The sequence below is a fragment of the Hydrotalea lipotrueae genome (assembly GCF_019249625.1).
Lineage (GTDB): Bacteria > Bacteroidota > Bacteroidia > Chitinophagales > Chitinophagaceae > Hydrotalea > Hydrotalea flava.
In genome coordinates, this window is record NZ_JAESDL010000020.1 from 1 (window position 1) to 57,671 (window position 57,671).

Sequence of the window (57,671 nt, forward strand, 5' to 3'; positions counted from 1 at the left end):
CTTTTGAAATCGGCTGAAATATGTTTCTGTAAAGGGTTTGAACCATTATTTTACAATTTTTGTCGGACAACAATGATATTTTTAATTTAAAAAAATGAAAATAAAACCCATCAAAGCTTTAAAAGTATTTTTTGGTATTGAAGAACAAAAGCAGGCTTATCCCTTAGATTTTGAATCATTTCATCAAAACATCGTTGCTAAAGTAAGACCCTATACAATGACCAGCAATGAACGCTTATATGGATTAATTGAAGCTGTAAAATATATAATACATAATAATATACCCGGCGATTTTGTAGAATGTGGCGTATGGAAAGGAGGCAGCATGATGGCGATAGCTGAAACATTAGTACAATTGGGAATTACTAACCGGCAATTATATTTGTATGATACTTTTACAGGTATGACTGCACCCACTAAAGAAGATCTGGACTCATTGAACCGAGATGCTGCCACCCAATTAAAGCAAGAAGCTGCTAACAAAACCGAAAGTGTTGTTTGGGCATATTCTACTTTAGAAGAAGTAAAAAATAATATTGCCAGCATTCAATATCCATCTGAAAATATACATTTTATTGAAGGTGATATTTTGCAAACAGTTCCTGCAATCATACCGCAACAAATTGCGCTTTTACGTTTAGATACTGATTGGTATGTTTCCACAAAACATGAAATGATTCATTTGTATCCTAAACTCATTCATCTTGGCGTATTAATTATAGATGACTACGGTTTCTGGAAAGGTTCAAGACAGGCAGTAGATGAATATATACAAGAAAATAAAATTCAAATTTTACTCAATCGTATGGATGATACCGGTAGAATTGCAATTAAAAATGCATAGTAACTTTACTTATTTTCCATTCCCAAATGCTTCTTTAATTGAAATAGCCATCGCCCAAATGGAGTTTGCAGTAACAAATACAATACTTTCAAACGAAACTGCCACAATCGGCAGCACACTGAATAGCCAAAGTGTTTTTCATAAATAACTGTGTTTTCATTGAGTGATGCTAAATATTGGGTGGAACTAATACCCGTATCATCAAACAAAGTAATAACCCCATCATAAAATGCATAGGGTTCGCTTTTTATACGGCAAAGCATATCATAATCCATACCAATTTTGTAGTTGATATCATACAGACCGTATCGTTCATACACTTCTTTTTTTACCAACCAGGTGGGATGCGATATACTACGCATGCCTTTGTATAACTGGCTCGCATCAAAAGGCTTACCAACGGTTACCCATTGTTGTGCACGTTTTAAAGTTATTTTGCCACTCATCCATTGTATTTCGGGATGCGCATCCAAAAAACGGTTTACCTCCATTAATACATTTTCATGGGCATACACATCACCTGAATTCAGCAAATGAATAAAACCATTGTGCACCCGGCTAATGCCTTTATTGAATGCATCGGCAATGCCTTTATCGGGTTCATTGATCCATTTTCGGTAAGCGGGCTGCGTTGTTTGTAATAACCAGTCTTGTATATCCGGTGTAGTGGAACCATTAATAATCCAATGTGCAACCGGTTTACAGGTCTGCACATCAACAGCCGCACAGGTTTTTTGCAAAGCCGTTAAGTTATTGTAACAAATGGTTATAATGGTGATGGCTGCCATTGATGCAATGCTTATATTGTGTGAAGTAAAGATAAAAATTGCGCTAATCCTTTTCTCTTCTCATTAGTAAGCAAATAACTAATGTTTGCGGTATAATACTTGTGTAAATCATACACCGGATAATCCATTCCTTCTAACACTTCATGAATATGCAAAACCCCATAACCATTGGCTTTATTGAATGCTTCTATAAATGCTGCATTCAAAGGTTTATTGGCAATCCAGGCTGCAAAAACAAAGGGCAAACCTGTCATTGATTTCCATGCTGCTGCTAAATCGTATACATATGGAGAAATATTGCGTTGTTCCAATGCCCGGTCGCCAATTACTACGCCGGCGGTATTGCCTTTAATCTGTTCTCTGAAATCAATACTGCCATCTATAAAAACGACTTCCTTCTTCCAATAATGCTTCAGCAATACTTTGGCTAAGTTCACCGAAGTGCGGCTTTGATAGTCTAACAGTATATGCGTAACTGATTCAATAGGCTGCTCGCTGAAAATACAAACAGAAGCTACCTCATGCTCAGCACCAATGCAATAATCAGTAATAATGTACGATTCTTTCATTTTGGGCAATACTGCTACGGGAATTAAACCCACATCAATCGTATCATTCAATAACATTTCTGCAATATGGGCGGGATAATCTTCTATTAAATCAATTTGTTGTAATAATGTAGCATTTTGCTTCACTCCAAATAATAAAGGCTTTGTATTTAAATAACTTACAGCGCCAACGCGTATTCTCTTGTCCAATTCTTTTACTTTTGCATGCAAAGAAAAGAAAATTCGGCGGTTTCATTTGTTTATGTAAGTGATGGATTGATTTTTTAGTGATTTCTTTCAACACAGTATGGCAGCAATTGAAACCAAATTTTATTCATGTAATGAAACCAAATTGTAATGGAATTAAACACTTTGACAGCTCTCTCGCCCATTGATGGCCGTTATAGAAAACAAACGGCTCATTTAGATATCTATTTTTCGGAATACGCTTTAATGAAGTACAGGGTAAGGGTTGAAGTTGCTTATTTTATTTTTTTGGCAGAAAAACGATTTTTTAAACTACCGGCTGCATTACAAAAAAAATTATTGGAAATAGCGGATAATCTTAGTCTGGCCGATGCCCATCATATTAAAGAAATAGAGGCCATTACCAACCACGATGTAAAAGCGATAGAATATTTTTTAAAAGAATATATTGAAAAAGCAGGTGGAGCAGCCATTAAAGAATGGGTACATTTTGGTTTAACCTCACAGGATATTAATAATACTGCCATTCCATTGAGTTGGAAAGAATATATTGAACAGGAATATTTGCCCGAATTAATTCACCTGAAACAACAAATAGTTGTGCTGGCTAAACAATGGAAAAAAGTACCCATGCTAGCACGTACACACGGCCAGCCTGCTTCGCCTACAATTTTAGGAAAAGAATTCATGGTTTTTGCCGAGCGTTTAGAACATCAAGTTGCCTCGCTTGCTACCATTCCGTTTACTGCAAAATTTGGCGGTGCTACCGGGAATTTTAATGCCCACGTAGTAGCCTTTCCGAAGAAGAACTGGATACAATTGGGGAATGAATTTGTGGAAAAAAAATTGGGTTTACAAAGGCAACAGTTTACCACACAAATTGAACATTATGATGATTTGGCAGCACATTTAGATGCTATGCAACGCATTAATACCATATTGATTGATTTATGTAGGGATATATGGACTTACATTAGTCAGGATTATTTTAAGCAAAAAACAAAGCAGGGAGAAGTAGGCTCATCGGCCATGCCACATAAAGTAAACCCGATTGATTTTGAAAATGCAGAAGGTAATTTAGGAATAGCCAACGCATTAGCGGCACATATAGCAGCCAAACTGCCGGTTTCAAGGCTGCAACGCGATTTAACCGACTCTACTGTATTACGCAATTTAGGCATTCCGGCAGCCCATACCTGCATTGCTTTCCAATCCATTCTGAAAGGCATCAGCAAATTGGTATTAAATGAAGCCAAAATACAATCAGATTTAGACAATAACTGGGCGGTAGTTGCTGAAGCCATTCAAACTATTTTGCGCCGAGAGAATTATCCCAATCCGTATGAATCACTTAAAGAACTTACCAGAGGCAAAGAAGGTATTACAAAAAATACGTTGCATCATTTTATTGATGGTTTAAAAATTAGTGCAACCCTAAAAAAAGAACTGAAAGCTATTACACCGCATAATTATACCGGTGTATCAGCTCCGTATTAAAAAAGATGGAAGTAATTAATTTTAAAAAGCCTGCTCAAAATTGAATTGAGCAGGCTTTTTGATGATATATGTTTAAAAAATAATTTAATCTAATTTCAAAACGGCTAAAAAGGCTTCCTGAGGCACTTCCACATTACCTATTTGTCGCATACGTTTTTTCCCTTCCTTTTGTTTTTCCAATAATTTACGTTTACGGCTAATATCGCCACCATAGCATTTTGCAGTAACATCTTTTCGCATGGCCGAAATGGTTTCACGTGCAATTACTTTAGCGCCAATAGCAGCCTGTATGGCAATTTGAAATTGTTGACGGGGCAGTAATTCTTTTAACTTTTCACACAATTTACGGCCAAAATCCTGCGCTCTGCTTCTATGAATCAAAGCACTTAAAGCATCCACTTTGTCATTATTCAACAAAATATCCATCTTCACAATATCAGCTTCTCTATACCCGATAGGCGAATAATCGAAAGAGGCATACCCACGGGTACTGCTTTTTAATTTGTCGTAAAAATCAAATACAATTTCTGTAAGTGGCATTTCAAAAATTAATTCTACCCTTGTTGGGGTTAAATACGACTGATTAATGAGAATACCCCGTTTGCCCAAACAAAGTGTCATAATATTGCCAATATAATCCGGCAGTGTAATAATTTGTGCTTTGATAAATGGTTCTTCAATCCTGTCTAAACGCGTAGGATCGGGCATTTCATAAGGATTATTCACTATAATTTTATCGCCTTTTGAAGTATAGGCATGAAAACTAACGTTGGGAACTGTGGTAATAACGGTTTGATTAAATTCTCTTTCTAAGCGCTCCTGAATAATTTCCATGTGCAGCAAACCTAAAAATCCGCATCTAAACCCAAAACCTAAGGCTTTAGAAGTTTCTAATTCAAATGTAAGGGATGCATCATTCAGTTGTAACTTATCCATACATTCCCGCAATTCTTCAAAATCATCTGTATTTACAGGATAAATGCCGGCAAATACCATTGGCTTCACTTCTTCAAAACCCTGAATCATGGTTCCGGGATTAGCGGCTAAGGTAATGGTATCACCCACTTTCACTTCTTTAGCATTTTTAATTCCGGTAATAATATAACCCACATCTCCGGCACGGAGCTCCTCTTTAGGTGTCATGGTTAATTTCAGTACACCCACCTCATCTGCAAAATAATCCTGACCGGTTGATACGAACTGAATTTTATCACCTTTTCGCAGTGTACCATTCATAATTCTGAAGTACACAATAATGCCTCTGAAACTATTGAAAACACTATCAAAAATCAGCGCCTGCAATGGTGCATCCACATCTCCTTTCGGAGCAGGAATACGCTCAATAATGGCCTGAAGAATTTCAGTAATGCCAATGCCCGATTTGCCGCTGGCCAATAAAATTTCTTCGGGCTTACAGCCAATTAAATCTACAATCTGATCAGTTACTTCCGGAATCATGGCCCCATCCATATCAATTTTATTGATAACAGGAATAATTTCCAAATCATTATCAATGGCCAGATACAGGTTACTGATGGTTTGAGCCTGTATGCCTTGTGATGCATCTACCAACAATAAAGCACCTTCACAGGCTGCCAATGCACGACTTACTTCATAACTAAAATCAACGTGGCCGGGTGTATCAATCAGGTTTAAAATGTATTCTTCTCCTTTGTACGGATAATTAATTTGAATAGCATGACTTTTAATGGTAATGCCTTTTTCGCGTTCCAAATCCATATCATCCAATACCTGATCCATCATATCTCTGGAGCCGATGGTCTTGGTTTCTTCCAATAATCGATCCGCCAGCGTACTTTTTCCGTGGTCAATATGTGCTATAATGCAAAAGTTTCTAATATTTTTCATACAAATGCAAAGATATAAGGATAGCTGTCAAGTAGACGGTGGTGGGGAATTTTTGCGAATAATTTATCCATTTTTGTGTAGCAGTAAAGGGGGGTATAGATTCAGAATAAGCCGGGCAATGACGGGAGCAGCAAATACTTTAGCAGCAGCCTGTGCAATTTCGGCCCGGTTGTATTGATGGTATTGCTGCATCATCCTGATACAGGCTGCAACCAGTGCCTGCTCATCACCGGGTGCAACAACGATTCCATTGCCTGCATGAATGGGTTCTGCAGCGCCACCGGCATTGGAAGTAATAACCGGTAAACCGCAACACAGTGCTTCGGCAATTACACAGGGTGCATTTTCCTGCCAACTGAACAATACCATTGCAGATGCTTGTTGCATAACAGCAGCCACATCCTCATGTTGCAATTCTCCTGTAAATTCTATGTATTCAGATAATTTTTTTTCTACAATCAGTCTTTCAATTTCAGGAGTTACCGGCCCTACCAACACTAATTTCCATTGCGCATGATAATATATCAATTGCTGAAATGCGTTTAGCAATCCGTGAATGTTTTTCTGTGACAAAAAAGAAGATACATGTAAAAAAGTAAACACATGATTAGCAATATCGGGTTGATAATAAAACTTTTCAGTATCGGCTAAATTAGGAATAACGCTAACCCGCTGTAAATGGAAAAATTTTTTTAAACGAAAAGCAATAGTTTGTGAAACATTGGTAACCAAGGCTGCTTCTTTTAAAACAGATTGTACAGCTTTTCTGAACCAGAAAGGCCTGTTTTGAAAAGCATCCATTGCAGTGGCGGCATACATGGAAGCATGTTCAGAAACAATATAAGGTATGTCATTTTTTTTGCACCAGCTACGTGCTACCATTCCTGCCCTGATGGGTGCATGTACATGAAGTAAATCGGGCAATCCAAACGCTGCAACATATTTTTTAAGTATGGCCTTGTAACAATGTAAGTAGGCAAAATGATATAAAAGGGTATTGAGTTTTTTGAATCGGGTTGGTGTATAGTTAAAATAAACAATCCATTCTTCCAGGCCATCAATTTTTGTACGTTCCCATTTAGCATGTGTTTTAAACCTGCTGCCTGCCTGCACCACATGAATCACTACCAAAGGCATAAAAGCAGCAACGGCTTTGGCATTGCGTTGAATAAAATCGCCATTTTTAGGTTCTAATTCATCAGGATACCAACTGGCCAACCACAATACCTTCATATTATTCTTATTTTGAATGGAATAATGCCTGAATAAAACGACAATCTGATTTTTTCAGGGAAAACAAATCAATAGAAAGCGATGGCGGCATTTTTTTGTACTGATACAATGCCCATAAAGCAGCCACTATGTAAGACAAGGTACTTACCAACGCTGCCCAAAAAATAGTATAAAAAGGTATAATCAAAATATTTCCTGCAATAGTAGTTACAGCAGCCAAAGCTGCTCCTACTATATTGATGCGAACGCGATTCATTCCACCAAAATAAGCAGAAAGCAAGTTTAAACAAGATAGAAAAAATAAACCCGGAATGAACAGCAACAATACTTTGTGGATATTATTGAAGCTGGAACCAAAAAGATGCGTAAAAATAAATTGTCCGCCCGCTGCCACTACAATAAACAGTATCGAAAACATTAAGAAAAAAAACTTCATGAATGCGGCTAACCATTCATTCATTTGTTGGGTAGCGCCGCCATTGGCTGTTGTATTAAAAATTACCGGAGCAATGAATTGTGGAAGCAGGATAAACATTTGTGCTAATCTGGCTGCCTGAATGTAATTGCCTGCATCATTAGCGGTGGTGTATTGATGCACAAACCAATAGTCTAACCGATACACTATAAAAAACAACACATTGGCCCACAATGCTTTCATCGCATATTGGTACACCTGCTTAAAAGATGAATGCATGGAACCGTTTTCCGTTTTCCATTTTACTTGTTGCATAAACACCAGCAAAACAACCACTCCATTCAAAAAAATAAAATAAAAATATGTTTTAAATAGAATTGCTATAGCAAAGTTTTTTCGATATTCAACCCACAAAATAAACACTAACAAAACGTTCAGTATGGCCTGTACTAAATTGGGTTTCAGATATTGCTTTCCGGCATACAATGTGGCTAAAAAAAAGTTAGTAAGCAATGTGCCGGAAACAAACAGATACAAACCTGTATTAAAACCATTGGTGAGCCTTGCAAAGAAAGTTGGAAACAATAACTGAACCATCAACAATACCATTAAAAGCACAATAATTTGGAACAAAGCCATTGTTATAGCGTGTTTAGCTCCTAATTTTTCTCCTGCATAATAATAACCCAAAGCACTTTCTAAACTCATCCCTCCTATTAAAACAATCAGTGCAAAAATAGCCGAAGCGTACAAAAGCATTCCGGTGGCAGCGGCATTGGTAAAACTGGCAATGGCAACATTTACCAATAAAGCACTTAGCACATAGATGCTTCTTGCCAAAATTTGTTGTTGTACATTCTTTTTTAAACTTATCAAAGCAAACATTTTTAGGCTAATTAAAAATAGCAGCTGCAAACCTGCAATCAAATATAATATGGGTCTATCAACCATCAACAATACAATTAAAATACTTTATTTTCGATGCAGCAACCAATGATATATGCCTTTTATCAAGCACATTAATAAAAAAGCAAAAAACGAAACAGAAACCGGTTTAAGCACTGTAAGTAGTTTGGTGGGCGGTCGGTTATTGAATCGCGATGGCACCCCAAACATTCAGGTAAAAGGAATGCGTTTTTTTGAAAGGTTAAATGTATATCATGCACTCCTATCGATGTCTATATGGAAGTTTTTACTGATTATTGTATTGTTTTTTATTACTATAAATATTTTATTTGCGGGTATTTATTTAGGGATAGGTTTAGATCATTTAGGAGGTATTGAAACCACTACGGCAGCAGAAAAGTTTGGAGAGGCCTTCTTTTTCAGTGCCCAAACATTTACAACAGTTGGGTATGGAAGAATAAGCCCCATTGGCTTTATGGCCAGTTTTGTTGCTTCATTAGAAGCCTTATTCGGGCTTTTGAGTTTTGCCATAGCAACCGGGTTAATGTATGGTCGATTTGCCAGGCCCAAAGCTTACATTCAATACAGTAAAAATGCTTTGTTTGTTCCTTTCAAAGATGGCGTGGCTTTGATGGTTAGATTGGTGCCTTATACAAAAAATTATTTGGTAAATGTAGAAGCCCGTTTTACTATTTCTTTAAAAATTATGGAAGATGGTGTGATGAAAAATAGATTTTTCAGTGCCGCATTGGATATTTCAAAAGCTTCTACCTTAATGTCGAACTGGACGCTGGTGCATCCCATTCAACAAGATAGTCCGCTTTATGGCCTCACAAAAGCAGATATAGCTACAGCAGAAACTGAATTGCTGGTGTTTTTAGAAGGATTTGATGAAAGTTTTTCATCAACCGTTGTTTCAAGAACTTCGTATACCTATCGTGAATTTATTTATGGCGCCAAGTTCGTTCCCATGTATCATCCTTCGGAAGATGGTTCCACTACCATTTTGTATTTAGATAAACTAAATGCGTATGAACCCGCCCCCCTTCCTGTTTCCATGTAACATTATTCCCAAAAACGAATGGGATATTGCATACAATTATGATCTTCTTCTCCCTGCAATACTTTCCCAATGCGTTGCAGCGCCTCACTATTAATGGTAGTTTCAATATGCGGGAACAAAATTCGCTCTTCAAAACGTATATGTTTTTCCAGCAATTCACTCAATTGTGTAATATCATTGCAGGTAACATGAATGGCCATTTGTTTAAAATATTGCTGCAATAAACGATGCTCAGTTAACATTTGTTGAATGCCGCTGTTTAATACAGGATAAGTATTCCCTAAATTACGCAGGCAAATTTCTTCTAACTGAAAATGGTGTTGCAAATCGGTTTCCCAAAAATGAATGGAAAAATCGCAGATAATTTTTATAGCTGCATTTTTGGCAATCCCCTTTTTCAACAACAGGCAAAATAATAAGCCATTGTGATGCTGCCTTGACAGTGGCTGCATGGCTTCTGTTCGTTTAATGGGCATTTAATCTAATGATTGTATGATGGTAATAAATTCTGCCGCCTGTAAAGATGCCCCACCTACCAATCCGCCATCAACATCGGGTTGCGAAAACAACTCTTTTGCATTGGCAGCTTTTACACTACCGCCATATAAAATGGAAACAGATTGTGCAATATGATGGCCATATTTTTGTTCTAATTGCTGACGAATAAAAGCATGCATTTGCTGTGCCTGAGCTGTTGTGGCTGTTTTGCCGGTTCCAATAGCCCATATAGGTTCATAAGCAATAACTATCTGCTGTATTTGTTCAGTGGTTAAATGAAAAATGGATTCAACCAATTGATTGGCAACATACTCGGTTTCTTTACCTGCTTCTCTTACAACCAATGGTTCACCACAACAAAACAAAGGTTGCAATTGGTGCGCTAAGCATAGGTCAATTTTTTCTGCCAGCATGGCATTGGTTTCATTAAAATATTCTCTCCTTTCACTATGGCCTATTATAACATATTGTACACCTACCGATTGCAACATGAAAGCAGCCGTTTCACCTGTATATGCACCTGATTTTTTATGGGAACAATTTTGTGCGGCAATAAAAATATTTTCTTTTCCACCACATTTTTCTACAGCCATGGGTATATAAGGAAATGGAACAGCAAAAATTACTTCCCGACCGGGCAATAGCGCCAACGGCGCCTGCAATATATTGGTTAATAAAGTGGTACCTTCTTCCAGGTTTAAATTCATTTTCCAGTTGGCGGCTGCAATTTGTTTGCGCATGTTGTTGATAATTTAATTCAATTTAAAAATAAAGTGTTTACTCACTCAATTGCTCAAAGATATGCTGCAGTATTTTAATTTCATGATTTGATAGCCTGCATTTTTTAAATTCCATCCAATGTGAAATATCCGCTATTGCCTGCTTCAAGTTGTATTTTTTTTCTAACCCCCATGAAAAATGCGGCAGGTGTCTGGGCAACAATCCCGCTCCAAAAACATTACAACAAATACCCATTACAGTAGCCGTGTTGATGGAGGAATTGATGGCTACACGGGTATAATCGCCCATTAAAACGCCACATTTTTGCAGAAGATTACCATAGGTTTTTGTAGCATCATTCCACACCGAAACCGGGGCTCCGCTATTTTTTATGTTGCTATTGCTGGTTCCTGCACCTATATTACACCAGTTCCCAACCACACTATCACCTAAATAACCATGATGCGCTTTGTTGCTATAATCCATGATAATACTGTTTTTAATTTCACCACCCGCCACGCTATACCTGCCAATTGAAGTGCCTCCATAAATAGCAGCTCCCATTTTTACTACAGCATTTGCACCAACGGCAATGGGGCCACGTAACAAAGCACCTTCCATCACCAAAGCATTTTCGCCAATGTATACAGGGCCATCGTTTGCATTGATGGTAACGTGTTTTACTATGGCATCAGGTGCTATCCATACTGCATTAGGATTTTCAATACGATTGGATGCATCCATTGTACCCGGTTGTTGTAAAGAACGAACTAATGTAATATCTTCCTGAATGATGGCTGCATTGAACCGAAACAAATCGGTAACAGATTGCAGCATTTGAAGGGAATGTTGAAATGAATTGGGAACAACAATATTATTTGTTTCATTTCGAAAAAAATTTAGAGCCATTACATAATTGCCACAAAAAGCAATCATCCGGTTTTGATAAATAACAGATTGTCCGGGCCGTAAAGCAACCAATGTATTCAACAACTCAATATTGGGTAAAATATTGGCGGCAACATAAATTGCTTCATTTTCAGGTACCGATGGGTATAAATTGCATAAATAATCTATTGTAGCAATATACACCGTAGTGCCAGAAAATTTTTCCCAACGTTCTTTTTGCGTAAAAATGCCAAAACGCAAATCAGCTACCGACCGGTTCACTGAAAAGGGATAAAAATCATTCCGCCAATCGGCATTATCGTACAATACAATAGGTAGCATATAGCAACTTTTTAAAATGAAAATTTATATTTCATAACCAATCATTTCCATGCTCAACAAATAGTTGTATCCAGCGTTTTCTGTTGCTGTATTTTTCCATATCAATAATTAAATCTTTTCTGGACAGTGTAGCAAAATCCGGCAAAGTACCCAATCGGCTTTCAATTTGTTGTAATTGTTCAATGGCCAGAAATCCCAAACAATATACCGCAGCCATGGTATAATTAAACAAACGTTTTTGTTTGTCAGGTGCATTCAGGGCATTGATTTCGTTTTTTAACAATAGAACTTGTTGCTTATAAGCATGCTGTATAGCAGCAACAGAAGAAGAATGGTTGGCAAACGTATAAATTCCCGCCCTGCTGTCTTTGTAAGTATCAAACAAATCATTGATCATTTGAATAATAGTACCTAACAAATACCAGCATTTTTTTTCTGCCCCGGTACCTTCCACATCCATATAAAAATAACACATCAGCACTGCAAAGCCGCCTTTACGATGGGTTACAGACAATAATGTTTCTGCTGAAATAGATAGATTGAATTGTTGTAAAGAATCTTTCTGGGCCGTAAACATATCATGAAACAAAGCAAGATATGCTTCCTTCTGTTTTACTTCCTGCAATAAATACCGGTGAATGGCTCTGATGAGATATTCATCATCCGACTTAGGCGTATAATCATCACCCGAAAAAGTAAGGGCTTCAATTTCAGCAACAGTTAATGCATGGGTATCAAAAAAATCATCGTACATCGATGCCATTACAAAATAATATACCAATCGGGTTTTTTCAGCAATAGTAGTATAACGTCCATGCAATTGCGTAAAAGCATCGCAAACAATGGGGGTATAAATGGCATAACTAATAATGGATTTTTGTTTTACCGCATCAGCTATTAAAACGCCATGTTTTGTTTCAATAGCTGCAATCAGTTCCTGTGCAAAACGCTTCGATTGCCGCCTGCTGATAATAAAATGCAACAAAAGTTTGAAAACGACCGGAATGGCCAGTATGTATTTCTTTAAAGTTTCCACAGATTACAAAGAAACTATTATTTAGCATATCATTTTCATAGAATCAGAACCATGCTTTTTGTTACATGCCAAACAAAACAAGTTTAGTAACTTGCAGTTTTATTCAACAAATCATTGCACCATGAGTTTAGGCACATTTTCTTATCCCATGCCGGCCAATGAGCCGGTTTTACAGTATGCACCCGGAAGTAAAGAACGGGAATTGCTCAAAAAAGCATTAGCCGAATTAAAAGCAGCTACAGCAGATATACCCATGTATATTGGCTCTAAAGAAGTGAAAACCAATAAAAAAATAGCACTGCATCCGCCACATGAAATAAAACACACTTTAGGTTATTTTCATGCAGGAGATGAAAAGCATGTACAGCAAGCCATAGATGCAGCATTAACGGCCAGAGAAGCATGGGCTGATATGCCTTGGGAAGACAGAGCAGGGATTTTCTTAAAAGCTGCCGATTTGCTGGCTACGAAATACCGACCCTATTTGAATGCAGCCACCATGTTGGGGCAAAGTAAAAATGCTTTTCAGGCAGAAATTGACAGCGCCTGTGAATTAATAGATTTTTTACGATTTAATGTTCATTATTTAAGTGAAATATACCGGCAACAACCCAATAGTGCCCCAGGTATGCACAACCGTATGGAATACCGACCTTTAGAAGGTTTTGTAGTTGCAATAACCCCATTTAACTTTACTGCCATTAGTGGTAATTTACCTACTTCGGCTGCCATGTGCGGTAATGTAGTAGTTTGGAAACCAGCCAATACGCAGGTATTTGCGGCACAGTTGTTTATGAAAATATTGCTGGAAGCAGGTTTGCCACAAGGGGTAATTAATTTAATTTATGTGGATGGGCCGACTTTGGGAAAAGTTTGTTTTAATCACCGGGATTTTGCCGGTGTGCATTTTACCGGTTCAACCGGCGTATTCAATACCATGTGGGAAACCATTGGAAAAAATATGGCCATATACAAGTCATACCCCCGTATTGTTGGCGAAACCGGAGGAAAAGATTTTGTAGTAGTACACAAATCAGCCGACGTTGATGTAACCGTTACTGCATTGTTACGTGGTGCTTTTGAATATCAGGGACAAAAATGTTCTGCGGCATCCCGGGCATATATTCCTTCTAATCTTTCTGAAAAGATCAAGAAAAAATTAGTGGCAGGTGTGAATAGTTTTAAAATGGGAACCGTAGAAGATTTCAGTAATTTTATGAATGCCGTAATTGATGAAAAAAGTTTTGACAAAATTAAAAGTTATATTGACGGAGCCAAGCGCTCTAAAAAAGCTTCCATTTTAGTGGGTGGTGAATGCAGCAAAAAAGAAGGCTACTTTATACAGCCTACCATTATTATAGCAGAAGATCCGAAATATGTAACACTTTGTGAAGAAATATTTGGGCCTGTACTTACCCTGTATGTATATCCTGCCAACGAATTTGAAGCTGTATTAGATTTGGTTGACGGTACATCACCTTATGCATTAACAGGTTCTATCATAGCAAAAGACCGTGAAGCCATTGTTTTGGCTACACACAAACTACGCAATGCTGCCGGTAATTTTTATATTAATGATAAACCTACCGGAGCGGTAGTTGGGCAACAACCCTTTGGTGGGGCCAGAGCCAGTGGTACCAACGACAAAGCAGGAAGTATTTTAAACCTGTACCGCTGGTTAAGTGCCAGAACTATTAAAGAAACATTTAACCCTCCCGTTGATTACGGTTATACCTTTATGCAGGAGTCATAACAAGAATACAATAAATAAAACACAAAAAGCAGCCCATTCTTATGCCAGGGCTGCTTTTTACATTTGAAGGGATATATAAAAATTTATTCAGGCATTAATTACATGTATTACTCCGTTACTTGCCATTATAGCAGTAGCAGTAACCATTGCTGTGCCACCTTTAGCATCAGTCAGCAAAACCTTTACATCATGTAACCTTGCCTTCAACATTCCTCTTGCAAGTTTATATTTGGGCAGTACCGTGTACTTTTTGAATGGCAGCCTTTACATATTTGGCGGTTAATTTACCCGGTACAATATTGTAAGTTAAAATTTTAATGATCAAAGCCTTGTTTTCAGGCTTCAATAAATTGGCAATGGTACCATCCGGCAATTAATTAAATGCTGCATTGGTAAGAGCAAAAACCGTAAAGTGCCCCTTCCCTTCTAAAGCCTGCGCCAATCCTGCTGTTTTAACGGCAGCAATGGCTAAAACTGTTTTCTGCGCTTGTACCGAAAACGAACCCGGCAAAAGAATTGCTGCAAAGGCAAAGAATAATAATTTTGTTTTCATAACGCATTTTTTAAACGATTGTGCATAATAAAAGGTTAGATTATTTTCATATTTTAATAAGATATTCTATTTTGTGTAATGATTACAGGCAGCAATAATTTTTTTCATTCAACAAAAAAGTTTGAATGAAATAGAAAATTCATTTAAAAAAATTTTGAATCAACCTGTTTGTAAGAATATTCATTTTAAATACAGCAAACTATTATCCATTCAATATGCAATTTCAACTTACATTAGAATCAAATACGCCTGCTATCATTGGTTTAAATTACCAGTATCCTTTATCGGCCGCTATTTATAAAATTATACAACAGTCTGACGAAGTTTATGCCCGCTTTCTGCACAATGCCGGCTATACATCCGGCTTCAAATCCTTTAAATTGTTTACCTTTTCCAACCTCAATATTCCTTTTGAAATAAAGGGAGATAGAATGATATGTACAACCAATCGTGCCACCTTGTTAACTTGTTTTCACATGCCGGATGCGGCCACCCATTTTATTAAAGGTATTTTTCTACATCAACAAATTACTATAGCCGACAGCCGTTCAAAGGCACATTTCATGATTAAAGAAGTACAATTATTGCCAACTCCGAAATTAGATGCCATAGCTACTTTGTGGTTTGTACCTGCCAGTCCGTTAGTAACCGGACTAAAAAACAACAGGGGGCATTATGATTATATGTCGCCGCTTGATCAGGGTTATGAAAATAGTATCCGTTATAATTTAGTAGAAAAATGGAATAGCATTCACCCTTTAAGTACAGAAGAAAAGCAACAACTTTTTGAAACCATTCAAATAAAAACAGCGTATTATGCCACGCCTCCAAGGCACAGATTAATTACTATAAAAGAAAACACACCTGAGGAAACCAAAATTAGAGGATACGAAAAATTTAAAATACAAATAAAATCCCCGGCTCCTATCATTGAATTCGCCATGAACGCAGGTCTGGGTATTTATAATGCCATGGGCATGGGTTGCATTAAACCATTGGAATAAACAAAGCATATGGATCAGCAAAAAATACAACGATTGCTTCGCCTGTTAATGCTATTATCCGGACAGAAGCGATATAATTTACAGGAACTTATATCCAGAATGGAAATTTCTGAACGAACCATTTACCGGTATTTAGAAAGTTTTGAAACAGCCGGTTTTGTGATAGAACGCAACAATGGCAATTATCGGTTACAACAGGCACACAGTGCCACCAGAACCCTTCAAAATTTAATGCATTTTACCGAAGAAGAATTACTCATATTATTTGATACCCTTTCTTTAATTGAAGGAACATCTGCCATTAAAGAACAGCTAATCAGAAAATTAAACATGCTGTACGATTATAAAGTATTGCAATCATTACAAGAAACAGATGATTTGTTGAAAATACAAAGCATTGCCCAGTCTATTCGGCAGAAAAAGCAGGTACTATTTAAAAATTACCGTTCATCCAATAGTAACATCATATCAGACAGAAAAGTAGAACCATTCGATTTTACAACCGATTACCGTTCTGTTTGGTGTTATGAACACCAAAGCCGGCAATGCAAACAATTTAAATTAGCCCGTATACAAAGTATAGCAATATTACCTAATACATGGGAAAAGGAAGAAAAACACCACATTCATTTTACCGATGCATTCCGTATTTCGGCTAAAAAACCGGTGGGCAAAGTAGTTATAAGGCTCAGCTTAAAAGCGTATAATTTATTGGTAGAAGAATTTCCGCTCACAGCAAAATACATTGATAAAGAAAAAAATACGTATCTTTTAACCATTGCTGTAGCCGGATTTCAGGGTATTGGGCGATTTGTACTGGGCCTGCCCGGCGAAATAGAAGTATTGGGTAGCCCGGAATTCATAGAATTTTTAAGTAAGGAAAGAAAAAAATTTTAACTGACGGAAGTTGGCAGTGAGGTTGATGAAATTTGTGAGTGAGATAAGTGGAGATGGGGTAAGTTGGGAATTAAGGAATGAATTCTTTAAATTAGATTGATTAAATTTTTAGAAGATTAAATTATGTGAAATTAAATATAAAATTACATTATGGATATTAGCATTTTAAAACGAAAACCGGAATTAACTGAGAGAATAAAATTGTGTATACAACCATTGGCTCCATTATCAATGGTTTCAGATATTCCAGGCACTTACTATAAGACTCAAAACACTCCTGATAAATATAAGGTATGTGGATTGTTCGAGAATATTTTAGGATGGCATTTTAGTGTTAACGACAGAGATAAGATTAACAAACAACTGAAAAAAAAAGATAAAATAAGAGAAATAAACAAATCAAATTCAAGCTATAATTCATTGCTTTTTGATTTTTTTGATATTACTCTGTCATTTACTGGAGAAACTCTTCATTACAATGACCTATGGAAAAAATCTTTTCGTAGAGGCGATGCAGTTGTACATCCAAAAGGAACTCCCAATCTTGATTACGCAGTTTTGAGAAGAAAAAAGAAATGGATAAAAAGTAAAGAAGCTGAGCAAGTAAGGCTTAAAGAAGAATTAGAGGAACTAATAAAAGATGAGGATTTTAATAAAGAAAAAATAGAAGAACTTAAAAAAAAAATATTACCAAGAAGTACTACCCCATTGCTATTGTTTTTTAAGGATAATATTGGTGCATATCCAACTTATTATAGTTCACCAACTCTTAGAGAATATATAAGCTTTGATGGAGAAATACAATTAGGATTAAGTATCGATGAAGAATTATTAAAACAATTAGAAAATGTATTAAAAGATTGTTCTACGGGTTATTTGGGAAATAGTGAAGGTTGGGTGGAACTTAAAATTGAAAGGATATGAATATAACTCATCCATACATAAAATACGGGATAGCAGTTACCTTAGTCACTAAGGGCTATAGTGATTTTACATTAATTAAAAAAGATGATTTAAAAGAAGAACTTGAGAAAGGAATAAATCATTTTAGAGTTAAACCGCAAGGTGATTTTAAAAACAAAAATGAAATAAGATTTGATTTTTCAAATGAAAAAAAAGGATCACCAGCTAAAGGTATTTATTTATCGCCATGTATTCTATCTGATGATATAAGTGCTGGCAATGTCATCGAAGCTTTAAAAGATATATCAAAGAAATTGAATAATCAAGCAGATACTAAAATTGATATAACAAGATCTTTAACACCATTATCTGGAGAGTTTGGAAGTTTCGGAAAATCAATTGGAAGAGGAAAGCCTAAAACGGATATTTCCACCGCTTCATATTGTGCAATTACCACATCATCGCCAAATAAGCCAGCAATGGCATACAAAACATTTGAAAAGGGTATATACAAAAGAGAAAACATTGCTATTATTCCAGACCTTGATATTCCGGAATTAGTTGATTTTATAAATCTATTTATTAAGCTAAAGGATAGTTCAACGCATAAATTGATGATTGGAAATGTAAAAGACGGTAAACCCTTGCGACCAAAGATTTTTGATGGTAATTTCCCTTATGCCCCTAAAAGTAGTGCATTAGGAAGTGTAGCCTTATTAGGTGCAATAGGAAATTGGGGGAAAGAAGCAAAAAATATTGATTGGGCGAAGAGAGTATTAGATAGCTTGATTTCAAAACCAATATACCTTATTGGAAATAAAACTTTTGAAACTTATACATATAACCATTACATAATTGATTTAGCTAAGGAAGGCAAATTGAGTTCAATAATTGATAGCATTTATTATATAATTCTCTATAATCAAGGATATCGAAACAGAAACACAATTAGTGAATATCAGAAATTCGATCTTTTTGCCAGTCGTTTTCTTCAACTATTTAATCGTCCTGCATTTAAAGACTTTTTAGCTTTTAGGGCAGAATATCCAAATCAATTGGAATCACTTTTTAAAACATATTTCATAAACATGGAAAAAGTAAATGAACAAACTGTCCAATCTGCAAGAGCTTTGGGCAAATGGCTAAATTATGCAGCTTATTTAGTCGCAAAATCAGAAACAGCTAATAAAGGAAAAGAAGAACTCAGAAATGCTAAGGCTAAAACTTTGATAGAAATTGAAAGTTCTATTTTTTCTGCACGCTCAGGCGATGCATTAATTTTTCAAGCAGTAACAAGGGCTGGAAGGCTTTCAAATTCTGATGCACCTTCTGAGGCAGAATTTTTTATGACGCAAACGGCTACAGGGGAGATTCCTTTGGATACTGCAAAACATTTATTAATTGCTTTTTCAAGAGTGATGAATAAAATTGAAAAAAAGGAAAATCCGCCTGAAATAGCTGTAGAATTAGAGAATGATGAACTTGATACATTTTCTGAAGATATTTCTGATGCCCAAGAATAAATTTTAAAAACTTTAAAAATAAATATCATGACAATTAAAGGAATTTTGGTAACACTTTTAGCGCCAATGGAAAACCATATTGCAAATGGTGGTGAAAAATTATTAGGGAATGCTTCTTCAATAAAAAGAAGACCAGATGGAAAAGTTTATATTTCTGGTCAAATGCAACGCCATGTATTATTTAGCGCAATTGACCGATTAAATCAGGATGATACAAACAAGGGAGAAACATTTGTTTCTAATGGAGATGGCATTAGCAATAAGATTGAAGTAGATATTCGTGCAGATTTAGGGGGATTTATGCATCCTTCTAAAGGTGATTATTCTGGAAGAAGAACTGCACCATTAAGTGTAACACCTGCTGTAGCCATTACAGAAAGTGAAGTTGGGCGTGATTTAATGCTACGACTTAGTACTATGGATAGAGATAATGCAATAGCTACAAGAGAATATAGCGAAAGCGATATCATGCACATGAATTTCTTTCTTGATGTAAACACTCTTGGTATTTCTAAAGTATTTAATTATCAGGATACATTTCACATTGGTACATCCTATATCAAACACATCAAAGATGACGAACGCAAACGCAGAGCAAAGTTATTTCTTGAAGCAACGCGTACAATGAATGATTATGCGAACCAGGCAAGAAATGCGGTAAGTGGTGAACCTCAGAAAGTTTTGATAGTATTTGATACTAAGATGAGTAGAAAAGCTTCCAGATATTTTGTCGCATCTGAAAATGAAAAGGCTAATATTCTTGCGGAATTAAAAGAGCGTGAAGCTATTCATTTTATCGGCGATGATGCCAACGCTGGCGATGAAAATAATCTAAGTGTAAATGAAGCCTATAAAAAAGCTTTTGCATATTTAAGTACAAACAATTTATATAATGCCGCCGGCAATGATGAAAGCGTTAAAACCTTTGCAGCAGCCTTTGGGGAAGATTAAATAAATGAAGGAATCTTTAGCAAAACCATCAGGCATCACTCTCCAGCAACATATAAAAAATGTACTTGCTGAAGGTATTTATATTCATAATACTTTACCTATTTCTTTTCAGAAATATTCCAAAACTGTTAATAAAGATCTTTTCAAAAGACTTAATGGGGCTATTAAATTTCATGATGATGGTAAGCTTCACACCAAATGGCAAAATGCTTGCAGAAATGATTATGAAGAATTTTTAAAATGGCATTCTTTGACTGGAAAAAATTTTAATGAGTATAGCAAATATTTTAAAGATTTGGCAGGCAAAAATCTTCGCAATTCCAGAGTGAGGCATGAGATAAATTCCTTAACGCGACACATAGGTGATAGTTTCTCAAATCCAGTTAAAGTTGCAATTGCCGCACATCATAGTAAACTTGGAAGGAGGTTTGAAGATAGGTGGACTAATAATAACTCAGGAGAGAAAAGTTCTGATTTATGGAATGAATTTATCAATTTGAATGCTTGTTATAGAAATTTACATCAGTTTAAGGATGCAATCAAAAAGCATTATGAATTTTCAGGTGTCAGAGCTTATTTGCAATTAGCCGATAGAAGAGCAAGTGCGAAAGAGGATAATGGTATTTATATTCCATTACGATCTTTTGAATATAATTTCCCTTTTGATGAGAAGAGAAATGTTCAGAAAATAGTAGAAGATCATTTAAATGAAGATTTTCTTTTAATCAGGGCACCTACCGGATCTGGCAAAACAGATGCATCATTGTTATGGGCATCTTCTCAAATCGCAAATCACAAAGCAGAACGCTTGATTATAGCTATGCCAACAAGATTTACGTCAAACGCATTATCTATTAATGTAGCGGGAAGTTTATCAGATACGGGTTTGTATCATTCTAGTGCTTGGAATTCCAAGTTCCATAAACAAGTAAAAGAAGGGTTTCTAAAAAAAGAAATTGCAAAAAAAGAGCATGAATTGGCTCGTCAATTATTAGTGCCAGTTACAGTTTGTACAATAGATCATTTACTGATAGCGCTTACACTAACCCGAGAAGATCATCATTCAATTGTTTTTAATCTTTCTAATAGTTGTGTAGTAATTGATGAAGCGGATTTTTATGACGAATTTACCCAAGCTAATATTTTGGTTCTTTTGGAAGCTCTAAATGTTTTAAAAGTGCCAGTTATGGTAATGAGTGCATCTCTTCCAGAATCTTCATTATTAATGTATCAAAGCACTGGATATAAAGTTGGAAAAATCTATGAAGATACTTCGGACAATAAAAGAATAAGATGCATAATTGATGAAATTATTGAGTATGAGGAAGTGAAAGAAATTGACGATCAGTTACAAATATGTTTAGATAAAGGATGTGCCATCATTTATGCAAATACTGTGGCCAAAGCAATGAGATTTTATCGTTGGTTTGAAGAACGAAATATAAAACCTATTTTATATCATAGCCGTTTTACTGAACCAGATAAGGCAAAAAGGGAAGAATTATTGTTATCTGCATTAGGAAAAGACGCATGGAATTCAGGAACAGCAAAAGGCATTATTATTATGACTCAAATTGGGGAAATTAGTGTTAATATAAGTGCTGATTTAATGTTATCAGATTTATGCCCCATTGATAGGTTAGTACAGAGAGTTGGAAGATTATGTAGATTTTCAGATGATAAGATTGGAATTTTAAAACTCTTAATTCCTTTAAAAGGCAATACGTTGTATCCTGCGCCTTATGGGACATTTGTTCAAAAAAATGGATGGAAAGCAAATGAGGCTCTCGTAAAAACACGAAAATTATTAAAATTAGGTGAGTATTCCGCAGAGAAGTTTGTCGATTTAATAAATAAGGTATATCCTTCTTTTGAAAAATTCCAGATGAAAGCAAAACACAATGCTGAGTTATTAAAAAGTAAGTTTATAAACAATTGGATAATATTACCACTTGAAGCTACCAAAGAAGACGATACTGAAAGTAGTGAATGGAAAACCCGGGATATTAAGGCAAATGATACCGTTTTTATTGATTTCCCGGAATCAGACTATTTTCATAATTGGTCTGATTTTATAGAATATAAATTAGAATATGGGATTGATCTTCCTGTTTATTTGATTAAAAAAGGGATTATGATTTCTAAAATAGTTACTCATCAAATAACTATTGATGAAGAAAATAAACCTGAAATCATTTATGTTGCATTAAATTGTTATTCACAAGAATTAGGATTACAAATTGAATTTAATTCTACAGAAGATCAATTTTTATAAATATTTTAAAATTATTTTAAAGTATTTAATTATTCTGTAGGCTCAACCAAAATTCGGGTAATTAACTTAGAGTTAATATGGAAGGTATTATTAACTTTAAATTTAACAATCCCTCATGCAAATTACCGCTACACATATTAATTATTATTTTGTTTGCAAAAGAAAGCTTTGGCTGTTTTCGAATGGAATTAGTATGGAGCATACTTCTGAAAATGTAAAAGAGGGCAAATTATTACATGAAACCAGCTATCCGCAAAGAGCGGAACGGTATAGGGAAATTGAAGTATCATTTCCATTTAACACAGCTACACTATTGGGCAAAATTGACTTTTATGATGTACAACAAAATGTTATTCACGAAATCAAAAAAAATAATACAATGGAAGAAGGGCATGCATGGCAGGTAAAATTTTATATGTGGTTAATGGAGCTAAACAGATTCAAAAATACAACAGGTATATTGGAATATCCATTATTAAAAACAACGAAAAATATAGCAGCGCTTACCTTAACCGATATTGAAACATTAAACAAAGTTTGTATAGAAATTTCAGAAATAGCAGCATTAGATACCTGCCCGCCTGTTATTCAAAAAAAAATTTGTAAAAAATGTGCTTATTATGAGTTATGTTATATAACCGAATAAATTATTTACTATTTTATGTATGTATAAAACATTTAAAATTAAATGGGCGTAAATAATTGGTTGTAAACAATTACATTAAAACAGGATCCTTTTTAAAAATAAGCATTTTATAGAAGATACCAAACATAAGGAATATGCGCAAATCGTATTATTTATTTAATCCGGGGCGTTTAAGCAGAAAAGATAATACCCTAAAATTTACACCTGTTGATGAAGATGGAAATGAAGGCCCGGTTAAATACATACCAGTTGAAGGGATTAACAATTTATATGCATTTGGAAGTTTAGATGCCAATAGTGCTTTATATAATTTTTTAGGTAAAGAACAAATCAGTGTTCATTTTTTTGATTATTATGAACATTATACCGGTTCTTTCATGCCTAAAGACTATTTACTGGCCGGCAAAATGCTCATTGCACAAACCAATGCATACAGCAATGCAACTGCAAGATTACACATTGCACAACAATTTGTAAGTGGCGGTGCTGCCAATATGCAAAAAAATTTGCGTTATTATTACAACAGGGGTAAAACCATTGAAAGTTCTATTGAAAAAATTGATGCGCTGATGCGTGCCATTCCTGAAACTACCCATATTGAAATGCTGATGGGTATAGAAGGAAATATACGCATAGCCTATTATGAGGCCTTTGATAGTATTATTACCCATTTCGAAATGGGGAACAGAACCAAACAACCCCCATCGAATGAAGTAAATACCATGATTTCCTTTTTAAACAGCATGTGTTACAGTTTGTGTTTAGATATGATTTATCATACACAACTCAATCCTACCATCAGTTTCCTGCATCAGCCCGGCGAACGAAGATATTCTTTAGCATTAGATATAGCAGAAATTTTTAAACCGATATTGGCCGACAGATTAATTTTTACTTTACTAAATAGAAAGCAAATTCAGGCACATGATTTTGATAAACAGCTCAATAGTTGTCTGTTAAAAGAAAGTGGTCGTAAAATTATTACCAAAGCCTGGGATGAAAAATTAAATGAAACCATACAACACCGTTCATTAAACCGACAGGTTAGCTACAAACATCTGGTAAAATTAGAATGTTACAAATTAGTAAAACATATTTTGGGCATGGAAACATACAAGCCATTTAAAGCGTGGTGGTAAAAATGGAGATATTTAAAATTAAATATAAATTAATATAAAAAATGTATATTATTTTAGTATACGATATAGAGCAAAAACGGGTAGGTAAAATGTTAAAACTATGCAGAATATATTTAAACTGGATACAGAATAGTGTTTTTGAAGGGGAGATTACAGAGGTAAAACTAAAAGAACTGATAGTCAAAGCCAAAATAATGATGGATATTAAAACCGACAGTTTAATCATTTTTAAAAGCCGACAGGAAAAATGGTTAGAGAAACAGGTAATTGGTAAAGAAAAAAATGAGGTAGATAATTTTATTTAACATCGTCTACCACCCTGTATGTAGCTTTAAGGCAACTACAAAAACATGTAAGTTTTTATCATAAAATAGCACCAATCATACTTTCATCGCATCGTCGAACAAAGGCTGCAATAATATTATCACAGATCGACTACTTTTTAGTGCAAAAACCTTAGTTTTACCTTATTAAATTACATTGTAAATCAACTGTTTATCATTTGCTGATAAGCGGCTTTTAATCGTACCATATTGGAATTGAAATGAGAAAGAAGCAGTTGTACCATTTAAAGGCCCTGCTTTTAATCGTACCATATTGGAATTGAAATGAACTTGTGCTGCTAACTGAACTTTGAGCAGTAACTTTTAATCGTACCATATTGGAATTGAAATGGGCTATCAATATCTAAAATAACACCTGCAATATTCTTTTAATCGTACCATATTGGAATTGAAATATAACATTCGCTTCAACAATATAAGAACCTGCATCATCTTTTAATCGTACCATATTGGAATTGAAATTCTATTGGGGAAGCAGGAAATGCTATTGTTAATGTCTTTTAATCGTACCATATTGGAATTGAAATTCATTAATTAATCTCACATTATAATCTTGCGATGCTTTTAATCGTACCATATTGGAATTGAAATTATTTTTATAGAATTTAGCTGCCGGAGCCGGTAACTTTTAATCGTACCATATTGGAATTGAAATTTTACATATTAAAATATTTTCTTCATCGGTAATGAAACTTTTAATCGTACCATATTGGAATTGAAATTGGTACATGCATCCGGAAATTTTATTACTAAAACATACTTTTAATCGTACCATATTGGAATTGAAATGATATGGTCTTTAGCCGGAGAATTTGACCGCCATAGCCTTTTAATCGTACCATATTGGAATTGAAATAAAGCGGGGCAGACGTAACGCATTTCAGCAATCGGCTTTTAATCGTACCATATTGGAATTGAAATTTACGAAAATTCTGCCGTCTTCGTCAACTGTGTTCTTTTAATCGTACCATATTGGAATTGAAATTTCGAGAATTTCACAGTCGTTCTGTCCTTATCGCCTTTTAATCGTACCATATTGGAATTGAAATATCGTAATCAGTTAGGTATGGCTTACTATCATGGTCTTTTAATCGTACCATATTGGAATTGAAATTAATTACCAGCCTATATACACCGCACCCGCTATATATCTTTTAATCGTACCATATTGGAATTGAAATTCTTTATAATTACCTTTTAATTCAATATTCCCGTCTTTTAATCGTACCATATTGGAATTGAAATGCGTTTGTTTAATTTGTGATTAATTCCATTGCCGCCTTTTAATCGTACCATATTGGAATTGAAATGCATCAATTCAATTTTATTTTTCAATAATTGGCCTCTTTTAATCGTACCATATTGGAATTGAAATAAAAAAACACCTACCTGACTGACAATAAACACGTCTTTTAATCGTACCATATTGGAATTGAAATGAAACTGACAATCCTAAACCTACTTTTTGTAAGACCCTTTTAATCGTACCATATTGGAATTGAAATCTCTTTTAGATGGGCTGACGAATAAATGATTTAATCTTTTAATCGTACCATATTGGAATTGAAATGATATTGTTAGTGCCGTTACCCCTAATGCCGATGCTTTTAATCGTACCATATTGGAATTGAAATTGCCTGATTGAGCTGTTATACTTAGCGCCACGGCCTCTTTTAATCGTACCATATTGGAATTGAAATTTTTGTATTTGTGTTTTCATAATTTTTAGTTTTACTTTTAATCGTACCATATTGGAATTGAAATATACATTGAATGTATCGTTGTTTAAATACGCAGAATCGCTTTTAATCGTACCATATTGGAATTGAAATTTAGATGCCGTTTACAATGGGCTATTAAAATTAGAACTTTTAATCGTACCATATTGGAATTGAAATACGATTAAAGCAGCTGCACCATTAGTTGCCGGTGTCTTTTAATCGTACCATATTGGAATTGAAATTTTCTTAAATGAGAATACAGTTGCAATCTTTAAACTTTTAATCGTACCATATTGGAATTGAAATTTGTTTGTGATGAAGTAGTTGCTATCGTTATAGTTCTTTTAATCGTACCATATTGGAATTGAAATTTAAAGGTAAGTAGGTAGATGCAGCAGCAGAAGTACTTTTAATCGTACCATATTGGAATTGAAATCCGAATGAAATAATTACTAATAATAAAAAAAATATCTTTTAATCGTACCATATTGGAATTGAAATTTTGTTGATGTTGTTGCCTGTGATATACTAAATGCACCTTTTAATCGTACCATATTGGAATTGAAATGTTGCTAAACGCCACTAAAATATCATCCAAACCTTCTTTTAATCGTACCATATTGGAATTGAAATTGTATATAACGACCTTCCCTTGCCTTGGCGTTATATCTTTTAATCGTACCATATTGGAATTGAAATTTAATTATACCGCCTAATATATAACTTAACTATTTCTTTTAATCGTACCATATTGGAATTGAAATTGATTAGGTATTTAGCAAATTGCTCAACTGTTATCCTTTTAATCGTACCATATTGGAATTGAAATTTCGTAATATTATTTAATTTTACAATTCCTTCAACTTTTAATCGTACCATATTGGAATTGAAATGAATTTTGTTTATATACGCTTCCTGACAATGCAGCTTTTAATCGTACCATATTGGAATTGAAATATTTTCTAAAATAAAATTGGCTGCTTCGTTCCCTCTTTTAATCGTACCATATTGGAATTGAAATGGCATGTAATAGGTTATTAAAAGAAATAGCGAAAAGCTTTTAATCGTACCATATTGGAATTGAAATAATTTGGATTATTGCCGGTGCCTATTAATTGCCACTTTTAATCGTACCATATTGGAATTGAAATTTAACTGTAGTAGCTTCACAGTCATTTCCTGCTCCCTTTTAATCGTACCATATTGGAATTGAAATTTAGTTATATATTTATTGTTTACGTCTGTTTGTCTCTTTTAATCGTACCATATTGGAATTGAAATCCCTTTTTGCATCGTTTCAATTTTTGATTTTAACAACTTTTAATCGTACCATATTGGAATTGAAATATGTTTTTAAAATATATTGCTCTAAACGCTCCCACCTTTTAATCGTACCATATTGGAATTGAAATCCCTTTAAATTTTGCAATGTGATAAGCAATTTGTACTTTTAATCGTACCATATTGGAATTGAAATGCCGCAATAGCTCTATCATTCAATTGAAGTATACAAATACTTTGAGAGGACGTTTTAAAAAAGTACGGAAAACAGGAAATGGGTAGTACTGTTTTTTCCATACTACCCATTTGTATAGTGGAGATAAGAAAGTACGAATTGGTATTATTTGAAATCTGCCGATTTTAGCCCTTGATTTACTTTTACATCTTTCACATCTAATTCAATTTTCAGTCTGCCCTGATCAACAATTGTTTTCATAGGCACCTGCAAACCGTTGTATGATTTATAATCATGATAAAAAGTTTGAATAACCATTTTTCCTGCAGGGCTACCATCTTTTTCAGTTACAGATTTTAATTTTAATCCGGTTTTTACATCATAGTAATTGGTAAAAGTTCTGCCCTTAGGCGATTTAATTTCAACAGCATAAGCATCATGGCCTTCAATGGATTCAATATCTTTTACTGTATAAGTATAACCATCTTTTGATAAATAATACGCTTCAGGCAGCATGGAAGCACTTTCTGCCAATTCTTCTTTGTCATCATCTTTCAAAGGCTGTTCCTGTCCTTGCGCAGAAACAGAATAAGTACCTTCTTTAGTCAGCTGCTTTTGCAACAGCATGCCTTGAATGGTTAAAGTTTGTTCAAAATAACCGGGCAACAAATATTTTTGATCGAATACTAAAGTTTGCCCCATTGCACCGGCAGTTCCGCTTATTTCTAAATCTTTAATATCTTTTAAAGCCGCATTACCCATTGCGGCTGCGGCCTTTTCAATAATGCTTTTACCGGAAACACCGGCATCTGCTTTTTTAACAACAGGAGCAACAACAGGATTTCCTTCTACATCGTAGTATTGAATGGTTCCATACTTATCAAGCCCGGATACTACTTGTTTGGCATTGCCTACAATAACGGTATACATATGTTCGGGCTGAATATATTTTTTCGCCATCTCCATAACGGTACCGGCATTAACAGCAGCAATATTTTTTAAATAGTTTTGATAATAATCGGATGGCAAGTGGTAAATGGCTTCATTTAAAGCAAAATTTGCAACAGTGGCAGGGTTTTCTAAACTTCTGGCAAACGCACCACTGAGTGTATTTTTAGAAAGTTCTACCTCTGTATCACTTACCGGTGTAGTTCTGATTAATTCAAACTCTTTTAAGAACTCGCCTACAGCACTATCGGTTTTTTCATTCCGTACGGATGCTTCAGCATTAAAACTGCCAATTAATTTATCGGGATTAACAGCACTGTAAGCTCCATAAGTAAACCCATGTTTTTCGCGAAGATTCATGAATAAACGGGAAGATGCCCCACCACCCAAAATATTATTCATTACCCTGACAGGGATTACATCTGCATCGCCAGGTTTTAAAGGTTCTGTTTGCACAAAATTAATAACACTTTGCACAGATACCGGTCTGTCAACAATAGCGATGATGGGTTTTACAGGATTAGCAGGCACAGGATATTGTGGCTTTGGAACATCACCACGCTCCCATTTTCCATAATAGGTTTCAGCTAATTCTTTCGCTTCTTCTTTGGTAATATCGCCCACAAAAACCAGATAACTGATATTGGGTTTCCAATAAGCTGCAAAATAGTTTTTGATATCGGCAACAGTTACATTTTTAACAGTACTGTCGGTTTCAATTTCACCATAAGGATGATTAGAGCCATACAACAATTTACTCACTACATTTCCTGCAATAGAATTGGGATCATCTTTACTTTGTGCCAGTCCTGAAAGTTCCTGCCTACGAATTTTTTCTAACTGATCAGCAGGGAATGAAGGATGGAAAGTAATATCGGCCATAATTGCAAACAACTTTTTGAAGTTTGTGGAAAGGGCTGAACCGCTAATACTGGTAGCACTGGCATAAATATTACCTCCTAAAAAATCGATGGCATCATCCAATGCTACTTTATTCATAGTGGCAGTACCACTGCGCAACAATTGCCCAGCCATACTGGTTAATCCTGCTTTATTTCCTTCCAGTACCGGATCTCTATTTACGGTTAAAGAAACCGAAACTCTGGGTAATTTGGTATTACGAACTACAATTACTTCTAATCCGTTGGGCAAAGTAAATTTTTCAGTTTTGCCTAATTCTACGGCTTTGGCCGGACCCGGCGGTGGTGGTACTGCCCTGTTTATGTTTTCCTGTGCCCAAATTGCTATGGGAGCCAGTAATAATAATGTTAGAATGAAACGTTTCATAAGTTTATTTTTTATAATTGTATTGTACTGAAAATTGCCCAAGCGCTTGAATAGAAGCTGGTGCATAGCTTTTCAGAATTATGATGATCGTTTAACTTTTTAAGAATAGCAATCCATTTTTAAAAGCGCTGTTTATTTTTTGTATTGATCCTTTGTTCCTTTGGGAACATAATAAAGAATTACACGATTATCTTTTTTGAAATATTTTTTTGCAACATCCCAAACATCTTCCCGTGTAACTGCATCTAATTTTTTTATTTCTGTATTAATTAAATCAGCATCACCAAAGTAAACCTGGTAATTAGCAAGAGATTCAGCTATACCTTGCATTGTGGAATTTCGGGTAACAAATTGTGTATTTATTTGATTTTTCACTTTTTGAAATTCGTGTTCACTTACCAATCCGTTTTTTAGTGTATTAACTACCGAGTCCATATTTTTTTCCAACACCTGTGGTTGCACGCCTGAGTTGGCAATACTGTATATAATAAAGAGACTTGCATCTTCCAGCGCATAGTTAAAAGCGCCGGTAGCCACTGCTAATTGTTTTTGGTCAACCATTACTTTATTGAGTTGTGCAGAATTACCGCCCGATAAAATGGTACTTAAAACATTAAATGCATAGTATTCATTCGTTCCCTGTTTGGGTGCCCGGTAAGCTTCTATTACAGCGGGCAATTGAATATTATCTTCAATCACATCCCTCACTTCGCCACCCAAAGGGGGTTCCGTTACGTTGGGGCGTGGTATGGGCAAAGTTCCTTTGGGTATGGGGCCAAAATAAGCTGCAATTAGTTTTTTTGTTTCCGGAATATCAATATCTCCGGCTATAGAAAGTACGGCATTATTGGGTACATAAAATGTTTTATAAAACTGTATAAACTCATCTAATTTGGCAGAATTTAAATCTTCCATACTACCAATGGGTTGGTATTTATAGGGATGTACTTTAAAAGCACGTTTAAATATTTCGCCAATAATGCTGCCATAAGGCTGGTTATCTATTCTGGTGCGCTTTTCTTCCTTAACTACTTCACGTTGGGTATTTACGCCCACCTGCTCAATTTTAGCGTGCATCATTCTTTCACTTTCCAACCATAAACCCAATTGTAGTTGATTAGCCGGCAATACTTCATAATAATAAGTTCTGTCCTGTGTAGTATTGGCATTGTTGGTTCCACCTGCATTGCTAACGTATTTCATAAATTCGCCCCGCTTAATATTGTTGCTACCCTCAAACATCAGGTGCTCAAAAAAATGTGCAAAACCTGTACGGCCGGGTAGTTCGTTTTTAGAACCTACATGATACAACACACCTACTGCTACCACCGGCGCTGTTTTATCGCGGTGTAAAATAACGGTTAATCCGTTAGGTAGTGTGTACTCATCAAATTCAATTTTTCGGGCTTGTGCCTGCACTAGTTGACTTAGCAAGCAAAAGGTTGCCGCAACAAAAAAAACTTTTTTCATTTGCAAGGAATTTATTTTTAAAAATGTAAACATTTTAGCATACTGCAGATGAATAATTGAAAAAAAATATCTGGAGCAGCACGGGTTACATTGAATGAATTACAACAATACGTGTAATTGCATTAATAGAAATTTTTAGCAATTTATAGAAAAAAATATATCCAAAAAAAATATTTTATTGTTTTATCCATTCCAATAAAAACTGATTGGATATTGTATCAGGATGCGTCCATTGAATGCTGGAATCTTTTTTAAACCAGGTAATTTGCCGCTTGGCATAATGCCTTGTGTTTAACTGAATTAACTCAATAGCCCTGTTTAATGAAACAAAGCCATTTAAATAATCAAATACTTCTTTATAACCTACTGTTTGCAATGCATTGAGTTGTTGTAATGGTTGCAGCGATTTTACTTCTTCTACTAATCCTGCTTCTATCATTGTACATACCCGTTCATTAATTTTTTGGTATAATTCCTGGCGTGGTAATTCTAAACCTATTTTTAGTATTCTGAAGGGGCGTGGCACATTTTTTTTGGAACGAAAATGTATAACCGATTTCCCGGTTGCTTCCATCACCTCTAAAGCCCGCATTAAGCGTTGCGGATTTTGTTGTTCGGCCTGTTCCCAAAAAACGGGGTCTGATTTTTTAATCTGTTCCTGCAGCCATACCAATCCTTTTTGATGATAATTTTGAATAATGCTGTTTCTTAAATCAGGTGGTACCGGCGGAATGTTATCTAACCCATTGCAAAATGCATCTACATATAAACCACTGCCACCAACCATTACTGCAACAGAATGTTTGGAAAAAATGTTTGCTGCTGCCTGCAAGGCATATTGTTCAAAAACAGCTGCATTTACATCATCATATACAGAATGAGAATTAATAAAATAATGTGGTACCAACTCCAGTTCTGCAAGCGTAGGCTTGGCAACGCCAATATTGAGTTCCCGATAACATTGTCGTGAATCGGCAGAAATAATTTCGGTATTCAACAATTGTGCAATACGCAAAGCCAGTGCCGTTTTACCTACAGCAGTAGGCCCTATCACTAAAATCATCAAAGGATTCAATGAATACACAAGTAATATTTTTTATGAATGCCGATTAAGAATAACTCAGGCTATTTTTTAAAAATCATCCAGCCCCTGACCTTCAGCATCTTCTGCATTTTCCTCTTCCTCGTCTGTGTTTTCCGCTGCGTCGCTTTCTTCACCAAAACCATCACCGGCTTCAGTTAAATCGTATTTCTCTTCTATATCAGCAAATTTTTCACCCAATAATGATTTGGTGCCATATTGTTGAGGCCCTATTCCTTCAATACGGGTAATTACAGGATAATTTAATTTGGTATTTTCATCCTTACTTACCTGAATCAATGCTACCAGAAAAACCCAATTTTTATCAAAATCATACACATAAATGAATTTCTGATTGGGATCTTTAATTTCACTACCAATGGTGGTTTCGGCCATTAATAAAGGGGCAACCACATAAGGTTTTTCATATACCGCCAGCGAAATTTCACGGCCCCGTTGCCAGGCATCATTACTTCTGTAAAAAGTAGCCTGATGCCTATTATCGAATTCATAAGCTTTCAATATAGTTAAATGCAAATCGAGAAAATGCTGGGTATGTTTGATGGCGATATCTCTGTAAACTGCATCATCTTCTTCTAAATAAACCCTGAATTTTAAAATGGCCATGGTGTATAATTTTATGTATATATCCAGACAAACAGCTATTCAATAAAAATAACTGCTTTTGTTTATATTTTGCTGCCTTTCAATATTTAGCTTTTGTTAATGCTTCAAAGAAACGAAAAACATTTTAAATGGGCTGCAGGTTTAATGAAGCTGCTTTTTGCAGCATAAATGCATAGGCAGCCTGGTAGGTATTGGGAATAACCCCGTCAAGAATCGCTTCCCGAATGGCATCTTTAATCATCCCTACTTTTCTGCCGGGTGGCAAGCCGAAAATGCGCATAATGTCTTCGCCTGAAAGTGGTGGTTGCCAGTTGCGTAAATGATCTTTTTCCTCAACCTCTTTCATCCGTTCTTTTACCATTTCAAAATTTTGCAGATACCGCTGCACTTTTTGTTTGTTTTTGCTGGTAATATCTGCATTGCATAATAACATAAGTGCGTCAATATCATTTCCTGCATCAAACAACAATCTGCGAATGGCGCTATCGGTTATATTTTCTTTGGTAAGCGAAATAGGTCTTAAATGCAGCTCAACTAATTTTTTTACCTGGCGCATTTTTTCATTAAGGGGTAGTTTAAACTGCGCAAATATTTTTGGTACCATACGGGCGCCCACCACTTCATGACCATGAAATGTAAAGCCATGGCCCGGCTCAAAACGTTTTGTTGCAGGTTTTCCAATATCATGCAATAAAGCCGCCCATCGTAACCATAAATCATCCGTAACTTCAGCAATATTATCTATTACCTGAATAGTATGGTAAAAATTATCTTTATGTCCCATCCCATCAATATTTTCAGCACCATGTAAGGCCATCATTTGTGGAAAAATAATAGAAAGAAGTCCTGATTTACTTAACATTTCTAACCCAATGCCGGGTTTAGTTGCCAGTAAAATTTTATTAAACTCATCTGTAATTCTTTCCTGTGAAACAATTTTAATACGATGTGCATCTTGTTGTATGGCATCAAAAGTTTTTGGTGCAATAGAGAAATTTAATTGGGTAGCAAAACGAATAGCCCGCATCATGCGTAAAGGATCATCACTAAAGGTTTGTAGGGGATCTAATGGGGTTTGAATAATTTTTGCTTTCAGATCGTGTATGCCAGTAAACGGATCTAACAGCATACCATAATCATCCGCATTTAAACTGATACCCATGGCATTAATGGTAAAATCGCGCCGTAACTGATCTTCTGCCAGTGTTCCTACCATTACTTTTGGTTTTCTGCTTTGCTCGGTATAACTTTCTTTTCTTGCACCCACAAATTCTACTTCAAAAAAACTGCCATCGGGCAATGGTAATTTAATTTGGGCAGTTCCAAAATTTTTAAAGTAAGCAACGTTGGGTTTGGGCTGAAACAATTCTGCAACGGCATGTGCCAGTTTTATACCATCCCCTAAACATACAATATCTGCATCTTTAGTAGGCCTGCCCAGAATTTTATCCCGAACAAATCCACCAATTAAAAATGCAGGCATTTGCATTTGCTGCGCTGCTTTGGCAATGGTTGCAATAATTTTTTCTTCTGTATTTGATAAAGTAATCTGCATTGCGGCAAAGGTACAAATTGAAAAAGGCATTTAACAACCGAATTTTTTATTGCATATATCCTGTATTTAACGATGTGCTATCAAATAACGTAACCCGATTGCTGCATTTTAATATGCAAGGGTTGCAGTAATTGATGGGCTTGTATATGCAAGGCACAATGAAAATGCCCTTGTGGACAACCAGCCCTGCCATGTATACCACAGGGCCTGCAACTTAATAGCTCCTGTACCTCTACAATATATTGTTCATGGCTAAGCGGCCCATATCCAAAAGCAGGAATGGTGGAACAGTACACAACAGTAACCGGTGCATTGACTGCGGAAGCAAAATGCATAGGGGCCGAATCGTTCACATAGTTCATGAATGCAGCCTCCATTAAAGCGGCCGACTGTAAAAAACTTAATTTACCTGCTAAATTTTCCACTTGTTTACCGGAACTGGCAGCGGCTATATTTGCACACAAAGCATTATCAGAAACTGCACCCAATAAATAAATTGTTAATGAATCTGGTATTTGATGAATCAATTCTATCCATTTTTCAGCAGGGTATTGCTTGGTAAACCATACAGAAGCCGGAGCAATACAGATATATTTTTTATTCTGCAAATATTGTACTGAAGCTGCAATGGATGCATTATAATACAATTTAGGCAAAGCTGCCTTTCCATTTGTAAAATGTGCAATCAGTTGTTGATTGCGTTCAATTTCATGCAACGGTGTACCATTTTCGCCGAAATGATGCGTAATAGATTTTGTGAAAAAACAACTGAATGGATTGGTTCGAAAACCAATTGTTTCAGCAGCACCTGAAAAAGCAGTTAATAAACCGGTTGCAGCATAACGCTGCACATTGATTACCCTGGTATACTTTTCTTTTCGAATTTGAAATAATAATTGAATAAGATGCCGATATTTCTGCTTTTTCTTATCCCAGATTAGTACATTTTTTATATAAGGATGTGCTTCAAACAGCAACTCATTCCCTTTACGAACCAAAACATGTAGTAAAGTTTCAGGGTATTGAGCATGTATTTTTTCCAACAATCCGGTTGCCAGAACAACATCACCAATAAATGCGGTTTGTATGAGCAGCACTTTTTCCATATCTGCAAAATAAATGCATAATAGGCAGCATTATTCAAATTCCAGTTCATTGCTGAAAAATTCCCAATCGAACAACAGATATTTTTCTTTAAAAAGACAAAGAGGTTTAGGAACCAGTGTAGCTTCGGTATCGTTTTGTATTTCGGTTAAATCAGAAGCAATGGTATGCTTATCCAGCCCCATTTGAAGAATTAATTCAATGAAAGGCTGCACTTTTTCGGAAGGAACATCTACAATAACTCTTGCCATACCATTTTAATTGCTTCTTCTAAACTAAATAATTTTTGTTATAAAATGAAGCTTTTAACAGAGAATTTATGAAAATAAAATTTTATGACGATAAGAAGCTGACAATCAGAACTTGCGCAAAAAAATATTAAATTTTTTACCAATTATTTTTTAAGTAAAACCAAGCTATTTCAGTACGATTTACTTTGAAACACTGTCAAAATATTTTTGACACATGATCCAAAACAGAAATTACGGGCGTAAAACATGGATGGAGCCATCCTGTCGCCATTCTATAATGGTAGAAGGCACTGAGGGCTGTTTATCATCTTGCCGGTATTGAACCACATAATCTACCGAAGAGCGAATTGTTTCTGAAATAGATGCAAAATTAGCCGGAGATGGTTCTCCACTCAGATTAGCCGAAGTGCTAACGATGGGCTTTTTAAATCTTTTAATGAGTTGTTTACAAAATGGGTCTTGGCAAATACGAATAGCAATGGAGCCATTTTCGGCAATTACATTATTTGCAAATCCAATGGCTGCAGGATAAATAACGGTAGTGGGCTTTTGTTGCTTTGCTAAAAAATCAAATACACACAAGTCTATGGCAGCCACATGCTGTAATACTTGCTTTTCATCTGCTACCAATACAACTAAACTTTTTTGAGGCGGACGATTTTTGATTTGAAAAACTTTATCAACCGCTGCCGCATTCGTAGCATCGCAGCCAATACCCCAAATGGTATCAGTAGGATACAGCAAGGTACCACCTGCCTCCAAAACCTTTAATGCATGAATAATATCTGGTTCAAACAATTTCATTTTTCAAAACTAACAGAATTGCATTTAATTTATTTAAATGAATGTAATATCATTTTTTTTATAACCATCAGCCAACTTTCTGTAACCGTTTATAACTATGTTTGCATAAATTTTTTTTAATGGAATTACAAACACGCATCATCGCCGCCTGGAATGACAGAAATTTATTACATGACAAACAATACAGTGACGCCGTTCGCGAAGTGATGGAAGCCATTGATAAAGGCCAACTAAGAACTGCTGCCCCCACAGCGCAAGGGTGGCAGGTAAATGAATGGGTAAAACAAGCCATTCTATTGTATTTTGCCATACAACCCATGGAAACCTACCAACTGCCCCCATTTGAATTTTACGACAAAATGTTGCTAAAGAAAAATTATGCAGCATTAGGCGTACGTGCAGTACCCCATGCAGTAGCACGTTATGGTGCCTATTTAGCCAAAAATGTGGTATTAATGCCAAGTTATGTGAATATTGGTGCTTATGTAGATGAAGGCACCATGGTAGATACCTGGGCCACAGTTGGCAGTTGTGCACAAATTGGCAAACACGTTCACCTGAGTGGCGGTGTGGGTATTGGTGGTGTACTGGAACCGTTACAGGCCAGTCCTGTTATTATTGAAGATGGTTGCTTTCTGGGCAGCCGCAGTATTGTTGTAGAAGGCGTTCGTGTTGAAAAAGAAGCAGTTTTAGGAGCCAATGTGGTATTAACACAATCCACAAAAATAATTGATGTGAGTGGCAGCACGCCAAAAGAATACAGAGGCTATGTACCGGCAAGAAGTGTAGTAATTCCGGGTACCTATCCTAAACAATTTCCTGCCGGTGAATACCAGGTTAGCTGTGCTTTAATTATTGGGCAAAGAAAACCAAGTACTGATTTAAAAACCAGTTTGAATGATGCACTGCGCGATTTTAATGTATCAGTATAATTGAAATTTAAAATACTGCCTTAGGCAGTAAGTTTTTTGCCTGAATTGTTGAATAATGCATACAAAAATAAGAACGGGAATGGCAGGAGGGTTTATCATTGCCATTTTAGGCGCCTTGCTTTTTTCAACCAAAGCCATTTTTGTGAAGCTGGCATTTCAACATACGCAGGTATCAGCCATCCATTTGCTGGTATTGCGTATGTTGTTTTCATTGCCATTTTACCTGATTGCTGCAACTTATGCCCATAAAACCAGTACCGAAAAGCTAACCCGCAAACAATGGGTTTTATTAGCCTTGATGGGTATTTTAGGATACTACCTGAGCAGCTTGTTCGATTTTATGGGTTTGCGATTTGTTTCTGCAGGATTAGAAAGACTGATACTGTTCTTGTATCCAACGTTTACCGTACTGATCAATACTTTTTATTTTAAAACAAAACTGAAACGAATACAAGTTGTCGCTCTGCTCTTAACCTACATTGGTATTGGCATTGCCTTTTTAGGAGAAGTAAAATTAGATGCCGGAAATATCCATTTCTTTTTGGGCATATTCATGATTTTTTTATGTGCCGTAACTTATTCAATATATTTAGCAGGTACCGGAAAATTAGTGCCCATTATAGGCTCTACAAAATATACCGCCTATGTAATGCTGTTCGCAACTATGGGTGTTTTTGCGCATTTTTTAATAACCAACCATCAAAATTTTGGCCAACTGCTACAACCCAATTTGCTCATCTATGGCATTGCACTGGCAATCATTGCAACAGTGCTACCTTCTTTTTTAATGAATATTAGTATGAATAAAATTGGCAGTAACAATGTGGCGATTATTACCAGTATTGGCCCTGTTTCCACCATTATACAAGCCCATTTCTTTTTAGATGAGCCCATCTTTTTTTTACAATTAGCCGGAACTGCTTTGGTCATCGCAGGTATTCTCTTGATAGGATGGAAACCCTCATTAACCTAATACCAGAAAGGAATTAATTTTGGGTCTTAGCAAGTATTACTAATAAGCCGGATTTTTTAATATCCATTGCCTTTCTTCTATTTGCATTTTTAGTAAAAGTATTTTTAGCAATATTTTTAAAATTACTAATCGCCTTCATGTAAAACAAAAACATGGCTAATATAAAAAGCAATACAACTGGTATATAGTATAACGGATAAAACGCTAATGCCTCACTTCAACCAATTTTGCTTTTGTTGCCGGCAGCTATGGTACAATACACAATTTTGATTGGCGCATAAACACTATTGCCCAACCCAATAACTGCAATGAAAGCAACACAAGCACAATTCCCAAAAAATTCCATTCAAAATATGGCGTGAGTGCAATGAGTGCAGCAATTGCAAACATTTGCCCGGACACTAACTAAGCAATATGAAATTTTTTTTGACATAAAAGGTATGCCGCAAGTTACGAAGATGTATTCAGGCAGTATTCCTCCCCATATTCCCAATTCAATTCTGACAGAAATACAGCAACCCCACAATTAAAATGTCATTTTTTCTTAATTTATACACTTTGTCTGCCAAAAAGTATGCAACAAATACACTTGCACAGGATTTGAGGATTGAGTTTGCAAAATGCTGAATAAAATATCCTTCAGCAAAAAAATGGATTGTTAACCAATAAAATAATACAACTATGACACTCGTAAAAAGTAACAACATGACACCTGTTTTCAACAGGTTATTTGATGATTTCTTTAACAATGATTGGGCTGATTGGGGCCTTCGGAATTTTTCAGGGGAAGGCAGCACCTTACCCAAGGTAAACATTAAAGAGGATGACAACGGCTATACCGTTGAAATGGCAGCTCCGGGCATGAAAAAAGAGGATTTTAATGTAAACTTAGACAAACAAGTGCTGACCATTAGTGCTGAAGCAAAAGAGGAAAAAGAAGAGAAAAAAGCCAATTACAGCAGGAAGGAATTCAATTATCAAAGTTTTCAACGCAGTTTTAGTTTGCCTGAAACTGCTGATGATGAAAAAATTTCTGCTCAGTACAAGGATGGCATCTTAAACATTTACATCCCCAAAAAAGAAGAAGCAAAACCCAAACCTGCTAAAACCATAGCTATTGCTTAAGCCGAAGTTGAAGAAAGAAACGCAATGGGTTGTGCGGCTGCAACAGTATAAGCACAACCCATTTCATTTGCATGCATTTGGTTTATTAAAATGCACAACTGTAAACAGGTAAATATGAGGTTGATCAGTTGTAAAATATCAAAACAAGTATAACTTTATCTGTAAACAACAATTTATGCAATATCAGGATTATTATAGCTTATTGGGCATTGCTAAATCTGCCACAGCCGATGAAATTAAAAAAGCGTATCGGAAGCTGGCTGTAAAATATCATCCCGATAAAAACCCCAATAACAAAGAGGCAGAAGATAAATTTAAGCAGATAAATGAAGCCTATGAAGTATTAGGCGACCCGGAAAAAAGAAAAAAATACGATACACTTGGCGCCAACTGGAAGCAATATGAACAAAGCGGATTTTCAGGTAATCCGTTTGGCGAGCAAGGCGGTAATAATGGTGGGGGACAATATTACCAGTTCCAGGGTGATCCCTCTGAATTTTTTGGCGGTGCCGGAAGTGGATTTTCTGACTTCTTTGAGGCTTTTTTTGGCGGAATGAGAAGTAACACTAAAACAAAATCACGCACCCCGTTTGGTAGTAGCAGCCAATTTGAATCGAGGTCATCGGATCTTACCGGAGAGGTTACCATATCACTTCAAGAAGCCTATACCGGTACTGAAAGATTGATCAGCACAGGCACTGAAAAAATAAAACTGAATATCAAACCCGGTGCCTATGAAGGACTTCAGTTAAAGGCAAAGGGAAAAGGAATAAAAAACAGTTCCGGAAAAGCCGGCGATTTATACATTAATGTTCATGTACAACCAAATACTGTTTTTACACGCAAGGAAAATGATTTGTATATGGATTTGCAAGTAGATGTATTTACCATGCTTTTAGGTGGTAAACAGGAAGTAATTACATTGGGTGGAAAAATAAACTTAACATTACCAGAATGCTGTGCCAATGGTAAAACCATGCGTTTAAAAGGTAAAGGAATGCCGGTATATAACCAACCTGGCACATTTGGAGATTTATATGTAACCCTGCATGCATTAATACCAACAAAACTTTCAGCAAAACAAAAAAGTTTACTGAATGAGGCTAAAAATGCTGCTTAAATAAAATATAATAAAAATAAAATATAATTTTATGACAGGAAATTTCAATCAAATTATAGCTGATACCAAACCCGTTTTGGTAGATTTTTTTGCAGAATGGTGCGGCCCCTGCAAAATGATGGCCCCAACCCTTCAGGAAGTGGCAAGAACTACAGGAAATGCAGCAAGAGTCATTAAAATTGACGTGGATAAAAACCCTGTGCTGGCTGCTAAATACCAAATTCAGGGCGTGCCCACTTTAATTTTATTCAAAGCAGGAAAAATATTGTGGCGCCAAAGTGGTGTAGTGCCTAAAAATGTAATCATGCAGCAGCTACAGCCCCATTTGACTGCATAAAGGAGCTAATTTTTTCAGGGAAAATTGTTACCCATCCAATTTTTATTGAACACCATTGCTTTACATGGTTTCTTCAAAAATATTATCATGATATGCATTGCTTTTTAAAAGTTGGTAATGCCGGTATAATGCCTGCCATAAACTAACTTTTCGATAGGGTAACCCATGCTTCGCTGCAAATTGCTCAATTACCTTTGTTATTGCCGGATAATACACATGGTGTACACACGGAAATAAGTGATGGGCGATGTGATAGTTAAAACATCCCATAAAAAATCTGGTAAACCAATTATCTTCCACAATATCATTCGTGCAGGATAATTGATGCATTAACCAACTATCAGGCATGTCACCTTTCTCGTCAGGCAATGGAAATGCATTATCCAAACTGGCATGCGGTGGCAATAATACAATCAGAGATATAATACTGGCAGTAAACATCATGATTAAAAAAGCAGCAAGTATGGTTAGCCATTTAAAACCCAATATGTATTTTGGAATGATGATGATATAGCTAAAAAAAAACAATTTAAATAAGAATAGTTTTATATATTCAATAGCAGGAATATTGGCTACTTTCCATACTAACTTTTTTTTGTTGAAATAATCTTTAAAGTCACGCACCAGCAACCAGTTTAATAAATACAATGGATATAAGAACGGCAAATAAATATGTTGGTATTGATGCCATTTTTCGTACCGCCCATGCGGAAACACACGAGCCATTGGACTTTGTTCAAAATCACTATCCCAACCCATAACATTGGGATAATTATGGTGCAACCGAACATGTCTGATACGGAAAATAAAACTGTTAGCACCCATTAAATCAAACAGGTATACATACAATCGGTTCAATCGCTTTGATTTAAAAATAGTACCATGTACGGCTTCATGAATTAAAGTAAGATAATTTACTACCAACATAAAGCCCATTACAGCATACATTAACCATAAAATAGTATGATTCTCCCCAAAAACTAAAGCAAATATCCAAGCCGCAAAATAAATGAACGGAAACAACCATGCTTTTAAAGTAGCCTGATTTTTTACAGAGGGTTGCAATGTTGAGATGGTGGCATTTACCCGGGTTCTTAAAGATTGAAATAAAACTTCATCTTTTAATTTTCTAAAAACGGGTTTGGCAGGCTTTACAAACATTTCCATGCTAACAAAATTTTGAGTTTTACAATAGCTGTTGGGAAATGGTGAAAACTCAAAACAATATTTAGAAAAATATTACTGCAAAATTAATAATATTGGAATAAAAAATGGAATATGGGCTGTAAAATTTCTATTCAGCCCATTACATATTGGCAACTTTTATCAAAGCATCTACATCTAGAATAATAATTTTTCTGCCTTTGGTCATTAACCATCCTTCGTCTTTAAATTCAGATAAAATTCTTACTACATTTTCTCTGGCAGTGCCTACCAGGCTGGCCAAATCATCCCTGCTCATGTTTATTTCAACTGCATTGCCTTCCATAAAATGGTCTTTATATTTTTCACGCAATACTACTAATTGCAAAGCCAGGCGTTCCCGAACTGATTTTTGGGCAATAATGCTTAAACTGTTGGCCAGTACGGCAAATTCATGGCTGAGTGTTTTTAATAAACGTGTACCCAAAAAAGCAGAAACAGCAAGGGTTTGCAAAAAATCTTCTTTAGGAATAAAAGCAATAATACTTTTTTCTAATGCAGCAGCAGAATCGGGGAACCGATCACCGGAAATAATGGCGTGGTATCCAATCAATTCACCGGTATTGGCTACATAAATAATGTGTTCTTTCCGGTTTTTATCAATTTTATATTTTTTTACTTTGCCCTTCACAATATAAAAAATACCCGATGGATAACTGTTTTCGCGAAAAATAATTTCTCCTTTATCATATTCCTGTTCTGTTTGGTTTGCAAGCAAAATGGCCTTATCCTCATCCGGCAAATCGGCCAGAATAGATTCGCTTTTAAAATCCCATTGATCTATCGGAAATTTTTGATGAATGCTCATACTGCTTCAAAGTTATTTGTTTAAAGTTGAGAAATATTACTTTTCTGAATGAGAACTTTCACGTTTATGACCTGAATCTGTTGCTAACTTTGACCTGATAAATGTGTTAACCTGCATTTTGAAGAAATGAATGCACCAAAAGAGCTGCTATGGATAAGATATATATTAAAAATGCCAGAGAAAAATGGATGGAAAATGATGCCGCATTTCATCAGCTTTATCCAAAAGAAATACAATTACTGGCCAAAAAACATTGGACACCCATTGAAGTTGCCCGAATTGCAGCCGATTTTTTAGTGAGCCAGAAAAATGAAAAAATATTAGACATTGGCAGCGGTGCAGGTAAATTTTGTATAGTTGCAGGTTACTATAAACCTGATGCTTTTTTTTATGGTGTAGAACAAAGAAAAAGTTTAATTGAAGTAGCGGAGGCCGCTAAATTAAAATTAGGCATCCCCAATGCGTTTTTTATAGAAGGCAATTTTACACAATTGAATTTTAACGACTATCATCACTTTTATTTTTACAATGCATTTTTTGAAAATATTGCCGGAACAGATAAAATAGATGAGAGTATTGACTATTCATTAGAACTCTATAATTATTACAACCGCTACCTCTATAAGCAATTAGAAACAAAACCTGCCGGCACAAAGCTGGTTACTTTTCATAGTTTAGAAAATGAGGTACCCCGTAATTATACGCTGGTAGATGCCCGAATGGATAATTTGTTAAAGTGCTGGATAAAAATATAAGTTGATACAAAAATGGTTTTCATCATTTGCATACAATCATCACAAATATAGCTTCATGCAGCCCTATTCCGGTTATATAAAATTAATTTTTATTTTACTATTTTTTTCAGCAGGCGTTCTGCCTGCTCAGCCGCCCAAAAAATTATTACAGCCTTTAAATGGCAGTACTGCTTTTCAGCAATTAATGGCCGGTAATAACCGATATGTTAACATGCACCCATTACACCCCGACCAAAACAGGCATCGCTTCGAGGAAACGGCAGTTAACCAACACCCTATTGCAGTAGTGGTTTGCTGCTCAGACAGCAGAGTAGCGCCGGAACTATTCTTCGATCAGGGTATTGGCGATTTATTTGTAATTAGAACTGCCGGAAATGTTTTAGGTAATTTTGAAATAGGTAGTATTGAATATGCGGTGGAACATTTGAATGTACACCTTATTATGATTGTTGGCCATGAACATTGTGGGGCTATTCAGGCCTTGGCCGATCATTCTAAAAATGAGGGATTTTTACAGGTGATTATTGACAGCCTTGCCAAAGAACCGGAAATAGCAAAGGTCGGTGAGATGGATCAACTGCACACCCTTCCACTCATCAAAGCGAATGTTATGCATGGCATACATCAGTTATTAACACAATCTACTTACATTCAACAAGCAGTAAAAGATAAAGGTGTACAAGTAATTGGAGGTATTTATCAATTAAACAACGGAAAAGTGATACCTTTAAATTCCTCCTACTAAATAAATCATTTATGCTACCCGCTATTCAACCCCATTATCAGGAACTTCTTGAAAAAATTCTTGTTGCCGGCAATCAGGATGAAGTAAAGAATCAAATTGATGAATTTATGGATTTATTGCAGCAAATGGGAACAGATGAAGAAAAAATGAAGCGAATTTTATTGGAAATCCAAACACATTTGGACCAATGCAATCCTTTTCATTATGATGCACAACAATGGAGTAATATTAAAATGGCAGATATTTATTGTTTTGAAATTCATCAAAGTATATCGGGCATTCATTACTCCTCTTAATGATGAAAGCGCATTTATTAGGGTTCATTTTAATATTGTTGCTTTAATGCTGTTTATTATAATTTAATCAGCACACCTACCACTACTGCAATGGCTAAGCTCAATAATGTACCCACTACCAGATATTCTGTTTTTATTTCCTGACGATCTTTTTCATTAAAACGAATCAGGGCTTTTGCAGCTACCAATAAACCAATGGCTGCATATTGTGCATATAAAACAAATATCAGTACAATGATCCGTTCTGCAATACCGATCCATTTTCCGGCATTGGCAAGGCTTTCTACAAATTCAATTTTATCGCGCCACTGGCAGGTAAACTGGTCTATAAAAATTGCTGCTGGGGTTGTAATGAATACAAACCCTGTTACTATTTTCCACACCTTAACATTTTCATAATATGGCTGAAGGATAGCCAACAAAGAACCCAGGTTAAAAAAAGTAAAATACCAACAAGCAACAATTACCAGAAAGTGCAATACCTGGTCGATAATAAAATATTGTACTGTTGGCTTTTGATAAGATTTCCACCCATCAATGCACAAATGCGTAATAAAAATTACTATAACCACCCAATGGTATTGAAAACCCAGCATACACCAAACCACCAATGCAGTAATAAAAACATGAAGGTATAAATACAACGATAGAAAATGACGGCTGTAACGCGCTTTTATCCAGCTTGTGGGCTGAAGAATAAAATCGGTTAACAGGTGTGATAAAATCAATTTGATGAACCAAATCAGTGCTGTATTCATACCATAATCAATTGAATCATATTTTCGTAATGCTGCAACAAAGCTTCAATTTCCTGCCAGCGGGCCGATACCACATGCTGATGAATGGTACTTTTACTTTTTTTCATTTTAAGGGCAATTGTTTGTTGCATTTCACCCCTCATTAACTCTATTAAAACAGCAGCTTGTTTTGCAGTCAGTTCATTAAAAATAGCATCCACATAAGCAGATAAAATTTGCAAAGCCTCTTGTGCCAAAGCATGCTGTATTCCGAATACAAGTCTTTGATTCAATGCTGCCATTGTATCAAACAGCCGGCCTGAAAGTAAAAAAGCTTCTCCACGTGCTGTTTTTAAATTTTTCACCGGTATTTCTACTGTTCCTAAGCCGATACTGATTTTAATATCTGATGCTACCTTATTTTTATCGCCAAAAGATAGTTGAATGGCAGCCAATCGTGCCTGTAAGGCCAGTTTTAATGCATCTTTAGGATGCGAGAGATATACCTGAAAACTATCTCCACGATAAAATTCCATTATACAACCGGAAAAAATTTGCTGTATTGCCTGCATTAATTTTTTAGCTTTCAAGGCAGGAAGCCGGGTAGAGTTTACAATATCGCAAGTAAGTACAGCGTGCATTGCCATAAAAAGTTCGTTTTCATAAATATACAAACTTTTCAATAATTCGTTTAAAAAAACGAATTTTTAAATAATTCGTATATATATACGAACATTAAATTATTGATGAAAAAGGCAGTTATTCTAACCGCCAAGATAATATAGTGCCCAGGACTGGATTCGAACCAGCACATCCTTGCGAACGCTGCGACCTGAACACAGTGCGTCTACCAATTTCGCCACCTGGGCATCTGTTTCTGGGCTGCAAATATAATTGCATTTATGTAACCAACAAACTGCAACCCCGAATATCACTATTATCTAACCGACCCCACACCTCAAAACTACCATCTGCATAAACTTTTCCCACATCATCCGTAGCAATAAAACTGCAGCTATACAGATTTGCTAAATCAATAATATTCAAAATACCTTCCCCTTGTAACTGTACATCCAACGGATCATCCTCATTTCGCACCAAAACCTGCATCCAAGATGGGCAGTAAAACCTGCCATTCCCGGATGAATAGGCCTGTGATAGTAACTCTGTCATACCATACTCAGCATGCACATGGGATATACCAAAAGCTTTTTTTAATTGCTGATGCAGTGCTTCACGGGTTATTTCCTTTCTTCGACCCTTCATTCCCCCTGTTTCCATAATGATGGTATTTTGTAAAGGCAGCGGAAATTGTTCGGCAAAATCAAGCAGGGCAAACGTAACTCCAATTAATATTACCGGCTGGCCGGCTGCCTCTAAACGCTGTAAAGTGGCATGCAATTGTTCATATTCATACAAATAGAAACCACTGTCGGGATGCCTGCTTTGTTGCACCAATGTATGCACCATCGCCACTAATGAAGAATGCTTCCTTTCCAAATATGCAGGCAGTAGCCCAATAATACACCAATCTTGTGGCGCACCATAAAATAGTTGAAAAGCAGTTAAAAAGCTGGTTTCATAAATCTGCCAATCCTTTACATAATGTTTACTATTTACGGTTGCGGTGGTGCCGCTGCTTTCAAAAATAATGGGAGGTTCAAAAGCTGTAGTTGTAATAACATGAGTTTTAAAAAAGGAAATGGGAAGAAAAGGAATGGAATCAATTGTATTTTGCTGCTTACCGCCAGTTAATTCAAACCATTGGCGATAAACGGTGTTATTTTTTAATTGAAAATGAAACACTTCCTGAATTACTTTCGTTTTATTTTGAGGTGTAATTGAAAAAATCTTGTTAAGAAGTTCCATTATAGCGAAATAATGTTGAGATGAATGAATTATATTTGAATAGAATATGCAATTTATGAAGGCAAAAATATTAATGATTTTTTGTTTAACAGGACTAATAGCAGGTTGTTCGAAAAATAAATACACCACCCAACCGCAATTAAGCTTAAAAAGTGTGAGCAGAACTGTTGTTGCCAAAGGGCAAACCCTATCCTTTAATATTGAATTTACCGATAAAGAAGGAGACGTACAGGATAGTATGTGGATTCAAAAAGTTTCAAAAGTATGCCCTACCAGTCCTATTGCAAATTTTACCATTAATTTTCAGGTACCCAACTTCCCCTCTACCAAAAACCTGAAAGGCAACTTTGATATTAATTTCATTAACAATGTTACAGGTACCGGTTATTATTACATTACCGGATGTGGGAATGTGCCGGATACCTGCTATTTCAGGTTTGTTTTGAAAGATTTAGCCGGGCATACCAGTGATACGCTTGTTTCGCCGAATATTGTACTTTTACCCTGATGCAATTAAAAGCTTACAGGGGTATCATACCCGCAATTTTTTTTGGCAATTACTTTTATGGTATTTGTGTTGTAGCATTATCTGTTGAAACCGCCTTTCAGTTGAATGTGCCCTTCAACCCATGGCCCTATTATGTTTTAGTTTTTGCTGCAACCGTTGTTTATTATACCAAAGCATATCTTACCGAAAATATAGAAGATTCAGCTAACAAAAGAGCTCACTGGTATGTAAAACATCACCGTTGGGTATGGATTTCCCAAATCAGCTTATCCATCATTAGCCTGCTTTGTTTTTGTTTGCTGTTAAAAAGCAGCTGGCACCATATTTTCAATATGACTGCTACAGAGTGGTTACTATGGCTTTCCGTTCCCATTGTAGCAGGCTTGTATTACGGTATAGGCTTTACGAACTTTAAGCATTTTAATTTAAGAAATACAGGCTGGTTAAAACCTTTTGTAATTGGATTTGTATGGGCGGGTACCATTACCATTTATCCTATACTTTACAGGGCAATGACAGGGTATATTGCATTTCAATTAAATAGTTTTGATATAATGTTTTTCATCAAAAACTTCATGTTTATTGCTGTATTGTGTATTATGTTTGATATAAAAGATTATGCCACCGATTACAACCAACAACTTAAAACATTTGTAGTGCGAGTAGGTTTGCGTAAAACAATTTTTTATATTCTTATTCCACTTTGTGTAATAGGGTTTGGCACTTTTTTAGTGTATACCATTACACACCATTTCAGTGCAGCACGAATTATTTGGAATGCCATTCCATTTATACTCATTCTCACTGTGGCATACTCAATGCACAAACGGCAAAGCATTATGTATTATCTTATTATTATTGATGGATTAATGCTGGTAAAAGCCTGTTGTGGTATTTTCAGTACTTTATTCTAAACATTAAAATTGAATAATATGTCAAAAGAAAAGAAATCAAAAGCAATGTTACCGGAAGCCTCTATGGCATTTTTAAAAAGCTATATTAATACTCCATCGCCGGTTGGTTTTGAAAGTAGCGGACAAAAACTGTGGCTAAACTATATAAAAAATTACACAGATACAACATTTACCGATGCCTACGGAACTGCAGTAGGTATTATCAATCCAAATGAGGCATTTAAAGTTGTGATTGAAGCGCATGCCGATGAAATCAGTTGGTATGTTAATTACATTACAGACCAGGGTTTGATTTATTTGAAAAGAAATGGCGGTGTTGACCATCAGATCGCACCTTCCATGCGTGTTTTTATTCATGGCAAAAAAGGGTCGGTAAAAGCGGTATTTGGATGGCCGGCTATTCATACCCGCATGAGTAACGGCGATCAGAAAGAAAATCAGCCCAAGGTTGAAAATCTGTTTTTAGACTGCGGTGCAAGAAGCAAAAAAGAAGTAGAAGCATTGGGCATTCATATTGGCGCAGTGGTAACTTATGCCGATGGCTTTGATGAATTGGCCAACGAATATTTTATTGGCAGAGCTTTTGATAACCGTATTGGCGGATTTATGATTGCTGAAGTGACACGCTTGATAAAGGAGAATAAAGTAAAATTGCCATTTGCATTGTATATTGTGAATGCAGTTCAGGAAGAAATTGGTTTACGTGGTGCGGAAATGATTGCCAGAAGAATTAAACCGGATGTTGCCATTATTACTGATGTAACCCACGATACCCAAACGCCAATGATTAACAAAAATATTGAAGGCGATGTTGCCTGCGGTAAAGGCCCCTCACCTACTTATGGACCTGCAGTTCACAACAAACTACTTCATTTTGTTGAAGAAGTAGCAAAGAAAAAAGATATACCACTGCAAATGCGTGCAGTAAGCAGAAGCACCGGAACCGATACAGATAGTTTTGCTTACGCCAATGATGGCTGCCCCAGCGTGCTCATTTCCATACCACTGCGCTATATGCACACTACCGTAGAAATGATTCATAAAAAAGACATTGAACAAACCATTCACTTAATTTATGAAACATTAATTGCACTTACCCCCAAAACCAATTTAAGCTATTTTTCATAATACAAAAACAACTTCATTCATCCGGTAAAAAACAACATTCCTGCAATTCTTTATTTTTGCCGGATGAATGATTCTAAAAATGCCCAAAAACGCATTGCAATTCTGGATTTATATGATAGCCAGCCAAATGAAGGTATGCGATGTATTAAAGACATCATTGCAGCATGGGGTATTTTGAATAACACAAAAATACAGATGCAGGTATTTGATGTTCGCCAACAATTAGCAGTTCCTGATACATCCTTCGATGCTTATATTTCCAGTGGCGGGCCCGGTTCTCCCCTCGACAGTGAAGGTAATGAATGGGAAGCCGCTTATTTTAATTGGCTGCAATCCATTGAAACATTCAATCTACATGAATCGAATAACAATTTAAAAAAACATATACTTTTTATTTGTCATAGTTTTCAATTAGCCTGCAGGTATTATCAGGTAGGAACCGTTTCTCCAAGAAGATCTACCGCATTTGGTGTTTTCCCGGTGCATCTCCTACCCGCAGGAAAAAAGGAGCCACTCTTTCAAAATTTATCTGATCCTTTTTATGCAGTTGACAGCCGCAACTATCAGGTAATTGCACCAAATGAAACACGCATTGAAGCAATGGGCGGTGCATTTTTAGCCATAGAAAAAGAAAGACCCCATGTTCCTTATGAAAGAGCCATGATGGCCATTCGATTTAATCCTTTTTTTATCGGAACACAATTTCATCCTGAAGCAGATGCGGTTGGTATGCAAATGTATTTACAGCGGGCAGATAAAAAAAAGGCCGTAATTGATGAACATGGAGAAGAAAAATGGCAGAGCATGGTAGCACAATTACAAGACCCCGATAAAATTATGTTTACTTACCACCACATCATTCCTAATTTTTTAACAATGGCTTTAGAAGTGAAACAGACAGTTTCAATATAAATAGCATTTTAGAAAGAACAAATGATGGTATATGATGAATATGTTATATATTTATAGTACAGAAAAAAAAATACTATGGTACCATCTATTCGCCAATCATTTAATAGTGCGTTTTCTGAAAAAAAATATCAGCACTTCCTGCAATCACTCAACAGTAAACATCCCGGTGCCATTGATTTCAGAGTGGCTGAAACACCCATTTTTATTCCGGCTTCTTTTACAAAAAAAATGCTGAGTGCTTGTGAAAGTATTATAGATGTTATTGTTGCTACCAATTTTAAAAAACTTACAGAACAAGCTGTTCCTCAACAACTCATGGTGCCAAATGAAACGGATTATACAAATTTTATTGCATTTGATTTTGGCATTTGCACCGGAGATAATGGAGCTATAGAACCTCAATTAATTGAAATGCAGGGATTCCCATCTTTGTTTTCCTTCCAGGTATTATATGATGAAATTTTAAGGCAACATTTTGAAATACCAAAACAATATACTGCATTCTTAAATGGTTATGATGCAAACAGTTATATACAAACGCTCAAAAAAATAATTATTGGCAACCATCTTCCTGAAAATGTAATATTGCTGGAATTATTTCCACACCGGCAAAAAACCAGAATTGATTTTTATTGCACAAAAGATTATACCGGCATTGAAACAGTTTGTTTAACAGAATTAATGGTTGAAAATGAAAATATTTTCTATCTGCATCGGGGCCAAAAAACACCTGTATACAGGATATACAATCGAATAATTTTTGATGAATTGTTACAGCAATCCACTGCCGTTCAGAAAAAAGCAGCAGCTATTTTTTTTAACCCTGTAAAAGCAGAATGGATTCCGCATCCTAATTGGTTTTATCGTATCAGCAAATACACGTTACCATTTATAGAACACCCAAATATACCTGAAACACATTTTTTAAATTCTGTGCATCCTTTGCCTGTAAATTTAAACCAATATGTAGTAAAACCTGTTTTTTCATTTGCAGGCCAGGGGGTTATTATAGATGTAAATCAGGAAAACATTACAGCAATACCTGACCCTCAAAATTGGATTCTTCAAAAAAAAGTAGATTATGCTGCTATCATTGAAACGCCTAATACACCTGCAAAAGCTGAAATCAGACTGTTTTATTTTTGGGATGAAGACTGGAAACGCCCCAAAGCAATGATGAATTTAGCCAGATTAAGTAAAGGAAAAATGATTGGAACAAGGTATAACAAAGACCAAGAATGGGTGGGAGGCAGCATGGCATATTTTGAAAAACCTGCTTAAATTTCGTTTAAAAAGTGACGAGTGACCCATTGAATTCTGCAGTTAACAATGGTTTAGGTTACTTTTAAATATGAGGCAAAAAATTTTGTTTACCCTCTCTTTCATTTTCATTAGCTTCTTTAGCTATGCACAGGATAATTATGAAATACAGGTATACGGTTCACAAACACAACCCAAAGGGTCTGCCATGTTTGAATTGCACAGTAATTTTACATTTAATGGCGAAAAAGCCATCATAGACGGCGTACGACCTTCTAACCACGCCCTGCATGAAACTTTGGAAATTACAAATGGAATTACCGATAATTTTGAATTAGGATTTTATTTATTTACTAATTACACATCTCAATACGGTTATCAAATCATAGGCTCACACATACGCCCAAGAATTATGGCACCATTAAGTTGGCATTTACCGGTTGGGTTAAGCCTCTCTACAGAATTTGGTTACCAAAGTAAATACTACTCACCCGACACGTGGAGTATTGAGATTAGACCTATCGTTGATAAACAATGGAAGAATTTATATGTTTCATTCAATCCTACTGTAGGTGTAGCTTTAAAAGGAATTGACCAGCATAAAGCGCCTGATTTTGAGCCCAATGTAAAAGTTGCTTATCAATTTTTTAAAAATACCGATTTTGGATTTGAATATTATGGCTCCGTTGGGCCTATTAATAATTTTGAACAACTGCCGCAAGAAAACCATGCACTATTCCTTGTTTATGATTTAGAAAACAATAACGATTGGGAAGTAAATATTGGCCCCGGATGGGGTTTAACTCCTGCAACCGATGGTTTAGTATTTAAAGTGTTAATCGGGAGAAAAATAAAATGGGGACATAAAATGAATTCCTAACGGATATGCATTGTTGTACAAAACCGTTAGGAATACTTTTATAACATTAATTTTCCATTTTGTTTTTTAGTTTCCCCATTAGGGCATATGCATTTCCACCCGCTAATTGCACCGATAGCCAATTTATATAACCATTGGGCTTTATTTCTACATATCCATTCTGTGAAAGCCCTGTTTCAACTGGCGTTGCAACAAAAGTATTTTTTTCTTTTTGCACAAACACATATTCAGCACCATTGTAATGCACTACTGCATTTTCCGGAACCAAAATAGCCTGATGACTGGTAACATCAAACACACCGGTTAAAAACATACCGGGTAAAAGGCTGTGATTGGGTTTTTCAAAATGGCAATGCAACATTCCCGTTCTGTTATCATTTACATTTTTAGTAACTAAAATCACTTCTACATCATATTTTTTCTCACTATCGCTGATTAATGAAACTTTTCCGGCAGTACCTTTCTGAAACAATTCTATATCTTTTTCAAAAACAGTCATGGCGGCATGTATATCATCCGGGTTTACCAATTCAAACAAAACATCTGAAGGATTTACATATCGGCCAATATTCACATTTACTTTTGTTACATAGCCGGTAATAGGCGATAACAATTGCACAGTTCTGGATATATTTTGTATGGTTAGTTTAGCGGGATTGATATTAATCATCCTGAGTTTTTCTTCCATACCCTTTAACATGGCCATTTGAACATTATAATCAGATAAAGACTGTTGATATGTTTTTTTACTGGTTGCATCCTGTTCACTTAATTCCTTTTGCCGCTGTAAATCAGTTTCCAAAAAACCAAGTTTTGCTTTAGCTACCAGATAATCCTCTTGTAACTGTACATAACTCTGATCTTCCATTAATGCAATCACTTCTCCTTTGTGCACATTGGTTCCGGGCAGCAGATGTGTGCTTTTTAAGTATCCCCCTAAAGGAATACTCACTGATATCATACTTTGCGGAGGCACATCAACCATACCATTAATAGTAACTGTTTGGTGCATTATTTTTTTAATGGGTTGTATTAATTGAATACCTGCATTACGAAATTGCGTATCATTTAATACTACAACGGTATCGGCTTTACCGGTATCATTTTGAGTTTCAGTAGCTGAGGGTGAATTTTTACAAGCCAGTAACACACTGATTGTAATAGCCACAAAAATTAATTTATACATTTTAGTCATTTTTTTTGAATTAATTATTTTTATCTCCATTTACTGCAGCAGATAATGGATTTCTGAAACAGCCATTTGCTGATTATACAGTACACTTAAATAATCATTTTGCAAAGCAATGGCCTGTGCAACAAGTGTACTCCACTCAATATAATTGATGGCACCCGATTGATATTGCAATGAAGCAGTTTGCATTAAAACATTAGCCTGCGCCAAACCTTTTGTTTGATAATATTGTACAGATGAAAAATATTTTTTGTACAACTGTGCATATTTATTATAAGAACCGGACAACTGATTTTCAATGGAAACAATTGCTGCTTTTGCAGTTTGTTCATTAATTGAGGCTGCCTGAATACGGGCATGTTGTGCTTTTGCAAACAGCGGAATGCCCATACCCAAAGAAAAAGAGGAGAAACGTGAGGATGCATTATAATAATCCTCCACCCTGTCTTTAGAAAGTTGCCAGCCAACAATAGACTGATTGTTATAACCAATCACAAAATCGGGTTTCAATTTGGCTTTCTGTAATTTAGTTTGCATCAATGCCTGAAGCTGCTGCTGTTGGTATAAATGCACATACGGGTGTTGCGCTAATTTAGCACTATCCAACAAAATTGGTGTAGCAGCTAAACTATCAGCAGGCTCAAACAATACATTTTGTTGTGTAAATATTTGCAATTGAAATTGTGTTGAAAGAATATCAGCTTTTATTTGTTCCAAACTCATGCTTACATGACCGGCTGTGTTTTCCAAGGTCGTTTTTTCCAACAAATTGCTTTCACCCTTATTATAACGAAGTATTGCCACATTTTTATAAAAACTATAAATACTATCTAACCTTTTCAGCAATTGCAGTTGAGCTGTTTGATACTGTAACGTAACATAGAGTTGTTCTACCAATTTTTTAATTTCTGCTTTTTGCAAGGTTGTTTGTGTCTGAGCAATAGCAGTATTGGTCATAAGCAATTTTTTAACAGAGGCATAATATCCAGGTAAAGCAAAGTTTTGAGTTACCATAATTCTCGAATCAAAAAACATGCTGTTATAATTACCCAGTTCTGCATTCAGTTGTGTTTTCGGCAATTCAGCTGAAGTTGCCTCCATTATTTTATTATACTTTTCCTGCAATAATGAAACTTTTAATGCAGGTGCATTTTGCAAAGCCAGGTCTGTTATTTCCTGCAAAGAAGCTTTTTTTACAGTTGTTTGCGCATGTAAAAATGGCGCACTAAATAAGAGTAACAACAATAACGCACCAGGCAATTTGTTTTTTTGTATGTGTTTCATTGGTTTCTTTTTTGTTTCAAACAACAAATACAATGATGGTAATACTAACAATGTTAATAAGGTTGCCGTTAATAATCCACCTATTACTACAGTGGCCAAAGGTCGTTGTACCTCAGCACCTGCACCATTGCTTAAAGCCATTGGCAAAAACCCTAGTGACGCAACGGAGGCAGTCATTAATACCGGTCGTAACCTGATTTGTGTTGCCTGAATAATAATTTGAATGATTGATTTTCGGCCTTCTACTTTCAAATGATTCATTTCTCCTATTAAAACAATTCCATTTAATACCGCAACACCAAACAATGCAATAAATCCTACACCTGCAGAAATACTAAATGGCATATCCCTTAACCATAGTGCAAATACACCACCAATAGCAGAAAGTGGAATGGCAGAAAAAATAAGTAAGGCATATTTTAAATTCTGAAAAGCAAAGTAGAGCATTAATAAAATTAAAATCAACGCAATGGGTACAGCAATACTTAACCGTTTAGTGGCTCTTTGCAGATTTTCATATTGTCCACCATAAGTAATATAAAAGCCCGGTGGAAATTTTAATTGTTTTTCCACTTTTGCATGTAATTCATTTACAATACTCTCTACATCTCTGCCCCGTACATTAAAACCAACAGTAATTCTACGGTGGGCATCTTCACGTTGTATTTGATAAGGACCATCTTTTACTTCAATACTTGCCAAATTATTCAACGGAATCTGCAACCCATTTGCAACACCGATTTGCAGGTTACCAATATTGCTGATACTTTCTCTCTGATTCTCATCTAACCGAATCACTAAATCGTAACGTTTATCGCCTTCAAATACCAATCCTGCTGTGGCACCGGCATAAGCTGCCTGTACCGCCATATTTATGTCAGCAATATTGGCACCATATTTTGCAATGGCTTCCCTGTTGTAATGAATCACAATTTGCGGAACTCCGGTAACTGTTTCCACATATAAATCACGAGCACCTTTAACCGATTGAATGATATTGCCCAATGCACCTGCAAAATGAGCCAGTGAGTCTAAATCATCTCCAAAAATTTTACATACTACATCTTGCCTGGCGCCGGTCATCAATTCATTAAAACGCATTTGCACCGGGAATTGAAAACCGGTAGCCACACCCGGAACCTCCTCTAAGGCTTTGCTCATTTTTTCAGCCAGCTCATCAAATGTTTTAGCGCTGGTCCATGTTTTTTTATCTTTCAGAATTACCATCATGTCAGCAGCCTCTACCGGCATAGGATCGGTTGGAATTTCGCCGGAACCAATTTTGGTAACTACTTTTTCTACCTCGGGAAATTGATGCAACAATACGCTTGCAGTTTTTTCGGTAGTAGCAATGGTGTTGGTTAATGAAGAGCCCGTTAACAAGCGGGTATCAACGGCAAAATCACCTTCTTCTAATTTTGGGATAAACTCGCCACCCAATGTAGTAAGCAACCATACCGCCACTATAAAAAATATAAAACTAATGGCAACAATGGTTTTAGGAACTTTTAAAACTTTAATCAAAACAGGCTTGTACCATTGCTGCA

At 35.8% G+C, this 57,671-nt stretch carries 53 protein-coding genes, 1 tRNA gene and 1 CRISPR repeat array (1 of these 55 running past the window's edge); of the genes, 27 read left to right on the top strand and 27 right to left on the bottom strand.

The window, feature by feature from the left end; translation table 11 throughout:
- Positions 1-94 precede the first annotated feature (94 nt).
- Positions 95-844 (top strand): TylF/MycF/NovP-related O-methyltransferase, encoded by a 750-nt coding sequence (locus JK139_RS11555; protein ID WP_074420033.1) that lies wholly within the window; start codon positions 95-97, stop codon positions 842-844.
- Between the two features lie 5 nt (positions 845-849).
- On the opposite strand, the gene JK139_RS11560 is transcribed toward JK139_RS11555, so the two are convergent.
- Together JK139_RS11560 and JK139_RS11565 are read right to left on the bottom strand one after the other, a co-directional pair.
- Complete coding sequence (locus JK139_RS11560) at positions 850-1,632, bottom strand: glycosyltransferase (protein ID WP_218331326.1); 783 nt, start codon at positions 1,630-1,632, stop codon at positions 850-852.
- 11 nt (positions 1,633-1,643) lie between these two features.
- On the bottom strand, positions 1,644-2,390 hold the full coding sequence (locus JK139_RS11565) for a menaquinone biosynthetic enzyme MqnA/MqnD family protein (RefSeq protein ID WP_218331327.1): 747 nt from the start codon (positions 2,388-2,390) through the stop codon (positions 1,644-1,646).
- A 147-nt stretch (positions 2,391-2,537) separates the two neighbouring features.
- Between JK139_RS11565 and purB the strand changes: the two genes are divergently transcribed.
- Entirely contained in the window at positions 2,538-3,884 is a 1,347-nt protein-coding gene (gene purB, locus JK139_RS11570) for an adenylosuccinate lyase (protein WP_218331328.1), read from the top strand.
- Positions 3,885-3,968: 84 nt separating this feature from the next.
- On the opposite strand, the gene lepA is transcribed toward purB, so the two are convergent.
- From lepA to JK139_RS11585, 3 genes are all read right to left on the bottom strand, one after another.
- Positions 3,969-5,753 (bottom strand): translation elongation factor 4, encoded by a 1,785-nt coding sequence (gene lepA, locus JK139_RS11575; protein WP_074420036.1) that lies wholly within the window; start codon positions 5,751-5,753, stop codon positions 3,969-3,971.
- A gap of 63 nt (positions 5,754-5,816) precedes the next feature.
- Positions 5,817-6,986 carry a glycosyltransferase gene (locus JK139_RS11580; protein WP_218331329.1) on the bottom strand — a complete coding sequence of 390 codons (1,170 nt, stop codon included), beginning with the start codon at positions 6,984-6,986 and terminating at the stop codon, positions 5,817-5,819.
- A gap of 7 nt (positions 6,987-6,993) precedes the next feature.
- Complete coding sequence (locus JK139_RS11585; RefSeq protein ID WP_218331330.1) at positions 6,994-8,277, bottom strand: oligosaccharide flippase family protein; 1,284 nt, start codon at positions 8,275-8,277, stop codon at positions 6,994-6,996.
- 124 nt (positions 8,278-8,401) lie between these two features.
- On the opposite strand from JK139_RS11585, the gene JK139_RS11590 reads away from it, so the two are divergent.
- Positions 8,402-9,370, top strand: a complete 969-nt coding sequence (locus tag JK139_RS11590) for an ion channel (protein WP_074417730.1) — start codon at positions 8,402-8,404, stop codon at positions 9,368-9,370.
- 2 nt (positions 9,371-9,372) lie between these two features.
- Here the strand turns inward: JK139_RS11590 and JK139_RS11595 are convergent, their stop codons facing one another.
- The 4 genes from JK139_RS11595 to JK139_RS11610 are packed head-to-tail and all read right to left on the bottom strand — an operon-like array spanning position 9,373 to position 12,854.
- The gene (locus JK139_RS11595) at positions 9,373-9,846 is read right to left on the bottom strand and encodes a hemerythrin domain-containing protein (RefSeq protein ID WP_074417731.1); all 474 of its coding nucleotides are present in this window, start codon (positions 9,844-9,846) and stop codon (positions 9,373-9,375) included.
- On the bottom strand, positions 9,847-10,608 hold the full coding sequence (gene tpiA, locus JK139_RS11600) for a triose-phosphate isomerase (RefSeq protein WP_074417732.1): 762 nt from the start codon (positions 10,606-10,608) through the stop codon (positions 9,847-9,849).
- 37 nt (positions 10,609-10,645) lie between these two features.
- A complete protein-coding gene (locus JK139_RS11605) occupies positions 10,646-11,818 on the bottom strand; it encodes a putative sugar nucleotidyl transferase (protein WP_074417733.1) in 1,173 nt (390 codons plus the stop codon).
- 31 nt (positions 11,819-11,849) lie between these two features.
- On the bottom strand, positions 11,850-12,854 hold the full coding sequence (locus JK139_RS11610) for a class 1 isoprenoid biosynthesis enzyme (RefSeq protein WP_218331331.1): 1,005 nt from the start codon (positions 12,852-12,854) through the stop codon (positions 11,850-11,852).
- A 121-nt stretch (positions 12,855-12,975) separates the two neighbouring features.
- On the opposite strand from JK139_RS11610, the gene pruA reads away from it, so the two are divergent.
- The gene (gene pruA / locus JK139_RS11615) at positions 12,976-14,607 is read left to right on the top strand and encodes an L-glutamate gamma-semialdehyde dehydrogenase (protein WP_074420040.1); all 1,632 of its coding nucleotides are present in this window, start codon (positions 12,976-12,978) and stop codon (positions 14,605-14,607) included.
- An 87-nt stretch (positions 14,608-14,694) separates the two neighbouring features.
- Here the strand turns inward: pruA and JK139_RS11620 are convergent, their stop codons facing one another.
- Both JK139_RS11620 and JK139_RS11625 read right to left on the bottom strand, forming a co-directional pair.
- Complete coding sequence (locus JK139_RS11620) at positions 14,695-14,817, bottom strand: fasciclin domain-containing protein (RefSeq protein ID WP_218331332.1); 123 nt, start codon at positions 14,815-14,817, stop codon at positions 14,695-14,697.
- A 163-nt stretch (positions 14,818-14,980) separates the two neighbouring features.
- Positions 14,981-15,160 carry a fasciclin domain-containing protein gene (locus JK139_RS11625; RefSeq protein WP_218331333.1) on the bottom strand — a complete coding sequence of 60 codons (180 nt, stop codon included), beginning with the start codon at positions 15,158-15,160 and terminating at the stop codon, positions 14,981-14,983.
- A gap of 215 nt (positions 15,161-15,375) precedes the next feature.
- Between JK139_RS11625 and cas6 the strand changes: the two genes are divergently transcribed.
- The 9 genes from cas6 (at position 15,376) to cas2 (ending at position 24,803) form a co-directional block, all read left to right on the top strand.
- On the top strand, positions 15,376-16,164 hold the full coding sequence (cas6, locus tag JK139_RS11630; RefSeq protein ID WP_218331334.1) for a CRISPR-associated endoribonuclease Cas6: 789 nt from the start codon (positions 15,376-15,378) through the stop codon (positions 16,162-16,164).
- A gap of 9 nt (positions 16,165-16,173) precedes the next feature.
- Complete coding sequence (locus JK139_RS11635) at positions 16,174-17,061, top strand: helix-turn-helix transcriptional regulator (RefSeq protein WP_218331335.1); 888 nt, start codon at positions 16,174-16,176, stop codon at positions 17,059-17,061.
- Between the two features lie 150 nt (positions 17,062-17,211).
- Positions 17,212-17,985 carry a type I-PGING CRISPR-associated protein Cas5p gene (gene cas5p / locus JK139_RS11640; protein WP_218331336.1) on the top strand — a complete coding sequence of 258 codons (774 nt, stop codon included), beginning with the start codon at positions 17,212-17,214 and terminating at the stop codon, positions 17,983-17,985.
- Positions 17,982-19,487 (top strand): type I-PGING CRISPR-associated protein Cas8c/Csp2, encoded by a 1,506-nt coding sequence (gene cas8c, locus JK139_RS11645; RefSeq protein ID WP_218331337.1) that lies wholly within the window; start codon positions 17,982-17,984, stop codon positions 19,485-19,487. The genes cas5p and cas8c overlap by 4 nt, the downstream gene beginning before the upstream one ends.
- Positions 19,488-19,514: 27 nt before the next feature.
- Positions 19,515-20,438: a type I-PGING CRISPR-associated protein Cas7/Csp1 gene (gene cas7p, locus JK139_RS11650; RefSeq protein WP_218331338.1), complete on the top strand. Its 924-nt coding sequence runs from the start codon at positions 19,515-19,517 to the stop codon at positions 20,436-20,438.
- Between the two features lie 4 nt (positions 20,439-20,442).
- Positions 20,443-22,713, top strand: a complete 2,271-nt coding sequence (gene cas3 / locus JK139_RS11655) for a CRISPR-associated helicase Cas3' (RefSeq protein ID WP_218331339.1) — start codon at positions 20,443-20,445, stop codon at positions 22,711-22,713.
- 115 nt (positions 22,714-22,828) lie between these two features.
- Positions 22,829-23,359, top strand: a complete 531-nt coding sequence (gene cas4 / locus JK139_RS11660; RefSeq protein ID WP_218331340.1) for a CRISPR-associated protein Cas4 — start codon at positions 22,829-22,831, stop codon at positions 23,357-23,359.
- 134 nt (positions 23,360-23,493) lie between these two features.
- Positions 23,494-24,498: a type I-B CRISPR-associated endonuclease Cas1b gene (gene cas1b / locus JK139_RS11665; RefSeq protein WP_218331341.1), complete on the top strand. Its 1,005-nt coding sequence runs from the start codon at positions 23,494-23,496 to the stop codon at positions 24,496-24,498.
- Positions 24,499-24,539: 41 nt separating this feature from the next.
- On the top strand, positions 24,540-24,803 hold the full coding sequence (gene cas2 / locus JK139_RS11670; RefSeq protein WP_074419198.1) for a CRISPR-associated endonuclease Cas2: 264 nt from the start codon (positions 24,540-24,542) through the stop codon (positions 24,801-24,803).
- Between the two features lie 211 nt (positions 24,804-25,014).
- Positions 25,015-28,040: direct repeats of the CRISPR family, unit length 30 nt; unit sequence CTTTTAATCGTACCATATTGGAATTGAAAT.
- 144 nt (positions 28,041-28,184) lie between these two features.
- Here the strand turns inward: cas2 and JK139_RS11675 are convergent.
- The 8 genes from JK139_RS11675 to JK139_RS11710 all read right to left on the bottom strand — a co-directional run bounded on the left by JK139_RS11675 (position 28,185) and on the right by JK139_RS11710 (position 37,146).
- Entirely contained in the window at positions 28,185-30,254 is a 2,070-nt protein-coding gene (locus JK139_RS11675) for an insulinase family protein (RefSeq protein WP_218331342.1), read from the bottom strand.
- A gap of 132 nt (positions 30,255-30,386) precedes the next feature.
- Positions 30,387-31,688, bottom strand: a complete 1,302-nt coding sequence (locus JK139_RS11680) for a M16 family metallopeptidase (protein WP_228733212.1) — start codon at positions 31,686-31,688, stop codon at positions 30,387-30,389.
- A gap of 211 nt (positions 31,689-31,899) precedes the next feature.
- Positions 31,900-32,808, bottom strand: coding sequence for a tRNA (adenosine(37)-N6)-dimethylallyltransferase MiaA (miaA, locus tag JK139_RS11685; protein ID WP_288096408.1), 909 nt, complete (start codon positions 32,806-32,808; stop codon positions 31,900-31,902).
- A 48-nt stretch (positions 32,809-32,856) separates the two neighbouring features.
- Entirely contained in the window at positions 32,857-33,432 is a 576-nt protein-coding gene (locus JK139_RS11690) for a plasmid pRiA4b ORF-3 family protein (RefSeq protein ID WP_218331344.1), read from the bottom strand.
- 124 nt (positions 33,433-33,556) lie between these two features.
- Complete coding sequence (locus JK139_RS11695; protein ID WP_218331345.1) at positions 33,557-34,987, bottom strand: CCA tRNA nucleotidyltransferase; 1,431 nt, start codon at positions 34,985-34,987, stop codon at positions 33,557-33,559.
- Between the two features lie 80 nt (positions 34,988-35,067).
- On the bottom strand, positions 35,068-36,093 hold the full coding sequence (locus JK139_RS11700; protein ID WP_218331346.1) for a glycosyltransferase family 9 protein: 1,026 nt from the start codon (positions 36,091-36,093) through the stop codon (positions 35,068-35,070).
- A 30-nt stretch (positions 36,094-36,123) separates the two neighbouring features.
- The gene (locus JK139_RS11705) at positions 36,124-36,342 is read right to left on the bottom strand and encodes a hypothetical protein (protein ID WP_074419193.1); all 219 of its coding nucleotides are present in this window, start codon (positions 36,340-36,342) and stop codon (positions 36,124-36,126) included.
- Between the two features lie 231 nt (positions 36,343-36,573).
- Positions 36,574-37,146, bottom strand: a complete 573-nt coding sequence (locus JK139_RS11710; protein ID WP_074419192.1) for an L-threonylcarbamoyladenylate synthase — start codon at positions 37,144-37,146, stop codon at positions 36,574-36,576.
- Positions 37,147-37,265: 119 nt separating this feature from the next.
- Here JK139_RS11710 and JK139_RS11715 point away from each other — a divergent pair, with 119 nt between their 5' ends.
- The 5 genes from JK139_RS11715 (at position 37,266) to trxA (ending at position 41,633) form a co-directional block, all read left to right on the top strand.
- Positions 37,266-38,078, top strand: coding sequence for a 2,3,4,5-tetrahydropyridine-2,6-dicarboxylate N-succinyltransferase (locus JK139_RS11715; RefSeq protein WP_218331347.1), 813 nt, complete (start codon positions 37,266-37,268; stop codon positions 38,076-38,078).
- Positions 38,079-38,133: 55 nt separating this feature from the next.
- The gene (locus tag JK139_RS11720) at positions 38,134-39,051 is read left to right on the top strand and encodes a DMT family transporter (RefSeq protein WP_218331348.1); all 918 of its coding nucleotides are present in this window, start codon (positions 38,134-38,136) and stop codon (positions 39,049-39,051) included.
- Between the two features lie 705 nt (positions 39,052-39,756).
- Positions 39,757-40,176, top strand: a complete 420-nt coding sequence (locus tag JK139_RS11725; RefSeq protein ID WP_262900185.1) for an Hsp20/alpha crystallin family protein — start codon at positions 39,757-39,759, stop codon at positions 40,174-40,176.
- A 175-nt stretch (positions 40,177-40,351) separates the two neighbouring features.
- On the top strand, positions 40,352-41,296 hold the full coding sequence (locus JK139_RS11730; RefSeq protein WP_218331350.1) for a DnaJ C-terminal domain-containing protein: 945 nt from the start codon (positions 40,352-40,354) through the stop codon (positions 41,294-41,296).
- Between the two features lie 31 nt (positions 41,297-41,327).
- Positions 41,328-41,633, top strand: coding sequence for a thioredoxin (trxA, locus tag JK139_RS11735; protein WP_218331351.1), 306 nt, complete (start codon positions 41,328-41,330; stop codon positions 41,631-41,633).
- Between the two features lie 60 nt (positions 41,634-41,693).
- Here the strand turns inward: trxA and JK139_RS11740 are convergent, their stop codons facing one another.
- Together JK139_RS11740 and JK139_RS11745 are read right to left on the bottom strand one after the other, a co-directional pair.
- On the bottom strand, positions 41,694-42,800 hold the full coding sequence (locus tag JK139_RS11740) for a fatty acid desaturase family protein (protein WP_228733213.1): 1,107 nt from the start codon (positions 42,798-42,800) through the stop codon (positions 41,694-41,696).
- Positions 42,801-42,939: 139 nt separating this feature from the next.
- Positions 42,940-43,644 (bottom strand): Crp/Fnr family transcriptional regulator, encoded by a 705-nt coding sequence (locus tag JK139_RS11745; protein ID WP_218331352.1) that lies wholly within the window; start codon positions 43,642-43,644, stop codon positions 42,940-42,942.
- A 149-nt stretch (positions 43,645-43,793) separates the two neighbouring features.
- Between JK139_RS11745 and JK139_RS11750 the strand changes: the two genes are divergently transcribed.
- From JK139_RS11750 to JK139_RS11760, 3 genes are read left to right on the top strand one after another with little or no spacing between them, the layout of a single operon-like run.
- Positions 43,794-44,399: a methyltransferase domain-containing protein gene (locus tag JK139_RS11750; RefSeq protein WP_218331353.1), complete on the top strand. Its 606-nt coding sequence runs from the start codon at positions 43,794-43,796 to the stop codon at positions 44,397-44,399.
- A 55-nt stretch (positions 44,400-44,454) separates the two neighbouring features.
- Positions 44,455-45,144, top strand: coding sequence for a carbonic anhydrase (locus JK139_RS11755; RefSeq protein WP_218331354.1), 690 nt, complete (start codon positions 44,455-44,457; stop codon positions 45,142-45,144).
- 11 nt (positions 45,145-45,155) lie between these two features.
- Complete coding sequence (locus JK139_RS11760) at positions 45,156-45,440, top strand: hypothetical protein (RefSeq protein WP_074417796.1); 285 nt, start codon at positions 45,156-45,158, stop codon at positions 45,438-45,440.
- A gap of 56 nt (positions 45,441-45,496) precedes the next feature.
- Here JK139_RS11760 and JK139_RS11765 read toward each other — a convergent pair whose 3' ends face one another.
- The 4 genes from JK139_RS11765 to JK139_RS11780 form a co-directional block, all read right to left on the bottom strand.
- Positions 45,497-46,198: a DUF3307 domain-containing protein gene (locus JK139_RS11765; protein ID WP_218331355.1), complete on the bottom strand. Its 702-nt coding sequence runs from the start codon at positions 46,196-46,198 to the stop codon at positions 45,497-45,499.
- Positions 46,195-46,824, bottom strand: a complete 630-nt coding sequence (locus JK139_RS11770) for a hypothetical protein (protein ID WP_074417797.1) — start codon at positions 46,822-46,824, stop codon at positions 46,195-46,197. The genes JK139_RS11765 and JK139_RS11770 overlap by 4 nt, the downstream gene beginning before the upstream one ends.
- A 138-nt stretch (positions 46,825-46,962) precedes the next feature.
- A tRNA-Leu gene (locus JK139_RS11775) sits at positions 46,963-47,046 on the bottom strand.
- Positions 47,047-47,077: 31 nt separating this feature from the next.
- Positions 47,078-48,046 carry a LuxE/PaaK family acyltransferase gene (locus JK139_RS11780; RefSeq protein WP_074419190.1) on the bottom strand — a complete coding sequence of 323 codons (969 nt, stop codon included), beginning with the start codon at positions 48,044-48,046 and terminating at the stop codon, positions 47,078-47,080.
- 55 nt (positions 48,047-48,101) lie between these two features.
- Between JK139_RS11780 and JK139_RS11785 the strand changes: the two genes are divergently transcribed.
- The 6 genes from JK139_RS11785 (at position 48,102) to JK139_RS11810 (ending at position 53,648) form a co-directional block, all read left to right on the top strand.
- Complete coding sequence (locus JK139_RS11785) at positions 48,102-48,554, top strand: hypothetical protein (protein WP_141676743.1); 453 nt, start codon at positions 48,102-48,104, stop codon at positions 48,552-48,554.
- Positions 48,554-49,468: a UbiA prenyltransferase family protein gene (locus JK139_RS11790; protein WP_074419189.1), complete on the top strand. Its 915-nt coding sequence runs from the start codon at positions 48,554-48,556 to the stop codon at positions 49,466-49,468. Before JK139_RS11785 ends, JK139_RS11790 begins: the two co-directional genes overlap by 1 nt.
- Before the next feature lie 18 nt (positions 49,469-49,486).
- Positions 49,487-50,596: a M42 family metallopeptidase gene (locus JK139_RS11795; protein WP_074419188.1), complete on the top strand. Its 1,110-nt coding sequence runs from the start codon at positions 49,487-49,489 to the stop codon at positions 50,594-50,596.
- A 63-nt stretch (positions 50,597-50,659) separates the two neighbouring features.
- The gene (locus tag JK139_RS11800; RefSeq protein ID WP_074419187.1) at positions 50,660-51,508 is read left to right on the top strand and encodes a type 1 glutamine amidotransferase; all 849 of its coding nucleotides are present in this window, start codon (positions 50,660-50,662) and stop codon (positions 51,506-51,508) included.
- A gap of 75 nt (positions 51,509-51,583) precedes the next feature.
- A complete protein-coding gene (locus tag JK139_RS11805) occupies positions 51,584-52,789 on the top strand; it encodes a hypothetical protein (protein WP_218331356.1) in 1,206 nt (401 codons plus the stop codon).
- A 70-nt stretch (positions 52,790-52,859) separates the two neighbouring features.
- Positions 52,860-53,648, top strand: coding sequence for a hypothetical protein (locus JK139_RS11810; protein WP_218331357.1), 789 nt, complete (start codon positions 52,860-52,862; stop codon positions 53,646-53,648).
- Positions 53,649-53,694: 46 nt separating this feature from the next.
- On the opposite strand, the gene JK139_RS11815 is transcribed toward JK139_RS11810, so the two are convergent.
- Positions 53,695-54,834 (bottom strand): efflux RND transporter periplasmic adaptor subunit, encoded by a 1,140-nt coding sequence (locus JK139_RS11815; RefSeq protein ID WP_176712982.1) that lies wholly within the window; start codon positions 54,832-54,834, stop codon positions 53,695-53,697.
- 39 nt (positions 54,835-54,873) lie between these two features.
- Positions 54,874-57,671: the 3' portion of a CusA/CzcA family heavy metal efflux RND transporter gene (locus JK139_RS11820; RefSeq protein WP_218331358.1), read on the bottom strand. Its footprint extends 1,573 nt past the window's final position; the window shows 2,798 of its 4,371 coding nt (coding positions 1,574-4,371); its start codon lies off the right edge, out of view; it ends in the stop codon at positions 54,874-54,876.

Bases quoted from the DNA above. Each gene is read 5' to 3' on its own strand.
- JK139_RS11555 (WP_074420033.1), top strand. From the start codon at position 95: ATGAAAATAAAACCCATCAAAGCTTTAAAAGTATTTTTTGGTATTGAA.
- JK139_RS11560 (WP_218331326.1), bottom strand. From the start codon at position 1,632: ATGGCAGCCATCACCATTATAACCATTTGTTACAATAACTTAACGGCT.
- purB (WP_218331328.1), top strand. From the start codon at position 2,538: ATGGAATTAAACACTTTGACAGCTCTCTCGCCCATTGATGGCCGTTAT.
- lepA (WP_074420036.1), bottom strand. From the start codon at position 5,753: ATGAAAAATATTAGAAACTTTTGCATTATAGCACATATTGACCACGGA.
- JK139_RS11580 (WP_218331329.1), bottom strand. From the start codon at position 6,986: ATGAAGGTATTGTGGTTGGCCAGTTGGTATCCTGATGAATTAGAACCT.
- JK139_RS11590 (WP_074417730.1), top strand. From the start codon at position 8,402: ATGCCTTTTATCAAGCACATTAATAAAAAAGCAAAAAACGAAACAGAA.
- JK139_RS11595 (WP_074417731.1), bottom strand. From the start codon at position 9,846: ATGCCCATTAAACGAACAGAAGCCATGCAGCCACTGTCAAGGCAGCAT.
- tpiA (WP_074417732.1), bottom strand. From the start codon at position 10,608: ATGCGCAAACAAATTGCAGCCGCCAACTGGAAAATGAATTTAAACCTG.
- JK139_RS11605 (WP_074417733.1), bottom strand. From the start codon at position 11,818: ATGCTACCTATTGTATTGTACGATAATGCCGATTGGCGGAATGATTTT.
- pruA (WP_074420040.1), top strand. From the start codon at position 12,976: ATGAGTTTAGGCACATTTTCTTATCCCATGCCGGCCAATGAGCCGGTT.
- JK139_RS11620 (WP_218331332.1), bottom strand. From the start codon at position 14,817: ATGTTGAAGGCAAGGTTACATGATGTAAAGGTTTTGCTGACTGATGCT.
- JK139_RS11625 (WP_218331333.1), bottom strand. From the start codon at position 15,160: ATGAAAACAAAATTATTATTCTTTGCCTTTGCAGCAATTCTTTTGCCG.
- cas6 (WP_218331334.1), top strand. From the start codon at position 15,376: ATGCAATTTCAACTTACATTAGAATCAAATACGCCTGCTATCATTGGT.
- JK139_RS11635 (WP_218331335.1), top strand. From the start codon at position 16,174: ATGGATCAGCAAAAAATACAACGATTGCTTCGCCTGTTAATGCTATTA.
- cas5p (WP_218331336.1), top strand. From the start codon at position 17,212: ATGGATATTAGCATTTTAAAACGAAAACCGGAATTAACTGAGAGAATA.
- cas8c (WP_218331337.1), top strand. From the start codon at position 17,982: ATGAATATAACTCATCCATACATAAAATACGGGATAGCAGTTACCTTA.
- cas7p (WP_218331338.1), top strand. From the start codon at position 19,515: ATGACAATTAAAGGAATTTTGGTAACACTTTTAGCGCCAATGGAAAAC.
- cas3 (WP_218331339.1), top strand. From the start codon at position 20,443: ATGAAGGAATCTTTAGCAAAACCATCAGGCATCACTCTCCAGCAACAT.
- cas4 (WP_218331340.1), top strand. From the start codon at position 22,829: ATGCAAATTACCGCTACACATATTAATTATTATTTTGTTTGCAAAAGA.
- cas1b (WP_218331341.1), top strand. From the start codon at position 23,494: ATGCGCAAATCGTATTATTTATTTAATCCGGGGCGTTTAAGCAGAAAA.
- cas2 (WP_074419198.1), top strand. From the start codon at position 24,540: ATGTATATTATTTTAGTATACGATATAGAGCAAAAACGGGTAGGTAAA.
- JK139_RS11675 (WP_218331342.1), bottom strand. From the start codon at position 30,254: ATGAAACGTTTCATTCTAACATTATTATTACTGGCTCCCATAGCAATT.
- JK139_RS11690 (WP_218331344.1), bottom strand. From the start codon at position 33,432: ATGGCCATTTTAAAATTCAGGGTTTATTTAGAAGAAGATGATGCAGTT.
- JK139_RS11695 (WP_218331345.1), bottom strand. From the start codon at position 34,987: ATGCAGATTACTTTATCAAATACAGAAGAAAAAATTATTGCAACCATT.
- JK139_RS11700 (WP_218331346.1), bottom strand. From the start codon at position 36,093: ATGGAAAAAGTGCTGCTCATACAAACCGCATTTATTGGTGATGTTGTT.
- JK139_RS11705 (WP_074419193.1), bottom strand. From the start codon at position 36,342: ATGGCAAGAGTTATTGTAGATGTTCCTTCCGAAAAAGTGCAGCCTTTC.
- JK139_RS11710 (WP_074419192.1), bottom strand. From the start codon at position 37,146: ATGAAATTGTTTGAACCAGATATTATTCATGCATTAAAGGTTTTGGAG.
- JK139_RS11715 (WP_218331347.1), top strand. From the start codon at position 37,266: ATGGAATTACAAACACGCATCATCGCCGCCTGGAATGACAGAAATTTA.
- JK139_RS11720 (WP_218331348.1), top strand. From the start codon at position 38,134: ATGCATACAAAAATAAGAACGGGAATGGCAGGAGGGTTTATCATTGCC.
- JK139_RS11725 (WP_262900185.1), top strand. From the start codon at position 39,757: ATGACACCTGTTTTCAACAGGTTATTTGATGATTTCTTTAACAATGAT.
- JK139_RS11730 (WP_218331350.1), top strand. From the start codon at position 40,352: ATGCAATATCAGGATTATTATAGCTTATTGGGCATTGCTAAATCTGCC.
- trxA (WP_218331351.1), top strand. From the start codon at position 41,328: ATGACAGGAAATTTCAATCAAATTATAGCTGATACCAAACCCGTTTTG.
- JK139_RS11740 (WP_228733213.1), bottom strand. From the start codon at position 42,800: ATGGAAATGTTTGTAAAGCCTGCCAAACCCGTTTTTAGAAAATTAAAA.
- JK139_RS11745 (WP_218331352.1), bottom strand. From the start codon at position 43,644: ATGAGCATTCATCAAAAATTTCCGATAGATCAATGGGATTTTAAAAGC.
- JK139_RS11750 (WP_218331353.1), top strand. From the start codon at position 43,794: ATGGATAAGATATATATTAAAAATGCCAGAGAAAAATGGATGGAAAAT.
- JK139_RS11755 (WP_218331354.1), top strand. From the start codon at position 44,455: ATGCAGCCCTATTCCGGTTATATAAAATTAATTTTTATTTTACTATTT.
- JK139_RS11760 (WP_074417796.1), top strand. From the start codon at position 45,156: ATGCTACCCGCTATTCAACCCCATTATCAGGAACTTCTTGAAAAAATT.
- JK139_RS11765 (WP_218331355.1), bottom strand. From the start codon at position 46,198: ATGAATACAGCACTGATTTGGTTCATCAAATTGATTTTATCACACCTG.
- JK139_RS11770 (WP_074417797.1), bottom strand. From the start codon at position 46,824: ATGGCAATGCACGCTGTACTTACTTGCGATATTGTAAACTCTACCCGG.
- JK139_RS11780 (WP_074419190.1), bottom strand. From the start codon at position 48,046: ATGGAACTTCTTAACAAGATTTTTTCAATTACACCTCAAAATAAAACG.
- JK139_RS11785 (WP_141676743.1), top strand. From the start codon at position 48,102: ATGAAGGCAAAAATATTAATGATTTTTTGTTTAACAGGACTAATAGCA.
- JK139_RS11790 (WP_074419189.1), top strand. From the start codon at position 48,554: ATGCAATTAAAAGCTTACAGGGGTATCATACCCGCAATTTTTTTTGGC.
- JK139_RS11795 (WP_074419188.1), top strand. From the start codon at position 49,487: ATGTCAAAAGAAAAGAAATCAAAAGCAATGTTACCGGAAGCCTCTATG.
- JK139_RS11800 (WP_074419187.1), top strand. From the start codon at position 50,660: ATGAATGATTCTAAAAATGCCCAAAAACGCATTGCAATTCTGGATTTA.
- JK139_RS11805 (WP_218331356.1), top strand. From the start codon at position 51,584: ATGGTACCATCTATTCGCCAATCATTTAATAGTGCGTTTTCTGAAAAA.
- JK139_RS11810 (WP_218331357.1), top strand. From the start codon at position 52,860: ATGAGGCAAAAAATTTTGTTTACCCTCTCTTTCATTTTCATTAGCTTC.
- JK139_RS11815 (WP_176712982.1), bottom strand. From the start codon at position 54,834: ATGTATAAATTAATTTTTGTGGCTATTACAATCAGTGTGTTACTGGCT.